This is a genomic window from Burkholderia arboris (genome assembly GCF_902499125.1).
Classification (GTDB): Bacteria; Pseudomonadota; Gammaproteobacteria; order Burkholderiales; family Burkholderiaceae; genus Burkholderia; species Burkholderia arboris.
The window spans coordinates 113,082-168,949 of sequence record NZ_CABVPX010000006.1; the positions used below are offsets into that span (position 1 = coordinate 113,082).

Below are 55,868 nucleotides of genomic sequence, written 5' to 3' on the forward strand. Positions count from 1 at the left end.
CAATGGCCGGACGAAACGCGCGACAGCCTGGTTCATGTCAGTTCGCCCCCTGCGTCGCGCCGACGGCGGCGCTGCCGGGCGCCGGCAGCAGCGTGATCTCGACGCGCCGGTTCAGCGCGCGATTCGCGGGCGAATCGTTCGGCGCGACCGGATCGAGCGTGCCGCGCCCTTCCGCCGCGAGCCGTTCCGGATGGTCGAGCCGCGCCGCGATCATGGTGCGCACGGCTTCCGCGCGTTCGCGCGACAAATCCCAGTTCGACGCGAAGCGCGCCGTATGCACCGGCGTGTCGTCGGTATAGCCGGTCACGCGCACGTTGCCGGGCACCTTGTTCAGCGCATCGGCGACGCGCGCGAGCACCGGTGCGTAACGGTCGATCACCGACGTCGAGCCGGACTTGAACAGCCCGTCGCCGCGCAGCACGATCACGCTGCGATCGGCGTCGTCGCGCACCGACACGAGGCCGGCCGCGATCTCGGGCGCGAGGAACTGCGCGATGCGCGGCGCCGGCGCCGGGCGCGGTGGCGCTTGTGCGGGCTGCAGCTTCGGCACATGGAGTGCGTCGATCGACGCGAACAGCTGGTCCGAATGCCCGGCGAGCGCGATGCGCAGCCCGACGAACACGCCGAAGCCGATCAGCAGCGCGAGCGCCACGCACACCCACAGCGGCACGACGAAGCGGCGCGCGACGTCGCGCGTGACGACGTCGCGCCAGTGCGGCGACAGCGCGGGTTCGAATTCGCCGCGCACCGAGCGGATTGTGAGCGCAAGCTGGCGGCGCAGCGCATCGAGTTCCGCATGGCCGTTGTCGAGCACGCGATAGCGGCCCTCGAAGCCGAGCGCGAGACAGAAATACAGCAGTTCGAGCAGGTCGAGATGCTGGCGCGGCTGCTGCGACAGGCGTTCGAGCAGATGGAAGAACTTTTCGCCGCCCCACGTCTCGTTGTGGAACGACACCAGCAGGCTGTGCGACGACCATACGCTGCCGCCCCACGGCGTCAGCGCGGCCGCCTCGTCGAGCGCCGTGCACAGGCAGTAGCGCGCGCCGATGATCGCCTCGGACGGCACGCCGGCTTCCTGCGCACGCGCCTCGAACTGCCGGATCTCGACGACGAGATGCTCGCGCAGCCACGCGGGATTCGGATGGTGGACGGTCGAGCGGATCTGCGGCACCAGGTTGAGCAGCGGGTTGGCAGCGGCGACGAGCGGGTTCGTGCCGCTCGCGGCCCAGCGGCCGGGGCGCGGTTGCGTGGCCGTCGGCCCGGCCGTACCCGACGCGGCAGCCGGATGCATGCCGCCCGGATTCGGCGGCACGAATCCGCCGGCGCCGGCGGAGATCGGATCGGAAGAAGAGTTCATCGCGTCGCCCCGCCGTCACCCGCGTATCGCCCAGAACTCCATCGAGAGTCCGGGGAATTCGCCGGCAAAATGAAATGCGAGACCGCCGGAGCGCGCCAGCTGCTTCCACAGGTCGCTGCCCTTGTCGATCTCGAAGTACGTATGGCCCGCGTGATACGGGATCTGCCGCGGCGCGACCGGCAACTGCCGCATCGTGATGCCCGGCAGCTGCAACTGCACGAGATCGCGGATCCGCTCGACGGGCCCGAGCTTCGCTTGCGCCGGAAAACGGGTGCGCAGGCTGTCGGCCGGCACGTCGGCGCGCACCGCGAGCACGAAGCCGGCCGTATCGCGCAGCGCAGGATCGGCGAGCGTCGCGACGCGGATCCCGTTGCCCGCATCGCGCAGCTCGATCTGGATCGCGTTTTGCTCCAGCACGGTCGACAGCGACCGGCGCAGTTCCGTCATCAGTTCCGCGAAGCTCGTGCGCAGATCGTCATGCACGTACACGGCAAGCGACTGCGGGCGCCGGCCCGCCGCCGTGAACGTGCTCAGGTCGCACGCGAGCTTCAGCCAGTCGCAGAACAGCGCTTCCGGATGTGTCGACACATGCTGCTGCGCATGCCAGGTCAGCGCGAGATAGCGGTTCACGAGCTGCAGCAGCAGGAAATCCGCGACTTCCGACACGCCGCCGCGCCCGGGCTCCGACAGCCGCGCCGCGAGCGCCTCGCTGCGCTGCGTGAGCAGCCCGTGCAGTTCGCGCGCATAGGCGAGCAGCACCGGATCGCGCTGCGCGACGAGCCGCGGCGGAATATAGCCGTCGTCGGCCAGCAGCCGTGAATCGGTGCGCCGTTCGACGATGCGCGTAACGCCGAGCGCGTGCCAGTCGCCGGTCAATTCGGCGTCGAGCATCAGCCGCACGTTCAGGCGGCCCGTCTGCAGCAGCGCGGGTCCGAGCGCGACCGCGTTCGCGTCGGCCACCTCGTATTCGCGCACGACATAGCGCGCGACGTCCGCGCCGGCGCTCGCGCCGCTTGCGCCGTTAGCGGCGCCTGCGCCGAACGACACCTCTTCGCCGCCGCCGCGCCACAGCGGCAGCGCAAGCACGACGAGCTGGTCCTTCGCGTCGGCCGGCACGTCGAGCGGTGCGGGGAGATCGTCCGGATGCGACAGGTCGAACGGCGTGCCGTCGCGCATCACGCCCGACGCGGCACGCAGCGCGACCTTGCCGAGCGCCAGTTGCTCGCGATCGAGTTCCAGCGCGTCGAAGCCCCAGTAGAAGCCCTGCAGCGGCAGGCAGCGCAGCGCGACGTAGCGTTCCCAGTGGCGCTCCAGCTGCTGGAAATGCTGCGGACGCAGGAACATTCCCTCGGTCCACACCACGCGCTGGCGGAGCGCCGCGACCGGCGTCGCGGACATCGTCGGTTCGGTCATGGGCGCCCCTGCGGATTGTTCAGCGCGATGCCGCCGTTCCTGACCGCGATCGACAGCTTCAGTTCGCCCGGCGACGTCTGCCAGAACTTGTAGAGGTTGAGCTGCTTCGCGCGCGGCAGCGGCACCGTCAGCCGCCAGCGGTTCTTTTCGAGCATCCGGTATTCGGCGACGACACCGATCGCGCCGGCCTCGACATTGCCGCGATAGTGCAGCGTGCGCGATTCGCCCGGCCGCAGGATCACGCGGTCGGTGCCGAGCAGGTCCGCGCCGAGCACGTTCTCGGGCTTGTCCTGCAGCGAGAAGAAGTCCGCGCTGTCGAAGCCCGACGCCGCGCGAAGCTGGAACACCTTCAGTACGATCGGTGAGGGCTTGCGATTCATGTCGGGGTTGACGTCAGGCGCCACGTCGACCGTGATCGCATACGGGACCGCGGCCGCGTGCTCCGTCGCGCCGCACCCCGGAAACAGCAAGACGCATCCCCATACGATGAAACTGCTCGACCGCCATTGCATATTCCACCCTCGCCACCCAATAGCCATCCGCTGGTTTCCGAGTGCGAAACCGGTTGACCGGATTAAAAAAGGGACAATTAATTGACCGGTAATTATGTGGCTGTCAAATCCATCCATTGAAAATGGCGTCGGCAAATTGTTCTTGTCGGAAGCCGGGTCAAATCATTCAGGGTTTTTGAAAGTTGATTTGGCGGGATGACAGGTAATTGAATTGATATTGATCATTTGACGGAAAAAGTTAATCCGACCGGTTCGCCTGGGCGGCCCGGTTCTATTGCGTCGATATCTTTCGGATAGGCTCGGAGGCACGAGCCGGCCGGCCGCCGGACAAGGGTCGCGCGGCCCTGACGATGTGCCAGGCTATTCGTGCTGCCTGAACGGATGTCCCGTTTTTTCCGGCATTGACGAGCACTGGCCAAACAACTGACAAATCCGAAAAACACAGCGAACTATAGGTCGTTTTTCTGGATTAACAAGCACTGAAATTCGTAGTCTATTTTCAGGCTTTAATGGAATCCGATCGGCCACTTGAAACAAAACGTAACAGCAACATCGGCATCGATGATTGGCACTAGAATCCAACAGCGCTTGTGCGCCCCCTTCCAATTACGCGAATTCTTAATTTCAATAATGAAAGGCCGTGCATCGATTGTTGTTTTCCTCGGCGCGTGGTTGCTGGGGGCAGGCGGATGCAGCACGTCCCCGACGCAGTCGGCCGCGCATGCAACGGTCGACAGCGCGCGTGCCGCGTACGCCGCCGGCGACTATGGGCGCACGATCGCGCTCCTGAGCCACGCGAAGGAGATCGACGGCGCCGACACCGATACGCAGGTCGCCGCGCACAAGCTCCTTGCGTTCAGCTATTGCGTGACGAACCGCATTGCGCCGTGCCGCGCCGAGTTCTCGAAGATCCTCGACCTCAACCCGCGCTTCGACTTGTCCCCCGCCGAAAAGGGGCATCCGATCTGGGGGCCCGCATTCGAATTCGCGCGCCGCAGGCACGCGTCGACATCCTGAACGGGACGGATTCCGCGCGCGCCTCATTCACCGAGCGACGTATGACATGCAACTGATCGTGATCGAACATGCCGGCGAGCCGGTCGAAAACGACTCCTATGACGCCGTCGTGTTTCATCCGCCGGGCGGCACCATCGGCCGAGCCAGCGACAACCATCTGGTGCTGCACGACGACACCCGGCAGATTTCGCGCTTGCAGGCCCTGCTGCAGGTCGGCGACGACACGTGCCTGCTGAAGAACCTGAGCAGCGTATCGACGATCGAGGTGAACCGCGAGCCGGTCGGCTATGCGCAGGAGCGTCCGCTCAACACGGGCGACATCATTCGCATCGGGCCTTACGTGTTGCGCGCGGAACGCGATGACGGCGACGACGCGCCGGTCATCGACATGGCGCCCGACACCGGTGTGCGGGCGGACCCGCCGCACACGCGCTCGGCCGCCGCCCCCGCGCAACCGTCGCCTTCGCGCGTCGATACGAAAGGCGCCGGCATCCGGCTCTGGGGGCTGCTCCAGGATCGTCTCGCGCCGCGCACCCGGGCGGATGCCGGCACCCGGCCGGGCGGCCCGGCGCGTGCGGACACGCCGCAACCGGATCGCCGGGCCGCGCAGGCCGCACCGTCCGGGCCGTCACCGCGGGACCTGAACCAGTTGTCGACCGATCCGCTCGACCTGTTCGCGCAGTCGTCGGGCGGTATCGGTGGGCCGGGCGCGGGGGCGCAGGCGGATCGCGACGCCTCGCACCCGGCCCAGGCCGACCACGCGCCCGAGTGGGCCCAGCACGTGCGCGTGCATCCGGCGGCTGCGCACACCGGCGCACGGCCGGCCGACGAACCGGCGCCGCATGCCGAGCGAGCGAGGCCGACACCGCCGACGCCGGACGAACTGCTGAGTGCCTTCTTCGAAGGCGCGGGGCTCGATACGGCGGCTGAATCGCACCAGTGGTCGGCCGAACAGCTGTACATCGCCGGCCAGTTGCTGGCGCTGTTCGCGAACGGCACGGTCGAACTGCTGTCGTCGCGCAGCATCCTGAAGCGCGAGGTGAAGGCGCACATGACAATGCTGCTCGATCGCGAGAACAATCCGCTGAAACTGTTGCCCGACGGCGGCGCGGTGCTGCGTCAGATGTTCGGGCTGCCGCTGCCGGGCTTCATGTCGCCGCAGAGTGCGGTCAGCGACGCGTTCCAGGATCTGCACGCGCACCAGATCGGCATGGTCGCCGGCATGCGCGCCGCGCTGATGGATCTGCTCACGCGCTTTTCGCCGCAGCGGCTGCGCGAGCGCGACGACGCGATGCGCTGGTACGAGAAGCGCGTGCCGTCGCTGTACAAGGCGAGGATGTGGGATCGCTACGCGGCAACCCATCGCGACACGGTGTTCGCGATCGAGGACGATTTCGCGTCGGTGTTCGGCAAGGCGTTCCTGGCCGCATACGACGCCGAAGTGGAAAGTTATCGCGGCAGCGGGCGGCACTGACGAAGCGGAGGCGCGGGAAGACGATTCGCCTTCCCGCCCGTGCCGCGCCCGCAGCCGTCAGGCCAGCGGCGGATGAACGGCCTGCTTCAGGCCGCTCGAGTAGTGCTTGTAGTCCCAGGCCACGCTATCGCCGGGTTGCAGCGTGTAGACCGCGCAGGAGACGTCGGGCATCTGACCGTTGACGAAATACACCCACCAGTAGCCGTTTCCGTCCTGGTTCGCTTCCACGCCGCCCAGGGCCGTCACGAACAGGCTTGCGCCCGATCCCTGCGATTGCGGGTTGAGGGCGGGCGACACGCCGTCGGCGGTCAGGAGATCGAATACGGTCGTCGCGCCGGGCGCAATCGCGATGTTGTCGTTCGCTTGCCAGGGTGGCGCGTGGTATTCGGAACCCCAATCGACGAATTGATTTGCTACCGAATTGCCCATGACGATATCTCCGTAGTGGTGGTTGACCGAACTGCTCCCGCTTTGTGTTTTGCGTTGTGCGTGGAAAGCACTGGGGCCGGGCCCGGGTGTCGGAAAGTCATGGGAACCGCCTGCCGGTCGCCCGGTCACGGGCGCAGCCTCTCGGTTCGCGCTTCGCGCGCGGTTGTCGTTGCTCTGCTACCGGCGTCCCTGCCGTCCGTCCAGTCCGGTAGTTGTATTGATCTGAGGATAGGCGATGGGCCGATGCTCCGCAATGCGGTTCGATGCGGCGCCGGATTCCGTTGCGGGCCCGAAAAAAAAACCGCCGCCCCGCTGACGCGGGAACGGCGGCATGGGGCGACGGACGGCCGATCGTCAGACCGCCATCACCGTGACCGACTTCGTGACGAGGTACGGTTCCAGCGCTTCCGGCCCGCCTTCCGAGCCATAACCCGAGTCCTTCACGCCGCCGAACGGCATTTCCGGCCACGGCGTCGCCGGCTGGTTGATCCACAGCATCCCGACTTCCATCCGCTGCGTGAGCAGATGGACGTTCGCGAACGAACGCGTGAACGCGTAGCCGGCCAGCCCGAACGGCAGACGGTTCGCTTCGGCGATCGCGTCCTCGAGCTTGTCGAAGCCGCGGATCGCGGCGACCGGGCCGAACGGCTCGTTGTTGAACACGTCCGCCTCGAGCGGCACGTCGGCAATCACGGTCGGCGCGAAGAAGTTGCCTGCCGAGCCGATCCGTTCGCCGCCGGTTTCGATGCGTGCACCGACCTTGCGCGCGTTGTCGACGACCGATGCCATCGCGGTGAGGCGGCGCGGGTTCGCGAGCGCGCCGAGCGTCGTGCCTTCCTCGAGGCCGTTGCCGACCTTCAGCCCTTCCGCATGCTTGACCAGCGCGCGCGTGAATTCGTCGCGGATGCTGTTGTGCACGAGGAAGCGCGTCGGCGAAATGCAGACCTGACCCGCGTTGCGGAACTTCGCGCCGCCGGCGGCCTTCACCGCGAGCGCGACGTCCGCATCCTCGGCGACGATCACCGGCGCGTGGCCGCCCAGCTCCATCGTCGCGCGCTTCATGTGCAGGCCGGCCATCGCGGCAAGCTGCTTGCCGACCGGCGTCGAACCCGTGAACGTGACCTTGCGGATCACCGGGTGCGGGATCAGGTACGACGAGATTTCAGCCGGATCGCCGTACACGAGGCCGATCACGCCGGCCGGCACGCCTGCGTCGACGAACGCGCGCAGCAGCGCGGCCGGCGATGCCGGGGTTTCTTCCGGCGCCTTCACGAGAAACGAGCAGCCGGTCGCGAGCGCCGCGCTCAGCTTGCGCACGACCTGGTTGACCGGGAAATTCCACGGCGTGAATGCGGCGACCGGGCCAACCGGCTCCTTCACGACCGTCTGCTGCGCCCCGAGGTTGCGCGGCGGCACGATCCGGCCGTACACGCGGCGGCCTTCGTCCGCGAACCATTCGATGATGTCGGCCGCCGACAGCACTTCGACGCGCGCCTCGGTGAGCGGCTTGCCCTGTTCCTGCGTCATCAGCTGCGCGATCGCGTCGGCGCGTTCGCGCACCAGCGCGGCCGCCTTGCGCATCGTCGCCGCGCGCTCGTGCGCAGGCACCTTGCGCCATGCTTCGAAGCCGCGTTGCGCGGCGGCGAGCGCCCGGTCGAGATCGGCGATGCCCGCGTGGGCCACCTTGCCGATCGGCTGGCCGGTCGCCGGGTTCACGACGTCGATCGTCTTGCCGCTCGCGGCGTCGACCCACTCGCCGTCGATCAGCAGTTGCGTATCCGTATAAGTCACGTTAGCCATCCAGACACCCCTACATTGCGTCGATAAAACGCGCGCTGCCGCGAACGGCCGCGCGCCGGTTGACAGAAAGAGCAAAGCCGCCGGGGCAGGCACGCACCCGGCGGCGCCGACGGCCGGCACGCGGGCCCGCCGTCAGTCCGCCTCGCGCCGCGCTCAGCGCGCGGCCGCCGTTGCCTTGCGGAGTTTCGCGACGTCTGCCGCCTGCACGGCCGGCGCGCCGTTGTTCCAGCCGGCGCGCATGAACGTCAGCACGTCGGCGATCTGCCGGTCGTTCAGCTGGTTCGAGAACGCCGGCATCGGATACGCGGAAGGCACGCCGCCGATCACGAGCGTGTCGCTGCCGTTCAGCGTCACGTTGATCAGCGACGATGCATCGGCCTCGAGGACGTTCGGATTGCCGGCGAGCGGCGCGAGCAGCGGTGCATAGCCGCGCCCGTCCGCACCGTGGCAATGCAGGCAGTAAGCGTTATACACCTTCGCGCCCGGATCGGCAGCGGGCCGGCCCAGCGCGACCTGTGTCGCCTTCGGATCGTAGCTGTACGGCGGTGCGCCCGTCCCGCCCGCGGGCGGCAGCGATTTCAGGTAGCGCGACATTGCGGCCAGATCGTCGTCGGTCAGTGCCTGCGTGCTGTGGTTGATCACGCTCACCATCGAGCCGAACGCGGTCGCATGCCGGTTCGCGCCGGTCTTCAGGAACTGCGCGACGTCGGCGTCGTTCCAGCGGCCGAGCCCGGTGTTGTGCTCGCCGGTCAGGTTCGACGCGAACCAGTTGTCGATCGGCGCGCCCGACAGGAACGCCGCGCCGCTTTCGTCGAGCGCCTTTTCCTGGAAGCCGACGCCGCGCGGCGTGTGGCACGACCCGCAGTGTCCGAGCCCCTGCACGAGATACGCACCACGGTTCCACATCGCGTCCTTGGCCGGTTTGTCGGCGTAAGGCGCCGTGTCGAGGAACACCATGTTCCACAGCGCGAGCGGCCAGCGCGTGTTGAGCGGCCACGGGATGTCGGACGGCCGGTTCGCCTGCTTCACTGGTTCGACGCCGTGCATGAAGTACGCGTACAGCGCCTTCACGTCGTCGTCCTTCAGCTTCGCGTACGACGGATACGGCATCGCCGGGTACAGGTTGTGACCGTCCTTCGCGACGCCCTTGCGCAGTGCGCCGGCGAAGTCGGCTTCCGTGTAGCCGCCGATGCCGGTTTCCGGGTCGGGCGTGATGTTGGTCGTGTAGATCGCGCCCATCGGCGTGACCATCTTCAGGCCGCCCGCGAACGGCGTACCGTGTGGCGCGGTGTGGCACGCCACGCAGTCGCCGGCTTTCGCGAGGTACGCGCCGCGTGCGACGAGCGCGTTGTCGGCCGGCGCCGTCGGTGCCGCATGCGCGGCCGTGCCGGCGAGCAGCGCAGACAGGGCCAGCAGTGACGCGCGGAGCGTGTTCAGGGTGAGGTTTCGCATGATCGTCGCCTCCCCTCAAGCCGTCTTCAGCTGGTTGCCGACCGGCAGCTTGCGCAGGCGCGTGCCGGTGGCCGCGAAGATCGCGTTCGACAGCGCCGCCGCGGTTGCCGCCGTGCCCGGCTCGCCGATCCCGCCCGGCGCCTCGCCGCTCTTCACGAGATGGACCTCGATCGGCGGCGTCTCGTTGATCCGCATCATCCGGTAGTCGGTGAAGTTGCCCTGTACGACGCGGCCGTCCTCGATCGTGATCTCGCCGTACAGCGCGCCCGTGATCCCGAAGATGATGCCGCCCTGCACCTGCGCTTCGATCGTGTTCGGATTCACGAACATCCCGCAATCGACCGCGCACACGACGCGCTTGACCTGCACCTCGCCGCCGTCCACGGCGACGTCGACGACGATCGAGAAGAAGCTGCCGAATGCGTGCATCACCGAGACGCCGCGCCCTTGCCCCTTCGGCAGCGACGCGCCCCAGCCGGCGGCCTTCGTCGCGACGTCGAGCACGTTGCGGGCGCGCGGCGTCTTGTCGAGCAGTGCGCGGCGGTATTGCACCGGGTCGGTCCTGGTCTGGGTGGCCAGTTCGTCGATGAAGCTCTCGACGACGAACGTGCCGCGCGTCGGCCCGACGCCTCGCCAGAACGCGGTCGGCACGTGGCGCGGTTCCTGCCGCACGTAGTCGACGAGCTGGTTCGGCAGGTCGTAAGGCAGTTCGGCCGCGACCTCGACCGCATCGGGATCGACGCCGTTCTGGAACGCGGGCGGCGCGAAGCGCGCCATGATCGACGAGCCGACGATCCGGTGCTGCCACGCGACCGGCTTGCCGTTCGCGTCGAGGCCGGCCGAGATCTTGTCGTAGTAGCACGGCCGGTACATGTCGTGCTGGACATCCTCCTCGCGCGTCCAGATCACCTTCACCGGCGCATTGACCTGTTTGCCGACCTTCACGGCCTGGCCGACCATGTCCGTTTCGAGCCGCCGGCCGAACCCGCCGCCGAGCAGGTGGTTGTGCACGACGATCTTGTCCGGCGACAGCCCGGTCAGTTGCTGCGCCGTGTCGCGGACCCGGGTCGGCACCTGCGTGCCGACCCAGATGTCGCAGCCGTCGCCACGCACGTGCACCGTGCAGTTCACGGGTTCCATCGTCGCGTGCGCGAGCAACGGCTGTTCGTAGACGGCGTCGACACGCGTCTTCGCGTTCGCGAAGGCCTTGCCGACGTCGCCTTCCTTGCGAGCGACCGCGCCCTTGCCGGTCGCCGCCGCTTGCGCGAGATCCGCGAACAGATCCTTCGTCGATACCTTCGCGCCCGCGCCCTCGTTCCATTTCACGACGAGCGCCGATGCGCCGCGCTTCGCGGCCCACGTGTGATCGCCGACCACCGCGACCGCATTGTCGACGCGGACGACCTGGCGCACGCCCGGAATCTTCTTCGCGGCCGTATCGTCGACGCTCGCGACGGTGCCGCCGAACACCGGGCTGTTCACGATCACCGCGTACAGCATGCCGGGCAGGCGTACGTCGAGCCCGAACTGCGCGGTGCCGTCGACCTTCTCCGGCGAATCGAGGCGCTTCGCGGGCGTGCCGATCAGCTTGAAATCTTCCGGCTTCTTCAGCGCGACGTCCTTCGGCACCGGCAGCTTCGCGGCGGCATCGGCCAACTGGCCGTATGACGCACGGCGGCCGCTCGGCGGATGCTGCACTTCGCCGTTCGCCGCGCGGCAGCTGGCCGGATCGACGTTCCATTGCTTGGCCGCCGCGGCCACCAGCAGCGTGCGCGCCGTGGCGCCCGCACGGCGCATCGGCTCCCACGCATAGCGTATCGACGTCGAGCCGCCGGTGAGCTGGCCGCCGAGCAGCGGATCGAGGAACAGCTTCTCGTTCGGCGGCGCATGATCGAGCGTCACGCTCGACAGCGGCACTTCGAGTTCCTCGGCGATCAGCATCGGCAGCGACGTATAGACACCCTGCCCCATCTCGACCTTCGGCATCACCAGCGTGACCCGGCCGGCGCGGTCGATCTGCACGAACGCGTTCGGGGCGAATACGCCCGGCTGCGCGGGTTCGGCCGCATCGCCGCCGATCACCGAGCGCCGTGCGTCGTCGCCCGCCGCCGGCAGGCTGAAGCCGAGCAGCAAGCCACCGCCGGCCGCCGCGCCGAGCGACATGCCGAGTTTCAGAAACGACCGGCGCGACACGCCTGCGCCGGCCCGACCTGCTTCGATCAGTCCGCGTGACATGTCAGGCCCCCTTCGCGGCTTGCTTCACCGCCGCGCGAATCCGGTTGTACGTGCCGCAGCGGCAGATGTTGCCGGCCATCGCCGCATCGATGTCGGCATCGCTCGGGTTCGGGTTCGACGCGATCAGCGCCGTGGCGGCCATCACCTGCCCCGACTGGCAGTAGCCGCATTGAACGACGTCGAGCTCGCGCCACGCCTGCTGGACCTTGTGGCCGGCCGGCGTCGCGCCGACGGCTTCGATCGTCGTGATCTTGCGGCCCGCGACGGCTGCGACCGGCAGCACGCATGAACGCGCGGCGACACCGTCGAGATGCACGGTGCACGCGCCGCATTGCGCAATCCCGCAGCCGAACTTGGTGCCGGTGAGGCCGACGACGTCGCGCAGCACCCAGAGCAAGGGCATGTCGTCGGGGGCGTCGACCGTGCGGGTTTCGCCGTTGATGTTGAGGGTGACCATTCAGCCTCCGGGCCGGTGTATTGGGGAAGCGGCGCGAGCGATGCGCTGCGCCGTGTCGTCGTCGTCATCGCCGGTGCGTCGTGCGCAACGGGTGCCGTGCAGCCCGGGTGGGGCGAGCCGCGGCGGTGGTGTTGCTACTACGTCCTTACTCTGCCACGTCGATGCCCGACAGCACCTTGATGACGGGCGGCGCCGTGAACCAGTCGGCCGACTTCGTGCGGAATTCGCCGAAATACGGGCTCGCGAGGTGCGCGTCGAATGCAGCCTGGTCGTCGTAGATCTCGTACAGGTGCAGGTTCGGCGAGCCGTCCTGCTCGCGGAACAGGTCGTAGCGCCGGTTGCCCGGCTCGGTGCGCGTCTTGGCGACCATGCTGCGCAGCTCGGCCTCGGCGGCCTGCGCGTGTTCGGGTTTCAGGAACAGGGAAGCAATTACGTGAAGCGCCATCGTGTCACTCCTTTCGAAACGGAATCGGGAAAGCCGCCCGCCGGTGTCGTGCGACGCCGGCGAGCGGCCATGTGTTGCGGCAAAGCGGTGCCGTCGTATCAGGCCAGTTCGTCCGGGCCCACGCGTACGACGACCTTGCCGAAATTCTTGCCGGCGAGCAAGCCGATCAGCGCTTCCGGCGCGTCGGCCAGGTCAGGCACGACGTCCTCGAGCGTCTTCACCTTGCCCTGCGCGACCCATTCGCTCATTTCCTTCAGGAACGGTGCATAGCCGGTTGCATAGTGATCCAGAATGATGAAACCCTGCACGCGGATGCGCTTGCGAAGGATCGTCGACATCAGCAGCGGTACGCGGTCGGGGCCGGCCGGCAGTTCGGTGTCGTTGTAATGCGCAATGACGCCGCAGACCGGCACGCGCGCATGCTCGTTGAGCAACGGCCACACCGCGTCGAACACGGCGCCGCCGACGTTCTCGAAATAGACGTCGATCCCGTTCGGGCACGCCTCCTTCAGCTTCGCGGCGAACGCCGGATCGCGATGGTCGACGCACGCGTCGAAGCCGAGCGAGTCGGTCACGTACGCGCACTTGTCGGCGCCGCCCGCGACGCCGACCACGCGGCAGCCCTTCAGCTTCGCGATCTGGCCGACCACGGCGCCGACCGCGCCGCTCGCCGCCGCGACGACCACCGTTTCGCCGGCTTTCGGTTCGCCGATCTTCAGCAGCCCCGTGTACGCGGTGAAGCCCGGCATGCCGAGCACGCCGAGCGCGTACGACGGATGTGCGAAGTCGCGGCCGAGCGGGATCAGGTCGCGTCCGTCGGACAGCGCATAGTCCTGCCAGCCGGCTCCGGCGACCACGAGATCGCCTTCGCGGAACGCGGGCAGGTTCGACGACACGACACGGCTGACCGTGCCGCCGACCATCGACTGGCCGAGTTCGGCCGGCGGCGCATACGACGGCGCGTCGCTCATCCGGCCGCGCATGTACGGGTCGAGCGACAACCAGACCGTGCGCAGCAGCACCTGGCCGGCGCCGGGCGTCGGCACGGTGCTGGTTTCGGCGCGGAAGTTGCCCGGCGTCGGTGCGCCGACCGGGCGCGAAGTCAGGATGATCTGGCGGTTTGCGGTCTTGCTTTGCGGCATGTAAGCCTCCGTCAACAGGAATGAACGTGCTTCGTGGGCACGAACGGATCAGGGATGGACCAGCAGGAAGTGCGCGCCCGCGATAGCGGCAGCGGTCAGGCCGTCGTGGTCGCAAGCAGGCGGATGGAGCAATCGGGACAGCGTAACGCGGAGCAAGGCATTCGTCATTGATTGTCTGAGTAGACCAGTCGTCTAGAATCGGAGCAAAAACAAGGCGCGCCGATGCGCGCCCGGATTACGACTGCGCTCCGTTGTTTGCAACCGGTGGCAGGTTCAGCATGCGCCGCGTCTCGGCCATGGCCCTTTCCAGCGGTATGCGGGTGCGGTGAATTTTTTCCAGCAGCGTCGCGCCAAGCCACAGCTCGTACAGGATCGCGGCGGCGTGCGGCGGATCGTCGACCTGGCCGAGCGAGCCGTCGGCGAGCCCGGCTTCGATGCCGCCCGCAAGCCGCTCGATGATCTGGCTGGTGCCGCGCCGCAGTACCGCGCGCATCGCTTCCGACAGGTCCGACACTTCCGCGCCGAGTTTCACCGCGAGGCACTTGCCTTCGGGATCGTCCGCGCACTGCGTGTGCAGCCAGTTGCCCCAGTACGTCATCAGGCGCTCGGCGCCGGTGCCGGCCTGATGCTTGAGCAGGTTGTCGAGATGCGCGAGATACCCCTCGAAATACGATTCGAGCAGCGCTTCGCCGAATGCCTCTTTCGAGCCGAAGTAATGATAGAACGAGCCCTTCGGGATGCCCGCCGCGGCGAGAATCTCGTTCAGACCGACCGCCGAAAACCCCTTGTGGAGCATGATCGGCTTCGCGATATTCAGGATGTGCTGGCGGACTTCCGCGCCTGAAGATGCATTCATGATGGCGTATGATAGCAACGATTAGACCGGTCGTCTAGTAACGTCGAACCGGCATGTTGAGCGGCACTTTACCCGATCCCCGTCGCGCGCCCAATGGCCGGCCGGCAATCCCCTGCCCCGTTGCGTGCACGGCGTCACACGAGCGACTCGATTTCGTCGCAGGCGTTTCATCGATTTCCCGCTTAAATACGCCCGGCGCATGTGCCGGCGGTCGCAAAATGGCAACCGGCATTGCACACGTGTGCAATGCGCTGGAACGTCGTTGCCTCCTCTCGAACCCGTGACCAGGAACGCCCCATGACCGCTTCGAAACCCGCTCGCCCGCCTGCGCCGAACCGCCGGCGCTTCATCCAGCGCGGCGCCGCGCTGACCCTGTCGCCGCTCGTCGGTACGCTGGCCGCCTGTGGCGGCGACGGCAATACGACGTCTGCGTCGTCGTTTGCCGCAACCGGCGCCTCCAATACGTCCGCACGCAGCTTCGGCATTGCCGATCGCTCGATCACGATCAATGTCGTCAACGCGATCCCGTCGACGACGCTCGCGTTCGGCAGCGCGGCGAGCCAGAGCGGCTCGACGCCGCAGGCGTCGCAAGCCCTGATCGCGACCGGACAGTCGACGGCCGTCAGTGCCTCGAACAGCTGGGGCGATTGCACGGGATCGTTCAGCCTCGCCGGCGGCGACGCCTCGTTCGCGATTGCGTACACGCATCCGTTCGGCTCGCAGCCGACCACCGTCAGCGTCTCGCCGTCGGCCGGCTACGTCGCGGGCGCCGACGCCGCGACGTTTCCCGGTCACGACTCGGTCGCGAATCTCAACCTGTATCGCGGCGTCGCGACCGCGAACGGCGCATGGGTCGTCCCGCTCGCGCAGCTCGCGACGCCGCCGGCCAACAACGGCCAGGATTTCGCGAACAGCATGTTCGGCAGCAACGTGCGCACGGCCGCTGCCATCCAGTCCGCCTATCAGAGCACGGGCCCGCTCGGCTATGTGCCGCCCGCGGATTTCACGGGCGGCCAGCTCGCGGGCTTCGTCGCGCAATGGGTGCAGCGCTGGCAGAACGGCGCGTCGTACACCGTGCTGCCCGGCGCCGACGCGCAGCTGATCGATGCGCTGAAGCAGTATGTGTCGAGTGCGTCGAATGCCGGCCCGCTGACGATGTGGGTGCCGCAGATCGCGTGGCAGGCCGGCACGGACCCGGCGGTTTTCGCGTTGACGGGCTATCGCGCGTTTCCGTTCGTCGATGCGCAAGGCAACTGGATCGCGGCGACGGTGTCCGCGTTCCTGACGCTGCTGGCGGCCGGCTCGCACCTCGTCGCGATCAGCGCGACCAGCGACCTGCCGGCGGGCGTCACGATGCAGGCGTTCGACAGCTTCATGGGGGCGAGCGGGCTGGCGACGTCGACGGATATCGGCAACTCGCACTACGCTTCGGTCGTGAACACGACGGGCCGCTATTACCTGAGCGTCGGCAGCGATTTTGCGCCGGCGAACTGCGGGCTGATCCTGTCGTTCCTGTACGGGCGCACGGTGAACAACCTGCTCGCGGGCGCCGGTACGTACAACACGTTCATCCAGCTCGAAGGCTGGCAGGCCGGCGGCTCGCGTCACAACGCCGACTACGCGACCTATCAGCAGACGTTGTGGAACATCTCGACGTACGGCGCATCCGCGTACAGCGAGAAGCGCGCGACGTCGATCTTCCTCGCGCCGGCCGGCTGGACGCCGCAGGTCTATCAGACGACGCGGATGATGCCGTACGTCGGTGCGTATGCGCAGTCGAACGGTGCGCCGCAGGGCTGGTTGAATACGTCGCTCGTGACGATTCCGGCCGATGCGCCGCCGTTACCGTCGCGATATGTGACGAGCTGAGTTGAATCGGGCGTGCACGCGTTCAGGCGCGTGCCGTCGGGCCTGCTCACGGGCCGGCGTGCTCGTTCGGCGTGCGTCGATACGGGTCGGCGCACGCCTGCGGACCGATCGTCAGCGCGAGGCCTCGTCGGTGCGCTTTCTCGTGCGGGCCTTGCGGCCCTCGCGCTGGGCGGCCGGCGCCGTCTTGACGCCGCGCAGCGGCGCCCGGCGTGCGAGCACCGTCATCTCCCGCCTCAGCGCATCGAGCTCCTTGCCGCGCGCCGCATCGGTCGCCAGTGCGCCGTCGAGCTGCCCCTGAAGCACGCCGCATCGATGCAGGGCGTCGCCAAGTTGCGCCTGCAGCGCGGTCTGGTCCTTTCGCTGCTGCGCATCGCGTTGTTCGGTGCGCGACGTCGCTGCGTCGAGTTCCTTCTGCAACCGCGCGGCCGCGAGCCGCTCGCGATCGATTTCCTGCAGCGCCCGCTTCTCCGATGCACGCAAGCGCTCCTCGGCGCGGCCCGCATCGTCGCGCAGCCGGTCGAGCTGGGTACTGAAATCCGCGCGGGCCTGCGCGAGCGCGCGGTCGCCTTCCGCGTTGTCGGCCGTCACGCGTTCGATCTCTGCTTGCAGCGCTTGCCGCGATGCATCGTCGGCCGCCCTCGCCTGCTCCAGCTCCTGAATGCGGACCTGCGCGGCCAGCAACGCAGCCGTGCGTTGTTCCAGCGCGGTTTCGGTGCGGGCCAGTTCGGCCTGGAGCGTCGCGACTTCCGCGTGCGCGGTTGCCCGCGCGGCCTCGACTTCCGTACGCAGTGCATCGAGCGCGGCGGCCGCGGCGGCGCTCGACCGGTTCCACAATGCAGCGACCAGTTCGCCGGCCGCCGCCTGCAGATCGGCCGGCAGGTCGGGATGCTCGATCCGGACGCGGCTCTTTTCCCGCAGCTCGGCCCAGAACTCACCGAGGACGGCCGTCGGCGTGCTCATGCTGCCCTTGCGAACGAGCTGGTACAGGCGGTTGGCCGTGGGCGTGATACCGAACCGGAAGAACAGCAGCGCGCACGCTTCGCGATACAGCTCGCGCGTTTTCGGGAAATCGGCCTTGAGACGCTCGATTTCGGCGGTCAGGCGGGGTTCGTCGGCAGCGAGATCGGACATGGCGGGTTTCGTCGGGAATTTGATGAATAATATAACGTAAACCGTTAAATATCCAATCATTCGCTCGGTTGAATTTGACATTATTTCTATAATGTCGAGATTGATGGGGCGGCGATCGCAATGGTTGTCGTCACGCCCGGTTCTTCATACGCTTAGGAATCACGCCTGCCGGGAGACCCGAAATGGTGGACTTCAGATTGAACGTACCGATGGTCGATCAGAGCGGCGTAAAGAAGAGCAAATCAGGAACCAAAGCACTGAACAACGCCTGCTGGTATGCGGCGGCGTGCATGGTTTCGTACTTCCACCGCCCCGGGCCGCGTGTGGGCATACCGTCGCTCTGGCGCGCGGACCAGGGGCTTCCTCAGTCGAGGATCCCCGACTTGTGCGCGAACGAGGGACTCGTGCCGCTCTTTCAGCCGACGACCATTACGCCCGAATGGCTCGCCACGGTACTGACGAAATTCGGTCCGATCTGGGCCGCCGGGCACTTCCTGGACAGGCCTGACCAGACTGAAATCGGTCACGTGATCGTCATCACGGGGATCCAGCAACGCATCGTTCATTACAACGACCCGGAGGGGCCACCTCCGCGCACGATGCTTCTGGGGACGCTCGACACCGGACGGCACCGACCCGACGGACTGCTGGTGAAAGGGTCCCACCGATATTGAATGCACGGCGGGCGCCGAGCCGCCCGCCCGGCGCGAAACGCCCCTGCAGCCGCCCCCGAAAACCGTCAACATTGCGCCATTGAAAGCCGGTTGCGCTGCCCTGCCGTGTCGTCGGCATCCATCCGCTGCATCCGCCAGGAAAACAGAAGAACCAGGAGCCCGCGTTGCGCACATTCCGGATCGGCTTCCGTGGCTTGTTCGTCAAGCTCGTGCCGACGTTCATCGTCGTGGGGTTCGTCGCGATGGTGCTGTCGTCGGTACTGACGAGCGTGCTGTGGCGCACGCATGCCGAAAGCGACATCCGCCGCTTTCTCGGCAACCTCGACCGCCCTGCACTGGCCGGCGCGGCCGGCGCCGTCGACTGGCGCGACCCGGTCGCCTGCCGCGCCGCGGCCGACGCGATGTTCTGGCAGATCGCGCGAATCGGCGCACGCGACGTGATGGATTTCGCGCCGATGATGGGCTTCTTCGGCGCCGGCCGGCTGCAGGTGCGCATCGCGCGGCCGGATGGCGCGGGATGCGAGACGTCGCCGGCCGCGTCGCCGCTGTTGTCCGATGCGTTCGCGGCGACCCCGGCCGATTCCGCCGCACCCGACACGATGCTGCATCGCGACGGCGACTGGGCGATCGTCACGCGCGTCGCGCTGGCCGGCGGCGCGATCGCGCGGATCGGCGTGCATTACTGGCCGGGCTGGCAACTCCACTACGAGATCGCCGACGATGCATCGGCCTACGACCTGATGCGCACCGTGCTGTATCTCGGCGCGATGGGCGCGAGCTTTGCGGGACTGCTGGTTTGGTTGCTGGTGCGGCGCGTGCGGCGGATGACGGCCGCGGCCGACCGCTGGGCGGCCGGCGACCTGTCGGCGCGGATCGCCGATGCGTCGCGCGACGAGCTTGGCGCGCTGGCCGCGCATTTCAACCGGATGGCCGATGCGCTCGCGCGTGCATTCGGCACGCAGAAGGCGCTCGCGGTGTCGGTCGAGCGCACCCGCATCGCGCGCGATTTGCACGACACCGCGAAGCAGCGCAGCTTCGTGCTCGGCCTCAAGCTGACCGAACTGGAATACGAGGCGCAGCGCCACCCCGACTTGCTGCCGACCGTCGGCGCGGCGCGGCGCCTGGCCGATCATCTGCAGCAGGATCTCGACAACGTGGTGACCGGCTTCAGCCTGCCCGCGATCGCCGAGGACGGCCTGCACGCGGCCGTTTCGCACGCGGTGCACGACCTGCTGGCCGGTTCGGGCATCGACTGGTCGCTCGACCTGCCGGAAGCCGCGACGCGCGCGCTCGATGCCCATCCGGCAGCCGCGCACGAACTGCTGATGATCACGCACGAGGCAGCCGCGAATGCGCTGCGTCATAGCGGCTGCCGCCGGATCGACATCGCGTGCGAACCCGGCACTGCCGGGCGCGCATCGACCGGTTCGCTGCCGCGCTGGCGATGGGTCGTGCGCGACGACGGCAGCGGCTTCGATCCGGCCGCCGTGCCCGTCGGCATGGGGCTCGGCAACCTGCGCTGGCGCGCGGACGCGCTGCCCGGCGGCATGCTCGACATCGTGTCGGGCGCGGACGGCACGCGCGTGACCGTTCATTTCAATCCGATGGAGACGGCATGACCACCATCCTCATCGCCGACGATCATGCGGTCGTGCGCGAAGGCATCCGCGGACTGCTACGGCTCGATGCATCGTTCGAGATCGTCGCGGAAACGGACGACGGCGCATCGACGATCGAGCAGGTGCGCGCGCATCGCCCCGACGTGCTGTTGCTCGACCTGATGATGCCGGGCATGGGCCACGCGGGCGCGCCCGCCGTCATCCGCGCGATTCGCACGGCCAGCGGCGATACGCACATCATGGTGCTGACCTCGTCCGACGACGATGCGCTGGCGCTCGCCGCGATCGACGCCGGCGCCGATTCGTTCCTGCTGAAATCGATGCGCGGCGAGCGTCTGCTGCAGGCGATCCACGCGGCCGTCCACGGCGAACCGACGCTGCACCCGGGCATCGCGCAGCGCATGATCGGCGCATTGCGCAAGCCGCCGCGCAGCCCGTTCGCCGCGTTGACCGCGCGCGAGCTGGAAGTGCTGCGCTGCCTGGCCGAGGGCGGCAGCAATGCGCGCATCGCGACGACGCTCGGCATCACCGAAAAGACCGTCAAGACGCATCTCGGCAACGTGATGTCGAAGCTGCACCTGTCGGACCGCACGCAGGCCGTCGCGCTGGCATGGCGCGAAGGACTGATGTCGCCGAAATCCTGACAGCCGCCGGTTCGCCGGTTCGCCGGTTCGCCGGCTCTCGGTGGCGGCGAAACGCCAGCCGCCGTTCGCGCGCTCCCCGGCGGCGCTTGCCGCGTCTGCGACTTTGGTCGCATGCATTCCCCCGCAACGACAGGACCTTCGCCCGATGTGCGGCGCGGGTGGCGTCCCTAAAGTGACGCTGTCGCGCGATCGAGCGCATTCGTTACGGCGAAACCATGAGACCTGCCTGGCTGCTGTTCCTTCCTGTCGCGCTGGCGGCGTGCGCGTCGCCCGAGCCTTCCGCCGCCGGCCGCGACGTGCGCATCGTCATGCGCGATCCCGGCAGCGCCTGCCGTCATCTCGGCGACGTGACCGGCAGCCGCGGCAACTTCCTGATCGGCGGCTTCATCCCGGACGCGACGCTCGAGACCGGCGCGCGCAACGACCTGAAGAACCGGGCGGCCGAACTCGGCGGCAACGTCGTGGTGCTGCTCACGCAGCGCGGCGTGCAAAGCGGCAGCTTCGACGGCACCGACGGCGGCTACCTGCGGCAGACCGGCGTCACGCTGACCGGCAGCGTCTATCGCTGTCCGGGTACGGGAGCGTGACATGCGCCTCTTCGCGACCCTGATATGGAGCCTCGGCATTTCCGGCTGGCTGCCCGGCTGCGGCGGCGACGCCAACGAACCCGCCGTGCCGGGCGGCCTGCCGCCGGCGCCGCGCGAGAGGCTGCGCGCCGCGTTGCAGGACGACGCATTCGTGCCGCAGACGCACGGCATCTGGGCGCTCGCCGGCACCGGCGCCATCGCGGAGATTGGACCGCACGGCGCCGTCATCTACACCACGACGCGCACCGGCAACCTGTGCTGGCGCGATCCCGCGTACAACGCGAGCACGAAGGCGACTGCCGCCCTGATCGGGATGTATGCGCACTGGCGCGGCGACATGATCTTCACCGATTCGCCCGACGGGCTGCAACTGCATGCGCGCCCACTGGCCGCGCTGCCCGACGCGTGCCGCACGGCGGGCAGCGGCGCGTCGTCGCCGCTTGCGACTTACGACGCGGTCGCGGCCCTGCTGCTCGATTACTACTCGTTCGCGGCCGACTACGACATCGACTGGCCAGCACGCATCGCGCGGCTGCGTCCGCAGGCGGCCGCGGCCGGCAGCGACGCGGCGCTCGCGCCCGTGCTCGACGCGCTGCTCGCCGCACCGGTCGATGCGCATACCAGCATCGGCGACGAAAGCGATTCGTTCACGCTCGGCTGGCGCGACGAAAACGCGCCGCAGCAGACGTTTCGCCGGTTGCGCCACGCGTGGGCGCAGGAGGCGCCCGATACGCCGTTTCCGGCCTGGCTCGGCGTCTGGCATGCGCGCCAGACGCAGGCACGGCTCGGCTTGCTGCGCGCCGATGCGCGCGGCATCGAATTCGACGGCAGCGTGGTCTGGGGCGTGCTAGACGGCAATATCGGCTATCTCGCGATCGACCGGATGGGCGGCTTCGCGGGCGCTCCGATCACCGACATCGAACAGGATCGGGCCCGGCTGGCCGGCAAGCTCGATGCCGTGTTCGAGCGGCTCAAGGAGACGCGTGCGCTCGTGCTCGACCTCGCGTTCAACCAGGGCGGCGCGGCCGAGATCGCGCACGACATCGCCGCCCGCTTCGCCGACCGCAAGCGGCTCGCCTATACGCGTGCGCTGCCGCAGGCGGCCGGCGTCGCGCCGCAGCCGTTCCACGTCGAACCGGGCGGCGCCGTGCACTACGCTAAGCCGGTCGTCGTGCTGACGAGCGACGTCACCGTCAGCGCCGGTGAGTACCTCGTGCTGATGATGCGCACGCTGCCGCACGCGGTCCAGGCCGGACAGGCCACGCAGGGGGCGTTGTCCGGCGGCTTTGGCAAAGGGTTGCCGAACGGCTGGATGATGGGCATCGCCAATCATGTGACGCGCGATGCGGCCGGCGTGTCGTACGAAGCACGGGGAATCCGGCCCGACGTGGCATTCGACGTGATCCCGGACAATGCCTCGGAGTCGGGATATGTTCGCGCCGTGACGCGTGCCGCGATGCTTGCGGCACAGCGGGCGCGGTAACGCGCCGGCGCACGCGCAGCGTGGACCGGTCGCGCCGCATCCCTGGGCTGTCATGGATCTGCCACCGTCGACCGGTAGCGTTCGGGGCTGACCCACGCTATCGACAGACGAATCCGCCATGCAGCGCACGTCGCGCGCCACGCCCCACGTTTATGCGGCCACGTCCCGCGCCCTCGCCATCAGCCTCGCGGTCAACCTGTTGCTGCTTGCCGTCGAAACGGCCGCGGCATCGGCTGCGCATTCGTCGGGGCTGCTCGCGGACGTCGCGCATGCGGCGATCGACCTCGCGGCCGATGCGCTGATCCTCGTTGCCTGCCGGCTCGATGCCCGCCTGCCGCCGGAGCGGCGCCCGACCTACGAACCGCTCGCGCTCGCCGGTCTCGGCGCATTGCTCGCCGCGACCGGCGCGCAGATGATCTGGCAGGCGATGAGCCGCTTCGCGACGCCGCCCGTCGTGCAGCCGGGCGCGACGGCGCTCGCGCTCGTCGCCGTCGCGCTTGCCGGCAAGGCCGTGCTGTCGCACTGGATGCTGCGCAAGGCGCGCGAGACCGGTTCCGCGCTGCTCGAGGCGAGCGGCTGGCACGTGCGTACCGATGCGCTGTCGTCGTTGCTGGCGGCGCTCGCGATGAGTGCGGCGCTGGTCGGTTTCGGCCGCCTCGACGATCTGGCCGCGCTCGCGATCGGCGCGCTCGTGATCCGCACGGGCGCCGGTTTCATCCGGCGCGGCTGCGCGCAATGGCCGGCGTTGGCCGCATGGGCCGATCGCTCGACGCGCGGGTCGTGAACGCGGGCAGCATCGGCGTGCATTGAGCGCCGCTACCCGCTTCGGGTGACGCATCCGGGCGGCGCAGAATGAAGAAGAGGCTCGCGTTGCGCGAGCCTCTTTTGCGTGATGTCGTCACCGCCGTTCGGCGCAGGACGCATCGGCCGGTGTCGATGTATTGCCAGACGAATGCATCCCTGGCCGATCAGTCGGCATCGAGCCTGTGGCTTACCCGAGCGGCACGACACTCCCGAGCAGGATCCGCACGAGCGTCGCCTGACGCGTGACGCCCGTCTTCGAGAAGATCGCGCGCAAGTGGGTGCGCGCCGTGTTCTTGCTGATCCCCGATTCCTCGGCCGCTTCCTCGAGCGTCAGCCCGTTCGTCAGCAGCAGCGCGAGCGACGTCTCGGCCGGGGTCAGGTCGAACAGCTTGCGGATGATCTCCTGCGCCCCCTGCGGCTTGCGGTCGGGGTCGCGCAGGAACAGCGTGACGGCCGGCCGCCGCTTGTTGTCTTCCGACCAGTCGGACAGCAGCACCGTGCGCACCAGCAGACCCAGGCGCGGCTTGTCGAAGCTGCGCGTGATCGGCATCGCCTCGACGGTTGCCGCGGCCGTGCCGTGGTGACCCATCACCGCATGGCGGATCAGCCGCTTCAGCGTGCGGTTCTCCTGCGCGTCGGTCGCCTCGATCGTGCCGCGCGCAATCGTCAGACCGTTGTTCTGCTTGAGGATCTCGTCGGCGACGCTGTTCATGTCGATGATCGTGCCGTTCTCGTCGAGCGCGATCGTGCCGACCTGCATGCGGTCGATCGCATTCGCGTAGATCGAGCGTTCGACCTCGGCCGAATCGAGCCGCGAATGCAGTTCCACCGCGCGCTTCAGGTGCGGTAGCAGCAGCGCGCAGATCGCCTTGTCGCGCGCGGAGAACTGCTTCGACGCGTGGTTGCGGCAGACGCGGAACCGGCATTCGACGCCCGACGGCGTGCGCAGGTCCGCGCCGAGGATATAGCGCACGTCCTGCGGCTTCAGGAACTGCTTGTACAGTTCGCTCGACAGCCAGCCCGTGTCGCCGAACACGTCGTCGACCGTGACCACGCGATCGGCCGGCAGGCCGACGAACGGGTCGAGCGAATAGTAGTAGTTGTTGTACGACGCCTCGCCGTCGCCCGGCACGACCGGGCCGAATTCCGAGGCGTGCACGGACAGCGGCGCGCGGCGATCGCTCGCGGCCGCGCGCAGGATCAGCGTCACGTAGTTCGCCTGCAGCCAGCGACGGACGAGCTCGAGCGCACCGGCCCACGGCGGCGTCTCCAGCGGCCCCTGGTAAATGCGTGCCATCAGCTCGCTGAAATCCGCGACGCCGATATCGGCCTCGTCACTTGTTGCCTGGCTCTCTTGCGGAGCCCATCTCGTCTCCATCAGCACGCTCCATCCTCCATACGACATGTTTCCGGTGCGACCACCCGCGCCGCCATGATTAAGACGCGTCTAAATTCCGGCGTCATCGGGAGATTCACTGAATGGTGAGAATTGGTCATTCGCGCAGACGAACCATCGTCCAATCGGATGATGTGGCGCCCTGCCTGCTGCGCTGGAATGCCCGTCAGGCCGTGCCGGCAAGCATCCGGCGCGGACTCAGGGAAAACCGCGACACGGGTTTACCTGATTCAGACCGCTTCCGATTCAGACAGGAGTTCCCATGCCGCTCGACCCTCAGGCGCAGGCGCTGCTTGCCGCATTCGCCCAGGCCCCCGCGATCGATTTCGCGCAGCTCACCGTTCCCGCGTACCGCGCGAGTCTCGCCGCGGGCGGCGCCTTCGCGCCCGGCGACGCCATTGCCGCCGAAGAGGACTGGCAGATCCCGGCATCGGGCCGCCCGTTGTCCGCACGGCTGTATCGGCCCGACGCCGACGGACCCTTGCCGCTGACCGTGTTCTTCCACGGCGGCGGCTTCGTGTCGTGCGGCATCGATTCGCACGCGAACCTGTGCCGCAGCCTCGCGCGGCGCGCGCGTACGCTCGTGCTGTCGGTCGACTACCGGCTCGCGCCCGAAGCACGCTTCCCGGCCGCCGCACACGACGCATGCGACGCCGTGCGCTGGGCGGCGGCCAGTGCACGCGATCTCGGCGCGCGTGCCGGTGCGGTGGCCGTGGCGGGCGACAGTGCGGGCGGCAATCTCGCGGCGGTCGCCGCGCTGCAACTGCGCGACTCGGGCGTCGCGATCGCTCACCAGTTGCTGTTGTATCCGGTCGTCGATTGCGCGACCGAGCATCCTTCGTACGAATCGCTCGGCGACGGCTTTTTCCTGACGGCCGACATGATGCGCTGGTTCAAGCATCACTACTTCGACGACGGCGCCGATCGCGCGTCGCCGCTCGCCAGCCCGCTCGCCACGCCGGACGTCGCGGGCGTTGCTCCGGCGACGATCGTCAGCGCCGAATTCGATCCACTGCGCGACGAGGCCGAAGCGTATGCGCTGCGCCTCGCGCAGGCCGGCACACCGGTGACCCTGGTGCGCTGGCCGGGCCAGTTGCACGGTTTCGCGAGCATGCTCGGCGCCGTCGACGCGGCCGATCGCGTGCTGACGTTCGGCGCCGCCGCGCTGCGCCGCGCGTTCGACGCCACGGAGTCGCAATGACGCTCGCCAGCACGCTGGAGATCGTCGACGAGCTTCGTGCGGGCCGCATGGTCCTGCTCGTCGACGAAGAGGATCGCGAGAATGAAGGCGATCTCGTGATCGCCGCCGATCACGTGACGCCCGACGCGATCAATTTCATGGCGCGCTTCGGGCGCGGGCTGATCTGCCTGACGCTGACCGCCGAGCGCTGCGAGCAACTTCGGCTGCCGCAGATGGCCGATCACAACGGCACGCCGTTCGGCACCGCGTTCACCGTCAGCATCGAGGCGGCCGAAGGCGTGACGACCGGCATTTCGGCGGCCGATCGTGCGCATACGATCCGCGCGGCGGTGCGGGAAGGCGCGCGCCCCGACGATCTCGTGCAGCCCGGCCACGTGTTCCCGATCGCCGCGCGCCCGGGCGGCGTGCTCGTGCGTGCGGGTCACACGGAAGCCGGCTGCGATCTCGCGGCGCTGGCCGGGCTCACGCCGGCGTCGGTGATCTGCGAAGTGATGAACGACGACGGCACGATGGCGCGCCTGCCGGAGCTGAAGACGTTCGCCGCGCATCACGGGCTGAAGATCGGCACGATCGCCGACCTGATCCACTACCGCCGCGAGCACGAATCGCTCGTCGAGCGCGTCGGTGAGCGGCCGCTGCATACGCCGTGGGGGCGGTTTCGCGCGATCGAGTATCGCGACGCGGTGCACGGCGCACCGCATCTCGCGCTCGTGCGCGGCGAACCCGATCCCGCGACGCCCGTGCTGACGCGCGTGCACGAATGCCATTCGTTGCTCGACCTGCTCGACGCGGAGCCGTCCGCGCATTCGTGGCCGTTGCACGCGGCGCTGCAGCGCATCGACGCGGCCGGTTGCGGGGTGGCGGTGCTGCTCGATTGCGACATGCGCGGCGACGCGATGCGGGTGCCATCCGGCACGGTGCGCCGCGACGGGCGCGTGACGGGGATCGGATCGCAGATCCTGCGCGACGTCGGCGTGCGGCGGCTGAACGTGCTGTCGAGCCCGTTCCGGCTGCCGGCGCTGTCGGGGCACGACCTGGAGATCATGGCGTTCATCCCGCTCGGGGACGACGATCCGGAAAGCGCACGGGGCGGGCACGGGAGTCCGCTGCGGGCCGCTTGATGCGTCGATGCACGGGCGTCGCGCGCGACGCCTGATGCGGGATGGTCGGCCGGGTGGACGCTCGACAGGCTATCGTTTGTTTTCGCGAAATGCCGCCTCGGGTCGGTATTTCGCCGACGCATGCCGACGTTCATGTCCGGCGGGATGCCGGCTTGCCGCCGTCCCGCGCCATGACTCATCCACCCGGACGATGCGAGCCCGCACCACCGCCCCACAATGGTCGCCGTGCCCATTGCCGACGCCCGCGCCCTCATGGAATCTGCCGACCTCACGACCGCATTCAGCCCGCTGCAGATCGGCCCGCTGACGCTGCGCAACCGCCTGATCAAGTCCGCCACCAACGAAGGCATGACGCCGAACGGCGTGCCGTCGCGTGCGCTCGTCGGCTTTCATGAGCGCATTGCCGAAGGCGGCGCCGCGCTGACCACCGTCGCGTACTGCGCGGTCAGCGACGATGGCCGCACGTTCGTCGACCAGGCACGGCTCGACGTGCCGACGGTCCGCCAATTTCGCGCGCTGACCGATGCCGTTCATCGCCACGGTGCGGCCGCTTCCGCGCAGATCACGCACGGCGGCTGCTTCACGTTCCTGCCGTCGCTGTCGACGAAACGGCCGTTGAGCGCGTCGGGCGGCTTCAACAAGGTCGGCGTGATGAGCGGCCGTTTCCTGAAACAGGCGATGACGCGTGACCAGATGACGACGATCGCCGGCGAATTCGCGCAGGCGGCCCGGCATGCACGTGACGCCGGCTTCGACGCGGTCGAGATCCACATGGGGCATGGCTACCTGCTGAGCCAGTTCCTGTCACCGCTGTATAACCGCCGCCGCGATGCATACGGCGGCGACGCGGCGAGCCGGGCAGCGTTCCCGGTCGAGGTGCTGCGCCGCGTGCTCGACGCGGTGGGTCGAGATCTCGCGGTGGTCTGCAAGATCGGCGTGACCGAAGGCGTGCGCGGCGGTGGCACGGCCGACGACGCATGCGAGATCGCGCGGCGCCTCGAAGCGGAAGGTGCGCACTTGCTGGTGCTGAGCGGTGGAATGAATGTCGAATCGGTGTGGCAACTGTTCGGCAGCCCGTTGCCCGGCGACGCGCGTGCGAATGCCGACAACGCGATCGTGCGGGCCGCGATGACGCTGCAGAAGCTCACCGAACCGAAGATGGGCGCATTTCGCGAGATGTATTTCCTCGAGCATTCGAAGCAGGTGCGCGCGGCCGTCAGGATGCCGCTCGCGTATCTCGGCGGCGTGCGTTCGCGCGACAACGTCGAACGGGCGATGCGTGAAGGGTTCGACGCGGTCGCGCTCGCGCGTGCGCTCGTGTTCGAACCGGGTTTCGTCAACGGACTGCGCGACGGCAGGCTCGTGCAATCGGGCTGCACGTCGTGCAACCGCTGCGTCGTGTCGATGTACACGCCCGGCGGCACCGCGTGCGTGCTGCGCGAGCCGAACGACCCCGCGCCGAACCGCGTGCCGGCCGCCGGCGCTTGACGTCTGGATGCGACGCGTAACGCGGGCGCCGTGACCGCTCAGCCGGCGTCGCGCGCGCGGGCGAGCGCCGCGAGGTTGCCTTCCCCGAACCCGTGGTGCCCCTTGCGCTGCACGATCTCGAAGAAGATCTCGCCGGGCAGCCGTTTGACGAAGGTCTGGAAGAACAGCCTCGGCACGCCGTCGCTGCCGATTTCGCCGTCGACCAGCACCGCGCGGCGGCGCAGTGCGTCGAGATCGAGGCCGTGCCCCGGCAGCCGCGCATCGACGTCGTCGTAATAGCGTGCCGGCGGCTCGATGAATTCGACGCCGTTCGCGCGCAGCGCATCGACGCACGACAGGATGTCGTCGGTGGCCAGCGCGACGTGCTGCACGCCTTCACCCGGGTGATCGGGCAGGTATGCGTGCATCAGCTCGGTGCGCCGCGTGCCTTCCTCGTAGACCGGAATCCGCACTGCGCCGCACGGCGACACCATCACGCGCGATTCCTCCGACACATGCCAGTGCGCATCGATTTCGTGGATCTCGCGAAAATGCAGCAGGTCGTGGTAGAAATCCAGCCACTCCTGCATGCGCCCCGCGCCGACGGTTTGCGTGAAGTGGTCGACCTGCTGCAGGCCGACGCCCACGCAGTCGAGGTCGGTATGCGCGGTCGCGATGTCGATCGGCCGGAAATCGATGTCGAAGATCGAGATGTCGCCGACGCCGCCGCGCTGGCCGTCCCGCCCGCGCCAGCGGTCGACGAAATAGAGGTGCGAATCGCCGATGCCCTGGATCGCCGGGATCTTCAGCTCCCCGACACCCACTTTTTCGCCCTCGAACGCCCACGCGCCGAGCTCGATCGCCCGTTCGAACGCGCGCCGGGCGCTCGCCACGCGCAGCCCGATCGCACAGACGCCCATCCCGTATTCCTCCGCGTAGCGCGCGGCGAACGAATCGGGCTCGGCGTTGATCAGGAAATGCATCTGCCCCTGCCGGTACAGCGTGACGTTCTTGCTGACGTGCCGTGCGATCGCCTTGAACCCGAGTTGCCCGAAGCGCTGGGCCAGCGCTTCCGGCACGGGCGCCGCGAATTCGACGAATTCGAGGCCGGCCATCCCGAGCGGATTGGCGGCCGGATCGGCGACGGGCGGCGTATCGCTGGACAGGGGGTGGGAATTGCCGGGCATTCCAGTCTCCGGGGACAGGCGGTCGATGGGGAAGGCGCCCGTCGCGTGCGGCATGCGCGGCCGACGGGGCGACCGCGCATCCGCCCCGAACGGGCGAATTGTCGATGCTGCAGATTTTAACCAGATCGTTCACGGCGGCACACCCTGGCCGAACGGGATATCGTCGCGCCGCCTAGTGCAAACCCGGAAAGCGTTCGATAATCGCACGAACTTGAACGATAATCGCGCATTTTGTCCGATTGGCCAATTGCCGCCGTGCGGCGCGCGCCCTATTCTCCGTTCACCCATCGACTTCAATGCAGCATCGGACGCGGCGCCGCCACGATTCCACGATGCGCCGTGCCAGGAGACACCGCCATGACCCCAACCTTCGACACCCTCGACGCCGCCGCCGGCGCCCGCGCGCGCAGCCAGGCCCGCAAGGCCGCGATCGGCAGCTTCGTCGGCGCCGTCGTCGACTGGTACGACTTCCTGCTGTACGGGATCGTCGCCGCGCTCGTATTCAATTCCGAGTTCTTTCCGAAAGTCAGCCCCACGATGGGCACGCTCGCGGCATTCGCGACGTTCGGCGTCGGCTTCCTGTTCCGGCCGCTCGGCGGCGTCGTGTTCGGCCACTACGGCGACCGGCTCGGCCGCAAGCGGATGCTCGTGCTGACCGTGATGCTGATGGGGCTGTCGACGGTCGCGATCGGCCTGCTGCCGGCGTTCTCGACGATCGGCTGGTGGGCGCCGGTGCTGCTGGTGCTGATGCGCGCGATCCAGGGTTTCGCGGTCGGCGGCGAATGGGGCGGCGCGGCGCTGATGGCCGTCGAGAGCGCGCCGAAGCAGAAGAAGGCGTTCTACAGCAGCGGCGTGCAGGTCGGCTACGGTGTCGGGCTCGTCCTGGCCACCGGCATCGTATCGATCCTGAGCCACACGCTCGGCGAGGCCGCGTTCAAGTCGTGGGGCTGGCGCCTGCCCTTCGTGTTCAGCATCGTGCTGGTGCTGATCGGGCTGTGGGTGCGCAAGAACATGGACGAGTCGCAGGAGTTCGTCGAGAAGGTCGAGCACGGCAACCGCAAGCTGCGCCTGCCGGTGCTGGAAGCGCTGACGCGCCATCCGAAGGCGTTCCTGCTGATCATCGCGCTGCGGCTCGCCGAACTGTTCACGATGTATATCGTCACCGCGTTCGCGCTCAGCTATTCGACGACGAACCTCGGCATGTCGCGCGACCTGTTCCTGAACATCGGCCTGCTGGTCGGCGCGGTGAGCTGCGTGACGATCCCGTGTTTCGCGTGGCTGGCCGACCGCTACGGCCTGCGCCGCATCTACCTGATCGGCGCGGTGATCGGCGTCGCGTCCGCGGTGCCGTTCTTCGTCGCGCTGGAAGCGCGGTCGATCGCGTGGATCGTGATCTTCTCGATCCTGCTGGCGAACGCCGCGCACGACATGGTCGTGAGCGTCCAGCAGCCGCTGTTCACCGAGCTGTTCGGCGCCGAATACCGCTACAGCGGCGCGGGCGTCGGCTACCAGTTCGCGAGCGTCGTCGGCGGCGGGTTCACGCCGTTCATCGCGGTCGGCCTCGTCAGCCTGGCGGGCGGGTCGTGGCACTTCGTCGCCGGTTATCTCGCGGTGGGCTGCCTGATCTCGCTGGCGGTCGCCGCACGGATGCGCGCGGCGCAGTGACGGAATGAGCGCGTGGCCGGCCCGACTCGCGGCCGGCCCATTCTCCACGCCGGCAGGCAATCGACCTGCTGCAGCGCAGGGGCGACGTCAAACACTGTCAATCGCACGCCCCCGATCCCCCTTTTCCCCTCTGAACATTCCACGCCGCCGGCCGACCAATGGCATCATATGGGCCTACGTCAGTCACCGATACGCCCCCATATCATGTCGAATCTCATCGTCCACGGCGGCACTCCGCTGCGCGGGGACATCAAGCCGTCCGCGAACAAGAACGCCGTCCTGCCGATTCTGTGCGCCACCCTGTTGACCGATCAGCCGCTGCGCCTCATCGGCGTGCCGGACATCACCGACGTGCGCAAGATCCTCGACATCTTCCGCACGCTCGGCAGCGATGTGTCGGTCGACTTCACGACGGGTTTGCTCGAACTCCACCATCGCAACACGAAGTTCGATCCGGCCGTCCACCGGCTGCCCGAGGCGATGCGCTCGTCGATCATGCTGATTCCGCCGCTGCTCGCGCGTTTCGGCGTCGCGCGCCTCGAGAACGACGTGAAAGGCTGCACGCTCGGCGTGCGCGAAATCGACCCGCACGTCGAGGTGTTCGAGCGTTTCGGCGCGCACATCGAGCGCACGCCCGATTCGCTGATCGTCCGTACCGACGGCCCGCTGACGGCCAACGATCACTGGTTCGACTACGCATCGGTGACGACTACCGAGAACTTCGCGCTGTGCGCGACGACCGCGAGCGGCACGTCGACGCTGATGAACGCGGCGTCCGAGCCGCACGTGCAGGAGTTCTGCCAGTTTCTCGCGATGATCGGCGTCACGATCGAGGGGATCGGCACGTCGCGGCTGTGCGTGACGGGCGGCGGCAAGCTCGGCGGCGGCGAGTTCCGCTTCGCCGAGGATTTCCACGAGATCGCGACGTTCCTCGCGCTCGGCGCGATCACCGGCGGCGACATCACCGTGCGTAACTCGTCGCCCGAACATTTCCCGCTGATCGACCGCACGTTCGCGAAGTTCGGCGTCAACGTCACGCACAGCGACGGCTGGTCGCGTGCGGAACGCGACGGCCCGCTGCGCGTGCGCCGGCCGTTCACGCAGAACATCCTGACCAAGGTCGAAGCGGCGCCGTGGCCGTACCTGCCGGTCGATCTGCTGCCGATCTTCATCGCGCTCGGCGTGCGCGCGGAAGGCAGCGCGATGTTCTGGAACAAGGTCTACGACGGCGCGCTCGGCTGGTCCGGCGAACTGTCGAAGTTCGGCGCGCACGTGCTGCTGTCCGATCCGCACCGGTTGATCACGTTCGGCGGGCTGCAACTGACGCCCGCACGCGTCGAAAGCCCGTACATCATCCGTGTCGCGATCGCGCTGCTGATGGTGGCCGCGAGCATCGAAGGCCGTTCGGAAATCATGAATGCGCTGCCGATCCGCCGCGCGCATCCGCATTTCGTCGAAAACCTGCGTTCGGTCGGTGCGAACGTCGAGTGGACGAGCAGCGAGTAAATCCCTGACGGGGCCGCGCACGTGACGCAAGCGTCGCATGGCGCCCCCGCAATCGGCCGGCCATTGCGCCGGCCGCTCCTCTCCCGCGTTACCCGCCCTCCCCGCAATCGACATCACCGGCGCCCATGTGGTCGAACCCGTAAAGCATCACGGCCGTCGTGCCGCGTGCGGGGTTGCTCGGGCGTTTCGCGAGGCTTTCATCGAGCGCGTCCGACGGATACTGGACGCTCGTATCCATTACGTTGCCCGGCTGCGACCGCAGTTCCGCTTCGGTCAGCTTGCTCCCCTCCGCGCGCGGCAGCCCGAACGCCTTGCGCACCTCTGCCGCGTTCCACGTTCCCTTCAGCGTGACCGTGACCATCTGCAGCTCGCCATGCTCCCAGCTCAGGTCGACCTTCGTCGCGAGCGGATGCACGCTGGCCGCGAGCCGGTCGGGGAACGCCGGGCCTTCGTAGTACGCCTTCGTGTTCTTGCACGCGTCGCCGGTGTTCCGGTACTTCTTCAGCGCGCAATTGAAGCGCTTGTCACGATAGCCGAGCGCAGTTTCGACGTAGCAGCCGAACCGGGGCGACGTCATGCGCGGCCACGCACGGATGTCGACGGCCGGTTTGGGGAGTGTTGCGCCGGTAGTCGCAGGGTTCGCCGCGGCAAGCAGCGGCACGGCCGCGACGAGCACGGCCAGGGCGGATTCTCGGATTGTCATTGTTCTGTTCCAGTCGGACCGGCGATTCTAGCGCGGCTTCGCCAGCGTGGTTGATCTGCGCGATAATCGCCCGATTCTGCGCGTTCACCGCACACCAGCCTTCAGCGACCTGACGATGAAAAAGCCCGATCTCGACCGACGCGACTGGATTGCCGGCCTCGAAAAAGGCCTGATGATCCTGGAAGCCTTCGACAGCCAGCACGCGCGCATGACGCCCACGCAGGCCGCCGCGCGCACCGGCCTCACGCGCACGGCCGCGCGGCGCTACCTGCTGACGCTCGAATCGCTCGGCTACGTGTACACCGACGGCAAGCTGTACGGCCTCACGCCGCGCGTGCTGCGGGTCGGCTGGTCGTACTTCGATTCGGCGCGGCTGCCGCGCACGGTCCAGCCCTATCTGCAGCAACTGAGCGCGTCGCTGAACGAATCGGCGTACGTGAGCGTGCTCGACGGCTGGGAACTGGTGTTCATCGCACGCAACGGCGTGTCGCGGGTGATGACGACGGGCTTCGTGCTCGGCGCGCGCGTGCCGGCGCCGCTCACGTCGCCCGGTGTCGTGCTGCTCGCCCATCATCCCGATCGCGAAGCCGTGCGCGCGTGGCTCGACGACACCGAACTGCCGCCGTTCACGCCGCACACGATCACCAACAAGGCGCGCCTGCTCGAACAGGTCGACCAGGCGCGCGACGCCGGTTTCGCGGCGATCGAACAGCAATTGCAGGTCGGCGTGCGCGGGATCGCGGTGCCGCTGAAGAACCGTCACGGCGAAGTGGTCGCCGCGCTGAGCACGAACATGCCGATCGGCGCGGAGACGGCCGACGCGGCCGTGCGGCGTGTGCTGCCACATTTGCAGGAAGCCGCGCTCGCGATGCTCAACGTGCTGTAGCGGCAGGCGGCCTCGCCTTGACCGTCACCCGATTCGCCACCATCGCGGCAGCAGGTCGCGCACTTCGCGCCTTCGGTAACGGTCGTCGATCAGGTGCACGACGCCTTCGTCATGCTCGGTGCGGATCACGCGCCCGGCAGCCTGCACGACCTTCTGCAAGCCCGGATACAGGTACATGTAGTCGTAACCGTTGCCGAAGCGCGCCTCCATCGCTTGCCGCATCTGCTCGTTGACGTCGTTGACCTGCGGCAGCCCGAGCGTCGCGATGAAGGCGCCGATCAGCCGTTCGCCGACCAGGTCCACACCTTCCGAAAACGCCCCGCCCAGCACCGCGAAGCCGACGCCCCGCCCGCCTGCGTCGAAGCGCGCGAGAAACGCGTCGCGCTCGCTTTCGGCCATGCCGGGCGCCTGCGCCCACACGGGCACCTCCGGATGGCGCGTCTGCATCAGCGCAACCACGCGCCCGAGGTAGTCGAAGCTGCTCAGGAAACCGAGGTAGTTGCCGGGCCGTGTCGCGTATTGCGCCGCGATCAGGTCGGCGATCGGTTCGAGCGACCGGTCGCGGTCGCGCCAGCGCGTCGACACGTGGCTCGCGACGCGTACCGTCAGTTGCTCGGCGCGGAACGGCCCGTCGACGTCGAGCCAGCCCGTATCGCCGGGCAGCCCGAGCGTGTCGCGGTAGAAATGGAACGGGCTCAGCGTGCCCGAGAACAGCACGGTCGCGCGCGCGGCGTCGTAGCGCGGCGCCAGGAAGCCGGCAGGGATCACGTTGCGCACGCACAGCGTCGACTGGACGCGGCGGCGTCGATGCGCCGATACGACCCCGTCGAGCGCCGGTTGGCGCGGCATCGGCTCGCCATGCAGGGTTGTGTCGAAGATCGAGGCGCTGTCGAAGGCTTCGGCGAGCACGCCGAACTGGATCGCCTCGAAATGAAACCGCAGCAGCGCGTCGCCGTTCGCGCGCGGCGCGTCGGTCAGGTGTTCGCCGATCGCCGCGACGAGGTTCTGCACGGCCGACACGATCGGGCCCGGGACATCGGGATAGGCCGCATAGCGCTCGGTCTGCGCGCGATTGACCGTGCCCCACGCGCGGGCGAGCCGGTCGAATGCCTTGCGCAGCGCCGTCGGCGCGGCTTCGCGTGCGGCCGCGAACGCGAACGGATCGAGCGACGCGCTGTACATCTTGCGCGCGCGGTCGAGCAGGTTGTGCGCTTCGTCGACGAGCACGCCGACGCGCCACTGGTTCTGCTGCGCGAGCGTATGCAGCATCGCGCTGCCGTCGTAGTAGTAGTTGTAGTCGCCGATCGCCATGTCCGACCAGCGCGCGAGTTCCTGGGACAGGTAGTACGGACAGACGTCGTGCGCGAGCGCGGCCTCACGCACGGTATCGCGATCGAGCAGCCCGGCCTCGATCGCCGCATCGCGCGCGGCGGGCAGCCGGTCGTAGAAGCCTTTCGCGAGCGGACACGATTCGCCGTGGCACGCGCTGTCCGGATGCTCGCACGCCTTGTCGCGCGCGACGAGTTCCAGCACGCGCAACGGCAGCGCGGGCGTGCCGGCGCCGAGCGTCGCCGCCGCTTCGAGTGCGAGCGCGCGGCCGGGCGTTTTCGCGGTCAGGAAGAACACGTGGTCGAGCTCGCCCTCGCCGCACGCCTTCAGCATCGGAAACACGGTGCCGAGCGTCTTGCCGATGCCGGTCGGCGCTTGCGCCATCAGGCAGTGTTCGTCGCGTGCGGCGCGATAGACCGAGACCGCCAGTTCGCGCTGGCCGCTGCGGAACCGCCCGTGCGGAAACGCGAGCGCGCGCAGCGCCGCATCGCGCGCCGCGCGATGGGCCGTCTCGCGCTCGGCCCAGCCGACGAAGCACGCGCACTGCTCGGCGAAGAACGTCGCGAGCGTGCCGGCATCCAGCGTTTCCGTCAGCTTGGTCTCGCGTTCGGACACGATGTCGAAATACACGAGCGCGACGTCGATTTCCTTGAGGCCGCGCGCGTCGCACATCAGGTGCGCATAGACCTTCGCCTGTGCCCAGTGCAGCGCGCGGTGGTTGTCCGGCATCGCGTCGAGGCTGCCGCGGTAGGTCTTGATTTCCTCGAGACGGTTCGCGACCGGATCGTAGCCGTCCGCGCGGCCGCGCACGGTGAGCGTGCCCCACGTGCCCGTCAGCGCGATTTCGGTTTCGTAGCGCGCGCCGCGCTTCGACGTGACCGCGCCGTGGCCGGCGATGCCTTCGAGCGCCGTGGGCGCGGGCGTGAAGCGCAGGTCGAGATCGCCGCGCCGCGCGGTGAACTCGCACATCGCCCGCACCGCGACGACGTAGCTCATGCGGACAGCCCTGCCGCTTCGGCGTACGCGACGCCCTCGCCGGCCCACTCGACATCGACGACGCGCACCGGCATGCCGTGTGCGATGCAATACGCGAGCCAGCGCGTCTGGTTGTCCTGCAGGCGGTCGCCGGGCCCTTTGACCTCGATCAGCTCGTAGCGGCGTTCGCCGGGCCAGAAGCGGACGAGATCGGGCAGCCCCGAACGGTTGCTGCGGATATCGGCGAGCAGGCGCGTGAACCACAGCCGCAGGTGCTCGGGCGGCAGGCACGCGAGCGCTTCGTCGAGCAGCGCGTCGGTCAGCACGCCCCAGAACACGAACGGCGATTGCAGCCCCGCCTTCGTCGCGAAATGGCGGCGGATCGTGTCGCGGTACGCGCCCGAATCGAGCTGCGCGAAGCATGCGTCGAATGCAGCCGCCCGGCGCGCGCCGAAATCGGGCGCGTGCAGGTCGGCCGGGCCGCGCTGGAACGGGTGGAAAAACGCGCCGGGCACGGCCGCGAACACGGGCTCCCAGCACAGCAGCCCGAACAGCGAGTTGATCAGCGTGTTTTCGACGTAATGGACCGGCGAAGCGGGCTCCGCGAGATGGTCACGCACCGCGAATTCGACGCTGACGAACGCGTCGGGACGGGCGAGCACGAGCGTCTCGCGCGGCACGTCGGCCGCTGCGGCCGCGCGTTCGACGCGCTGGCCTGCGCGGCGCTGCAGACGCGGCAGCATGCGCTCGACGCGCTGGCGTTCCTCGTCGCTCTCGAAACCGGCGCGTGCATCGAGCGCCAGCGCGAGCGCCTCGTCGTCGCGCCCGCCGCGTTCGAGTACGCGGATGCGCCGGTGGCGGCTGCCGGGCCACGCGCTGCGCGCGTACGCGTCGAGCGCGGCATCCCAGTCGGCACGGCGCTCGCAGGTCTGCCCGAGCGCGAACAGCAGCTTCGCACGGCGCGTCGCGAGCCACGGCTGTGCGCAGCCGGCCGCGTCGATCGCGCGCATCAGGTCGTCGAACGGCAGATCGTCGGGCCACACGTCGAGCGCGTCGCGGCACATCTGCAGCGCAAGATACGCGTCGACGTCGCCACGCTGCTGGAACGCGCGCGACGACGGCGCGATCGGCACGCTTTCGTACTGGAACACGCCGAGATCGGCAAGCACGAACTCGCTCCAGTCCTGATGCAGATTGCCGAAGAACATCAGCCGCAGCCGGTCGCACAGCGCGCCGACCGTCACGCGCAGCACGCGGTCGCCGGCCTGCGCGCACCACGCGTCGAGCGGCTGCGCGGTGTCGTGCGCGGGCCGCAGCCGCTCGAGCCATTCGGGCTTGCGCTCGCCCGCATGCGCGGCGAGCGCCGGGAAGATGCGCAGCAGGTCGGCCTTGGTCGACAGCGCGAACAATTCGTCGAGCGTGAGTGCGGGCGCCGGGTCGACCCAGCCGAGTTCGACGAGCGGCGCGGCCGCGTCGAGCGTGCAGCCGATTTCGTCGTACACGAGCTTGCTGGCGCGGAAGTCGGACCCGTTGCGCATCAGCATCCGCACGAGCAGCGCGCGCGACGCCTGCGGCAAGGTCGCGAACTGCCGGACGAACGCGTGCTCGTGCGCGTCGAACAGGTCGTCGTAACGCTCGCCGAGCCAGGCCAGCGCGCGTTCGAAATTGGTCAGGTAGTAAAACGCCGGGGGCGTCGGCGAGGCAGGCGTCACGGAAATCGATCACTGTACATTTGTACAGGTTCGAATCATATCAAATGTGACGGCAGATGCCGTGTGCGGCATCTGCCCTCCGCTGCCCGCCCCGGTCAGAACTGGTAATTCACCGACATGTCGAACACGCCGTTGGTCGACTGCTGCGTGATCGGGCTGCGCGCCGCGCGGCCGACGAGCTGCTCGATCGCGCCGTCCATCGTGACGAACCAGTGCTTGTTCACGAACCACACCATCGTCACGCCGAGGCCGGCCGACTTGATCCCCGCTCCCGACGAGTAGGCCGGCAGCCCCGAGCGCGCGGCGGCGCCCTGGCTCACGCCGAACCAGCTGTTCATGTAACGCGAATCGGCGAACGACACGGTCGGCCCGGCGAACCAGAAGAAGTTTTCGTTGCTGCCCGGCATCGGCATGTACGCGGAGAAATCGCCGGTCCAGCCGTTCGAGCCGCCGATGCTGCGCCGGACGTCCGCGCGCAGCACCAGCGGGAATTCCTTCGAGATCACGTAATCGGCCGCCAGCTTCATCACGGGTGCCGCATTGATGTTGTCGAGGCCGTTCAGGTGGCCGAGATCGTCGGCCGAGCGGCGCCCGAGGTCATAGCCGACCGACAGGCTCACGCGCCAGTTCGGCCCGCGCAGCACGTTCGCGCCCAACCCTTCGCCCGTCGACAGGAAGAACAGGTCGCGATAGCGGATGTCGAAATTCGGGCCGCCCATCACGCGATAGCGGTCGGAGCCCGCATAGCGCGGCTGCAGCGTCATCGCGGCGCCGACGCTGACCTGCCAGGTGGAGATGGTCGGGTCGAACAGTTTCTCGAGCGGCACGCCCGCCGAGTATTGCCACTCGCCGAGCGGCGAAGGTGTCTGGGCCGACGCGTCGCGGGCGCCGGCCGCGGCGAGCGCCGCGCATGCCGACAGGCCGGATACGAACCGGCGTGCGCCGGGGGACAGCAACGGGCGAGCAACTGTGGTCAAGGCGGTCTCCGTCGGTTGCGCGAAACGAACCTGAAGGAAAGCGCGTCGCGCTTCATCGGCTGCAACAGCGGGCAGCCTGCTGCGCGAACGTAGCGTGCGCTGAATTAACGGACATCCTACGCGACACGCGCGCAGACGCAAAGCGCCCGTTGTGGGCGGGCACATTGCCGGATTCCGGCATGAGACGGTCGTTGATTGCGGAATCAGAAACGTTCGACGTGATAGTCGCCAGCCGGCGTGGCCGGACTGCGCGACGACATCATCCGCGTGAAGCCGTCGGCGAGCCGTCCGAGCGCGAGCTGTTTCTGGCTGGCGTCCCAGTGCGTATAGGTGTCGTACGCGGCATCGTCGAACGAAACGGTGACGGCGACCGGGCGGCCGCTGGCGCGAAAGTCGATCTGCAGCACGCCGCCCGGCAATTCCTCGATGTGATAGCGCAGCGAACGCGATTCGAAATAGCGGCCCAGCACCTGAGCGATCGCGCGCTTGTCTGGCGATTGCACGTGAATGTCCATGACGGTCCTCCTTTTCAGTGTTCGTGCGGCAGTCGTGGCGCACCGTTCCCGCCCGGCATCCGCATCGGCGGCGGGTGCGACGGCGGATCGCCCTGCGGCAACCCTTCGGGCACGGGCGGATCGACCGGATCGTCGTGCCCGGGCGGCGGCGGGTCCGGGTCGACGTCGGGTGTCGTCGGCTCGGGGCGGTGCAGCGTGGATCGCATCTTCATGTCACTCCTGCGCGACGGCGCGCCTCTCGATGGCGTCGCGATCGCGCGCAAGCGGTGTGCCCGCTGCCGCACCGTGAACATCGGCCGGCGCGTTCAGTCGCCGTAGGCCGCCATCACCGGCCAAATCGCGCGGCCGTCCGCGGTCAGCGGCACCGCGAGCGCGAACCCGGCGGACGGCACGCATTGCGCGGCGAGCGCCCGCTGTGCGCGCTCCGGGCCGTCGTAGACGGTGTCGGTCAGTTCGCGTCCTCCGTCCCTGCCGTCGAACAGGCGCCGCTCGGGCCGACAGACCCGCGATTCACGCTTCCACGCGTCGAAGCGCCCGCGCACGTGGCCGAAATCGCCGCCGCATACGTTCGCGTCGTAACGTATCCTTTCCCTGGATGCATGCATCACGATGTCCTCTCGTCCATGCCGACGGCGCGCGACGCATGGCCTGCGTACCGGCCCGGCGCCCCCGGCGCGCGAGCGTCGTGCCGCTGCTGCGTCGCCGGCACGGCGCTTGCGCCTGCAGTCACGACCAAGGAGGTTCGACCATGACCGTTTACGCCACCGGCCGCCACGACGCCGTGTCACCGGCTGCCGGACTGCTCCGGATCGCCACGTCCCGCCCGCCGTCCGAAGACAAGACGGAGGAGCGCATCGACGAAGGCCTCGAGGAGACGTTTCCGGCCAGCGACCCGCCCGCCGTGGGCGGCGCGACCCGTATCGACCCCGCCAGACCGTCCGGCGAGCAGGACCGTCGCGCGCCGCACGTCCCTTCACCGCCCCGCGATCACGGCTGACGGCGGCAACCGGCCCGCAGTGCGCGGCGGCGCATGCGCGCGCCGGAGCAATCCGGAGTGAACCGATGAAACGCCTTGAACGCAGCTGGCATGAAATCAGCGGCGCCGCCGGCGTCGCTGCACTGGCCGCCATCGAGAGCGCGGTGGTACTGGTGATCGTCGTGATGACGGGCATCGGCCACTGACGTCCCGCACCGCCCGCCCATGGCTGCCGCCGTGGAAGATGTACAAGCGGACTGGCAAATTTCTCCGTCGCCCGGCCGTCGAGGCCCGGCGTGCACGGCGCGCGCGCGGCACGCAATCTGCTCCCGAATCGTCTCGCTCACAAAGGAGGCGCTCATGTATCGCGTCAACGAGATCATGTCGCGCGACGTGGTGTGCGTCGCGCCGACCGACACGATTCGGCATGCGGCCGAATTGATGCAGCGCTTCGATATCGGCGTGCTGCCCGTTTGCGACGGCACCGGACTCGTCGCGATCGTGACCGACCGCGATCTCGCGATACGCGGGCTGTCGCACGGCCATTCGCCCGATACACCCGTACAGGCCGTCGCGTCCACGCCCGTGCAGTGGTGCGTCGAGGATGACGGTGTCGGCGACGTCCAGCAGCGGATGGCCGATGTGCAGTTGCATCGCCTGCCCGTGCTCGACCGCGGCCTGCGGCTCGTCGGCATGGTGTCGCTCGGCGACATCGCGACGCGCGCGGGCGGCCCCGAGCGCGACGAACTGGCCAATACGCTCGAGGACGTGTCGCTGCCGCGCCGGCGCTGACCGGCGCCTGCTCGTTTCGCGCGGGCCGCCGCGGTGCCGCTTCGACCAGGAGGTTTTCGATGACAACGGACAGAATGCCGCGTGACGACACGCGCATCGTCGGCGAACGCCGCGGTGCGGCCGGCAGCGGCCCCGGGCCCGACGTGATGGCGGCCCGCACGCTCGTCGGCGATCGCGTGCTGACGATGGATGGCGACGACATCGGCAACGTCGCCGACATCATGCTCGACGTGCGATCCGGCCGGATCGCGTATGCGGTGGTTGGGTCGGGCGGCGTGCGCGGGCTCGGTGACAAGCTGCTCGCGGTGCCGTGGAACGCGCTCGTGCTCGACGTCGAGCGCAAATGCTTCGTGCTGCCGGTGGCGACCGCGCACGTGCGCGACGCACCCGGCTTCGACCGCGACCGCTGGCCGGCGATGGCCGATCCGGACTGGGCCGGCGCGCTGCACGCGTATTACGGCAGTGCGCCGTACTGGCTGATCGAGGAAGGCGAAACGGCGCTCGACTCGCCGCCGCACGAGGCGTCGCCGGACGGTCCCGAGAACGACAAGCGGCAACGTTGACGCGGGTCAGTGCGCGGCCGCGATCGTCCGCGCGAGTTGCCGCGCGGCGGCCAGATGCGCGTTCAGCGTCGGCAGCGTGCCGGCCGCGAATGCGCGCAGCTGCGGGTCGCGGCCGATTCGCGCTTCTGTTTCGTAGAGCCGGATCGCCGACTCGTGCGCACGCGGGCCCGCCAGCGCAACGTACGCCGCGTCGAACGCATGACCATCCTTCGTTCGCAACGCCGTGACGGCCGGATCGACCAGCATCCGCGCCTGGACCGGCACGCCCTTTTGCGTGCCGAGCTGCCGCAAATCGCCGGCGATGCGGGCGTGATCGTCGACCATCCGTCGCGCGAACGCCTTCACGTCAGGATTCGACGAGCGGTCGAGCGCCAGTTGGCTGGCCTGCCGCTCGACCTTGTCGAGCATGCCGGCCTTGTCGACGAACTCCGCATCGATGCCGGTCGGCCGCTGCGTCATGCCGGCCTCGTCGGCGGTCGTGCCGGGGCGGACGATACCCGGTGCGACCTGCACCGACGAAGCGGGCGGCGTCTGCGCGTGCGAACGCGCGAAGGCCAGAGCGCCAACGAGGGCCGCCAGTGCGATTGCCGCCCGGCGGCGACCGTGGCGCCTCTTCCGGTTCGTTGTCATTCGGGCCTCGCGGTTTCGCGACGGAGCGGGCCGGCCGCGCGGGTTGCCGTCACGCGGGCCACCGGGACGACGAGAAGAAATCGGTCCATGCGCCGTTGTGCCACGCGCCCTCGGTATGCTCCACCGACAGCGCACCGGCCGCGAGCATCGTCCGCTCCGCGAACGAGATCGTGCGCCGCGTCACATGCGCGGCCAGCCCGACGCCGTTCTCGCGCTGCTTCAGCGCGCCGTGGCCCTCGGGCGCATCGCCACGCATCCTGCCGAGCGCACCGCACAATGCGCCGACGTAACCGCCGACGAGCGGCACACCGATCCACACGTGCGGCGAATGCAGCCCACCCAGGTCGAGCAGCGCGGCTCCGGCAAGCCCGGCGAGCGCGCCGATGGCCACGCCTTCCAGCGCACCGATGCGGCCCGGCCGCGCGGCGGTGTCTGCACAGGCATCGCCACCGAGCCGGAACAGCGCGTGCTGGCCAGGCGGATCGAGAAAGAAAACCTTGACGTCGTCACGCTGCATGACGTGGCCGCGCAGTTGCTCCGCGCAGCGTTCCGCCTGCTCGAGCCGCGAAAATCGGCCCGCGATGATGATGTCCATGTCGCGCCCTCCTGCCCGGCGACACGCCGGGCCGCGGGCGCGCGACGCCCGCTCGGCCTGGCGCTGCCCCGCGCATCCCGTTACTTCCGGCGGATCTGCAGCCTGTCGCGCACGCCGCTCACGCCGTCGACGTCGTGCGCGACGCGGAGCGCGGTCGCACGTTGTCGCTCGTCGGGCACGCTGCCCGTGAGTTCGGCGACGCGATGGCGAACCTGGACATCGATGTCGCCGGACGCCAGCCCGCGTTCAGCGACGAGCGCCGCCCTCACACGGGACGCGAGCGTCGCGTCGCGGATCTGGCCGCCGACCGCCGACGCCTGGTTCGCGAGCTTCGCGCCGAAGCCTTCCTCGGCCGATGCCTGGCCGGGTGCCGCCGCGAACCCTGCACACGACAGCATCAGCATGCTCGCGATCGACACGACCGGCGTCATGCGCTTCGGTCGAGCTGGTTCGCGGCTCGTGCCGTCGCGCCGCATGGTTTTCGTTGCATCCATCGGGCCTCCTTTGCTCCAGTGTGACCGGGCGCTCAGCCGCGCCCTTTCCCGCCGTGCACATCGTCCGGCGCGACGTCGACGATCACGCTCGCGAGCGTCGGCATGTCGACCGGCTTGCACAGATACGCGTCGAAGCCGGCGGCCATTACGCGATGGCGGTCGGCGTTGCCGGCATGCGCGGTGACGGCAACGACCGGCAGATGCCCGCCGCCGTCCGGCAAATGGCGGATGCGGTCGAGCAGCCAGAAACCGTCGCCGTCCGGCATCGCGAGATCCGACAGCACGACGCTCGGCGGATGCCGTGCCACCGCATCGAGCGCGTCGTGTCCCGATTGCGCGGTCGACACCTGTGCACCCATCGTTTCGAGCGCCACGGCGAGGCTCGCGCGCGAGCTGGCGTCGTCGTCGACGACGAGCACGCGCTGGCCGTCGAGCGTCAGCGTGTCCGAGGCCCCAGCGGGGCGCGCGAAATTCCCGGCCGGATCGTCGGTGTCCCAGCCGGCCGGCAGCGTGACCGTCACGGTCGTCCCGCGCCCGGCGCCCTCGCTCGTCGCGACGACGTCGCCGCCGTGCAACTGCGCGATGTTGCGCACGATCGACAGGCCGAGGCCCAGCCCGCGTTTCGGCGACGCGAACGCGCCCTCGGGCCGGCTGAATGTCTCGAACAGGTGCGGCAGGTATTCCGGCGCAATGCCTTGCCCCGTGTCGGCGACCGACAGCCGCACACGCTCGCCCGCCCGCGTCAGCGACACGGTGATGCGTCCGCCTGGCGGCGTGAACTTGATCGCGTTCGACAGCAGGTTGGACAGCACCTGACGCACGCGCTCGCCGTCGGCCGGAATCACGCAGGTCGGCATCGCATGCTCGGTCGACAGCTCGAGCCCGTTCGCCTGCGCCGTTGCGTCGAGTTCGCGCGCGGCATCGCCCACGACCCGCACGAGATCGACCGGCACGCGTTCGAGGCGCAGCCGGCCCGTCGCGAGCGACGACGCGTCGAGCAGGTCGGCGACCATGAGCGACAGCGACCGCGCGCTGCGATCGATTGCGTCGACCGCCTGTTCGGCGAGCCCGTGACCGTCGACGTTGCGCAGCACCTCGACCCAGCCGTAGATCACGTTCAACGGTGTGCGCAGTTCGTGCGACACCGTGGCCAGCAACTCGTCCTTGAGCCGGTTCGACGCGTCGGCCTGCATGCGCGCATCGCGTGCGCGGCGCAGGTCGCGCCGCTCGCCGCGGCGGCGTTCGCGCGCTTCGCGCAGCGTCATCGACAGGCCCGTGCAGTTGCCGTGCGCATCGACGATCGGCGAAGCAGCGAAGGTGGCGCGGAACCGGCCGCCGCCGCTGCGCACGCACAGCACGTCGAGGGGGCCGACCGGCGCCTGCATGTCGGCGAACGACACCGGCACCGGATACCGCCGCAACCAGCGCGGCGCGATCATCGTGGCGACGTCGCGCCCGGCGGCCTGCGCCGCGTCGATGCCGAAGATCCGCCGGGCAGCCGGATTCCAGCTCGTGATCCGCCGCGCGGCATCGACGCCGACGATCGCATCGGGCGACGCGTCGACCACCCGGCGCAACACACTGTCGTCCGGCACGCGCGCGGCGGGCACGGGTTCGCGATGCGGCGCGCGTTCGGCGTCGTCGCCGTCGTCATCGATGGCATGCAGGCGATCGTCCGCCAGCAGCGGCTTCACGGTCATCACGAGCACGCACTCGGCGAAACCGGTCGCGACGAACGTGCCGGCGTGCACGAGCAGCGCGGCCGGCGGGATATCGCGCCACCACAGCGTGCCGATCACGGCCACGCTCGCGCCGATCGCGGCCAGGCCGCCGCCGAACGACGTCAGCCATGCGGCAACGGCCACGCCTGCATAGAAAGGCAGCGGCGCAAACGGCGCGTGCTCGCCGACGGCGCGAATCGCCCACGCCTGCAGCGCGGACGCCAGCCCGACGGCCAGCACGACCCATGCACCCTGCCGTAACAGCTCACGGGTCAGGTTCCTCATCGCATCCTTGCCTCGCGCCGGCTCCCGTCGCACGGCGTCACGCCGTGTGTCGGCCATCCGGCATGCCGTCGAGCGTGCCGGGCGGGCTTGGTGGCATCAGCAAACGCTATGCCCGGCGCGGGCGCCAAATGGCCGGACGGTGCGTCGCGCCGGTTGTCCGTCGGGGCAAGGAAAGGCCTGCAGCGATCGACGGCGCCGGCCCTCCCGGCGCAATGCGGCCGTGACCGGCTTTTTCATCGGGTCTCTGTAAAAACGCACCGGTACGGCTCCGTACGCGAAAAGACCGATGGACGCCCTCTTCCGTCTCCGCCGCACACATTGGAATTTTCTATACAGCGGCACCTTCGCGGTCGTTTCGCTGTCGATGATAAATATTGCAATGAACGGAACGTGCGATGCCGATTTTCAAAACGGCCCGCCGTTCCCCCCGATACCGATGGTTGAAACCGCAAACCGGTCGAAGCAACGCGCAGACGGACGCCGGCTGTCCGGCCGTTCCGCCGCAATGCGCATGCTGATCGGCCGCATCGAGAAGATCGCGCCGACCCGCGCCAGCGTGATGATTGCCGGCGAAAGCGGGGTCGGGAAGGATATCGTCGCGCGCCGGCTGCACGATCTCAGTGCGCGGCGCGATGGCCCGTTCGTGCCCGTGAACTGCGGCGCGATCCCGCCCGATATTGCCGAGTCGCAACTGTTCGGGCACGAGAAAGGCAGTTTCACCGGCGCGATCGCGCAGCGGGAAGGATTCTTCGAAGCTGCACGCGGCGGCACGCTGCTGCTCGACGAGATCGCGGAAATGCCCGCGGCGCTGCAGGTGAAGCTGCTGCGGGCGATCGAGTCGAATGCGATCGTGCGGGTGGGCGGCACCGAGCCGATTCCGCTCGACGTGCGCATCGTGTCGGCCACCCGCCACAACCCGGCCGAAGCTGTGCGCGACGGCCGGCTGCGCGAGGATCTGTTCTACCGGCTCGCCGCGTTCGCGCTCTATGTGCCGCCGTTGCGCCAGCGCGACGGCGACGTCGAGACGATCGCGCAGGAGTTCGTCGAGTCGCTGAACGCGCGGCACCGCTCGCACAAACGGCTGACCGACGCGGCGATCGCGGCGTTGCGCGCGTACCCGTGGCCCGGCAACGTGCGCGAGCTGCACAACGCGATCGAGCGCGCGTACATCCTGTCGGACGACGGCATCGACGTCGCGTTGCCGAAGCAGACGATACCGCCCGACCGCACGTCGGAGAGCGCGATGGCGCTGCCGCTCGGCGCGACGCTGCATCATGCGCAGCAGCGCTTCATCGCGGCGACGCTGCGCCATTTCGACGGCAACAAGCCGCGCGCGGCGAAGGCGCTCGGCATCAGCCTGAAGACGCTCTACAACCGGCTCGCGCTGATGCGCGACGGCGGCCGCTCCTGAGCGGCGCGGCCGCGCCCCCGCCTGGCCGCGTTACGCGACCTTGAACTGCCCGACCGTCGTCGCCAGCGCATTCGCCTGGGACTGCAGCGCCGTGGCGGCAGCGGTCGACTGTTCGACGAGCGCCGCGTTCTGCTGGACCATTTCGTCGAGCTGCGTCACCGCGCGGTTCACTTCCTGGATGCCGCGCGTCTGTTCGTTCGCCGCGTGCGTGATCTCGGAGATGATGGTCGTCACGTTCGACACGTTGGACACGATCTCGCGCATCGTGTCGCCGGCCTGGCGCACCTGCCCGGACCCGGCCGACACGCTCGCGACCGTCGATTCGACGAGCACCTTCACTTCGCGCGCGGCCTGTGCGCTGCGTTGCGCGAGGCTGCGCACCTCCTGCGCGACGACCGCGAAGCCGCGGCCCTGCTCGCCTGCGCGTGCCGCTTCGACGGCCGCGTTCAGCGCGAGGATGTTGGTCTGGAACGCGATCCCGTCGATCACACCGATGATGTCGCCGATCCGGCCCGACGCTTCCTCGATCTTCTCCATCGTCGCGACGACGTCCGACACGACCACGCCGCCGTGCGACGCGATCCGCGACGCGGCCGCCGCGCGTTCGTCGGCCTGGCCGGCGGCTGCCGCGGACTGGCCGACGGTCGCGGTGATCTCTTCCATCGATGCCGCCGTTTCCTCGAGGCTCGCCGCTGCCGATTCGGTGCGCGACGACAGGTCCTGGTTGCCCGCCGCGATCTCGTTCGCGGCCGTGCGCACCGATTCGCTGGCGTCGCGGATCTGGCGCATCACGTCGTTCAGCTTGTCGACGAAGCTGTTGAACGAGCGCGCGATGTCGGCCACTTCGTCGCGGCCGTCCGCCGGCAGGCGGTGCGTCAGGTCGCCTGCGCCCGAGCCGATCTCGGCCATCGCCTGGCGCACCTGCGACAGGCGGCGGAATGCGGTGGCGGTGATCGCGCCGATGATCAGCGACGCGATACCGACGATCACGACCAGCGTGATCAGCGACGCGGTCAGCAGCGAGCGCATCCCGGCCGTTGCCTCGGTCTTGTCGAGCAGCACCAGCGCGTACCAGTCGGTGCCCGGCACGGGTTTCGCACGCACCAGCTTCGCGTCCCCGCCGACGCTCACCTCGACCGGCGCGCTCGCGGCTGCGATCGATGCGGCGCCCAGCGTGCCGAGTTCGGGCGACACGTCGGCCACCGGCTTCAGCGTGAGCTTCGCGTCCGGATGCGCGACGACGTGCCCGCTGCTGTCGATCAACATCCCGAAGCTCGCAGGCGTCGGGCGGATCGACTTCACGTTGGCGATCACGGTGTCCATCGAGACGTCCGCGGCGACGACGCCTTTCAGCGTGCCGTCTTTCAGGATCGGTACCGCGAACGTGACGACGAGGTTGCCCGTGCCGGCATCGACGTAAGGCGGCGTGACGACCGGCTTGCCGGCCTGCGCGGCCTGCTTGTACCACGGGCGGCCGGTCGGGTCGTAGTCGGGCGGGATACCGGTCGGGTCGGAGAAGTGGAACGCCTTGTCGGCGTACCCCGCATAGACGTTCGTGAAGCCGCCGGCCGTGGCCATCTGCTTGAACACCGGCAGCGGATCGGGCGCGAGCGCCGCATCCTGCAGCGACGCGATCATCCGGCTGCGGGTGGCGACCCAGTCGGCGATCCCGACCACGTGGCCGCTCGCGACGGAGGTCAGGTTGCGGTCGATCGCGTCGTCGTTGTACGAGTGCGCGATGAAATAGTTGATCAGCGTGGTGGCGGCGAGCGCGAATACGACAATGGCGACGCACGCAGCAAGGATGCGGGCGCGAATGGACGAGAGCATGGCAACGACTCGGTAAGGGAGCGCGAACGCCCGGTGGACCAATTCACCGGGTAAACGGCACGCGCGCCGCTTACTTGAGGTCGTTGTGACAATTCAGTGAAACGTATGACGAAAGACGTTGACGGCCGTCAGCGGATCGTCAGGATGGCCGGGCCTGCGGGCCCATCGGGCACCGGGCCCGGCCCCTCCTCACAGACGATGGCTCGGTCGCGGATCGGCGTCCGTGGGCGCGGCACCGGCCTGCGTGTCGGCGTCGAAATCGTCCCGCTGGCGCATCCGTTCGCGCAGGTTCCGGATCGCGAACACGTGGATGTAGTCGTGCACGCGCGCCCCGGACGACAGGGCGCGCACTTCATCGTCGAGCATCGCACGCAACTGATCCGCGCCGATCGCGCGCTGTTCGGCGGCTTCCTTGAGTGAATCGAGCAAATTGTCCTTGGACATCGACGGACTCCTGACAGTCGAGGAATAGAAAAAATGACGGTACTGGAAGCTTAAAGACGGGTCGGCCGCGCGGCGTGCGATGCGCCGGCGCGAGTTTGCGCGCGATCAACGGCACGTTGCGTGCCGCCGTGCCGGTCCGTCCCCGAACCGGCCGCGCATGATTCGCGGCGCAAACTGCCCGCGAACGAGACTGGAGATCCTGCCACGCCACCCCGGGGCGCGGCACCGGCGCCGGGCCGCGAATGGCGTGCCGGGCTGCGTCGATGCAGTGGGAAACTTAGACCGGCCGAAATCATGCGTCAAGCGACGCCCTGCGCACGCCGTTCATTCGTCGGAGCGAACGACCGAAGCGGGCGATCGACCGCCGCGCGTGTCAGCGGATTCCGATACGGGTCGCGCAATTTCCTGACAGCGACTTCAGCGCGCGCCGCTTGGCAGCGCGCCACCGCCACACGATACTGATCACATGAACGAGAGGTTCATACCGGGACATCGCCCAGCCGGCCATCGAGCCGGCACGCGGGGTCTCTGGCGCAGGAGACCAGCCATGGCACATCGCAACTTCACCGGCCGGGACGGCCAGCGGCGCGCGTCGGGCAACGCGCGCGCCCTGCCCGCCCGGACCGGGTCGGCCGGCAACCGCCCGCCCGACGACCTCGACACCTTGCTCGCGCTCGCACGCGAGGCCGGGTTGCTCGTCACGCTCGACGGGCAGATCGGCCGCGAAAAGTACCAGAGCGTCGCGGGGTCGGTCCTCGCGTTGCAGCGATTCGCGGCGGCACTCTGCGCGCGAAACGCAGCCGACGCGCCGGCCGTATCGGAGCCACGCCGCAAGGCGCGCCCCGGCTGGCCGCACGCAAACCGTCTGCGCAGTCGCACGTGCAGCGCATGCGCGCCACTGCATGTCGTACGCCCGCGTTCGCGGGTACGGCGCGGCGCAGCCCGCCGTCACGACCTGCGATCGATTCTTCGTACCTGCTGAACGCGCAGGCAGCCAACGCGCGGCACGAGGCCGCGCGCACCGCGACGTCGCTGCCGCACGAATGCAGCACCGGTGTGCCTGCGTGCATCTTCACCGCGGTTCGTATCGACACGACCGCGCGCCATGACGCGCCGCGCCTTGCGGCCGCCCGTATAAAAAATCCTGCGGGGAAATGAATCCGACGGGGCCAGCCAGGCGGAAAGCGGACGGGGTGACTTGCACCCCGCCCGTCCTCCAAGGCAGCCATCGGCTGCCTACCCTCGTGCCAGAGAGTTCCCGGTCGGATGACGCGCCGGACAAACGCGCGGCGCGGCTCCCGAAAATGATGTGACGGCGTCGAATGCGACGAGGATCGTCGCGCGCGGCATGCGCGGTCGTCGTCGCACCTGCACGACAGACCGGCTGCGTCGCCGGATGTTCCGTCACTGTCTCACGCGATGTGCGTGCCGTTTCTGATGCAGGTCAATCCAACCCCGCTTCGCTCGCATCGACGCGCGATTCACCCGGCGCCGCGCACCAGCAGCACGGGCACCTGTGCGAGGTGCGCCACGCGCCGCGCCACGCTGCCGATCAGCCAGGCAGCGATGCCGCGGCGGCCATGCGTGCCGACCACCAGCAGCTCCGCGCGCCAGTGCACGGCATCGCGCATCAGCGCATGGGCCACGTCGTCGCTGGTCGGATGCGTTTCGACGACGCCGCGCTTGGTTGGATTCCCGGTCGCATGGAACAGCGGGCCGATCTTCGCGAGCGCATCCTCGCCCTCCGCGCGGTAGGCGTCCTCGAGCGCGCGCACCGGCACGACATCGGTCAGACGAACCGCGCGATCGATCACGTACGCCGCATACAGCAGCGTCGTCGGCGCGGCGAACCCGAGCCCGACGTGCACCGCGTGCAGCGACGGCTCGCTGCCGTCGACCGCGAACATCAGCCGCTGCAGCGTGCCGTCCGACGGCCGCGCATAGGCGGCCGGCACGATCAGCAACGCGCAGCGCGCACGTTTGGTCAGCGTGTCCGACATCGCGCCTTCGACGAGCCGCAACAGCCCGTGATGCGGATTCGCACCGACCACCAGTACGTCCGCGTGCCACGTCGACGTATCGTTCACCAGCGCATCGGCAACCGTGCCACCCGTGACCGACGTATCGACGATGACCTGCTCGACCTCGACGCCGCTGTCGGCGAACAGCGCAGCGATTTTCGCGCTGATGGCCTGCGCTTCGCGTGTCATGTCCTCGCGTGCGGATGTCAGCAACGCGTCGATGCGCGGAATGTCGGGCAGGACGAGACGCGGGTTGTCGATCGCGCAGACGATGCGCAATCGCATGCCCGGGCGTATCAGCGTGCGCGCATAGTGCGCGGCGGACAGGGATTCCGGCGTCGAATCGACGGCCAGCGCGATCCGCGCGAGCGTCGGGATGGACTGGGCAGGCTGCATGGCGAAGGCCTCCGTGCGTGCGCGTCGTCGCCGGACGACGACGGGAGCTTCGCGCGGAAGCGGCGCGCGGCGGCCGGACAGGCGCCGCGATCGCAGGGATCGGCGGGATGCCACGCGAAGCGCGGACAAGCGATGCGTTCGTTCAGCATAGGTCGTCCGGCCCGTGCGTGCATGATCGCGATCAACGATCGCGCGGCACCCCGCCCGCCCTGCTTACGACTTGGTCGGCACCGAGGCGGCCGGACGGTTCGCGTAGAACAGCGCGTACGCGATGCCGAGCAGCACGATCCATACCGGCCCGATCACGAGCGCGACGCGCGTATCGGGCGTGAATGCCATCAGCACGACGACCAGCGCGAGAAACCCGAGCGCGACGAACGACCCGAGCGGATAGAGCGGTACGCGGATCGGCAGACGCGCGACCTTGTCGGCCGACAGCGTCCGGCGAAAACGCATCTGCGCGATCAGGATCACGCACCACGTCCAGATCGCGCCGAACGTCGACACCGACGTGAGCCACGTGAACACGTGCTGCGGTGCGAGATAGTTGAGCAGCACGCCGATCAACAGCAGCGCGACCGACACGATCACGCCATACACCGGCACGCCGTTGCGGTTCACCCGGCCGAGCTTGGCCGGCGCCTGGCCTTGCTGCGCGAGGTTGTAGAGCATCCGCGCGGTGCTGAACAGGCCGCTGTTGCACGACGACAGCGCCGCGGTCAGCACGACGAAATTGATGATGCCGGCGGCGGCCGGGATGCCGAGCCGCGAGAACGTCATCACGAACGGGCTGCCCTGCGTGCCGATCTGGTCCCACGGATAGAGCGACATGATCACGAACAGCGCGCCGATGTAGAAAATCAGCACGCGCCAGAACACCGAGTTCACGGCTTTCGTCAGCGACTTTTCCGGGTTGCGCGCCTCGCCGGCCGTGAGGCCGAGCATTTCGACGCCGAGATACGCGAACATCACGATCGGCAGCGCGGCGATCACGCCGCTGATCCCGTTCGGGGCGAAGCCGCCGTGCGACCACAGGTTCGAGATGCCGGTCGCGATACCGCCGTTGCCGATGCCGAACGCGATCATCAGCCCGCCGCCGATGATCATCAGCACGATCGTGACGATCTTGATCAGCGCGAACCAGAATTCGAATTCGCCATACAGCTTGACCGCGATGAAGTTCACCGAGCCCATCGCCATGAGCGCCGCGAGCGCCCAGATCCAGTTCGGCACGCCGGGAAACCACATGTGCATGTAGACGCCGACCGCCGTGATTTCGGCCATGCAGGTGACGATCCACACGAACCAGTAGGTCCAGCCGGTCAGGTAGCCGGCGAGCGGCCCGAGGTAGTCGCGCGCGTAGCGGCTGAATGCGCCGGCGACCGGGTTGGTGATCGCCATTTCGCCGAGTGCGCGCATGATCAGGAAGATCGCGATGCCGCCGAGCAGATAGGTCAGCAGAATGGCCGGGCCGGCCGTGCGAATCGCGGTGGCCGAGCCGAGGAACAGGCCGACGCCGATCGTCGCGCCGAGCGCCATCAGGTTGATGTGCCGTTCTTCCAGCCCGCGGTGAAGCTGGTCTTCTGGTTGTTTCAAATCCGTCTCCTGGCAGCCGCGAACGGGCCGCCGTCATTGTGTCGATGTCAATGCGCGACCGTTCATGCCGATTTCGGCTGCCGAAAACGAAATAATCTCCGCTGTCATTTTCCAAATAAGAAACGACGTGGATATTGCGTCAATCCGATCGGAATCGCCGCGGATTATCCGCACTTCCCGGAACAATCCGGAAAACGGATCGGGCCTTTCACGGAATACGCCCGAGCGGCCCGTGTGACGCGGCTGTGCACGTGTCGGGCGACAACGGGATCAATCGATTTCGGCGTGAACGAACACGCGTCGAATGTGCGCAATCGAGCGCACACAATATGCAGGCGGGATTATAGGGAGGATCAGCGGTTTCGTGTCAGCCGATTTTCGTAGGAATCGTGGTGCGTGAAATGCCGGGAGCCGAATGCGAATGCGCGCGATGCCGCGCGCCTTCGGAGGTTCAGATCTCGATACAGGAGACCGATTGCGACGCCACCAGCTTTGGCGGCGTCGGACATGCGCACCGACAGAGATCGTCGCTTAGCGCCGACTGCCGGCCATCCGGCCCGGTGCTCGAATGACGTGGGCCGTCGCACACGATCACGCCGAGTGTCTTGCACACCGGGCACCACACCGGATCGTGTTCATACGCTTGTTCGCGACCGTGGAGCACGTCCTGTCCGTCACCGCCCTGCACGATGCCACCGACCGTCGTCGTGTCGCCTTTCACAATGTCGTAGCGTCGCATGGCGCCCTCGCTCACACCGCGCCAGGACGGAGTCGCAGGCTGTTCAGCAGCGTGTCCCACGTTTGCAGGGCGCCAGTTTCGTCCACCGGGGACGTCGCTTCGTCAGGCTTCAAATCAGGACTGCTCGCACCGAGCAGCAACTGAATGGCCGTGTGCGGCTTTGCCAACGTGCTCGGATCGCCCGGCGCGAGCAGGTAGAAGCGGTAGGACGTGATCTCGCCTTCCTTCAGCGCGAACAGCACTTCTTCGGCATCCATCCCGGCCACCGTGCGTTTGCCTTGTCGCAGGATTCGGTAGCTGCCGCTCGATACCTGATCCATCTTCGCGCGCAGTTCAGGAAGCGTCTTGGTCAATGGTTGACCTTGGTCCTCGCTCATCGATTTGCGCATCTGGATCACGAGTAATGCCGGCCGTCCCGGCATCAGCGCGAACGACTGGCTGGCTTCTTCAGGATAGGTTGAAGACCCCGTGACGATTCCGCCATCGAAGCAGAAGCCCGATTCGGTTGGAACCGACCAGTTGTCGCGCGACTTGATGCGCGGATAGAGATCAGTATAAAACCCCTTGAATTTACTCAATGCATCCGGGCCAAATGATCCGGTTGTATGAAATATTTCCTCGCCGTCAAAAACGAAACCCTCAGATTTAAACGACAGCTTTATTCCATCGGTGTGTGACATCTGATAAACAAAAGCTTTGGAGTCGCCTCGTGGCGAAACCTCCGCTTCCAGCCAGGAATGATTCGTCGGTTTATTATTGTCGCTCGGATCGATACGCTTGTTTGTGATCAGGGATTTTTCCAAATCGCCTATTTTTGCTCGATATGTGGTAATTGACGCATTGTGTTGCGTCTCCAGTTTCTCTCCTCGAAACGCGTACCGCTGATTCGAGATTTCGCTTGCTGCAGGCCGGCCGAAAACAAAGCGGCCGATGCACCACGGGCGTGGCTTGGACAACAAGGGATTCGTCATCGTTGGTTCCACTGAAAAGGTCATCGAACAGGCGCACACGCCCATCATTAAGAACAGGAGTCGGCCAATTCTCGTCAACATTTCGGCTCCGGGGCATCTTGCGCGATTTGCACGATGCTGTAGAGGAGCGCCCAGCGCGCCCACGGATGGTTATAGCTTTCCTGATGCACATAGCCTCCTTGGTCAAATACCATTTGCACGCCGTGGGCTGCGCCACCCTCAACGCCGTGCGCAGGGGCTTCCGCTGACCAGACTGGCACCGTACCATCACCCGGCACGATGCCATTTTTTTTGGGATCGGGAGCGTCGCTGCCCGGCGGCAGCTTCGCCACCTTCTGCACCTCGAATTCGACCGTAACGTTGT

53 protein-coding genes (2 of these 53 cut by a window edge) are annotated in these 55,868 nt (G+C 68.3%); 20 read left to right on the forward strand and 33 right to left on the reverse strand.

The window, feature by feature from the left end:
* The 4 genes in view from tssM to tssJ are tightly spaced (at most 15 nt apart) and all read right to left on the reverse strand, a layout consistent with a single transcriptional unit that may run on beyond the window.
* Positions 1-36: the 5' portion of a type VI secretion system membrane subunit TssM gene (gene tssM, locus BLA15945_RS09600; RefSeq protein ID WP_174992169.1), read on the reverse strand. The gene continues 3,591 nt to the left of window position 1, outside the view; 36 of the gene's 3,627 nt are visible here — the first part of the coding sequence; its start codon is at positions 34-36; the stop codon falls past the left edge of the window.
* A 1-nt stretch (position 37) separates the two neighbouring features.
* Entirely contained in the window at positions 38-1,357 is a 1,320-nt protein-coding gene (locus tag BLA15945_RS09605; RefSeq protein WP_059240551.1) for a DotU family type VI secretion system protein, read from the reverse strand.
* Positions 1,358-1,372: 15 nt separating this feature from the next.
* Positions 1,373-2,770, reverse strand: coding sequence for a type VI secretion system baseplate subunit TssK (tssK, locus tag BLA15945_RS09610; RefSeq protein WP_059240552.1), 1,398 nt, complete (start codon positions 2,768-2,770; stop codon positions 1,373-1,375).
* The gene (tssJ, locus tag BLA15945_RS09615; protein WP_059240553.1) at positions 2,767-3,282 is read right to left on the reverse strand and encodes a type VI secretion system lipoprotein TssJ; all 516 of its coding nucleotides are present in this window, start codon (positions 3,280-3,282) and stop codon (positions 2,767-2,769) included. Before tssJ ends, tssK begins: the two co-directional genes overlap by 4 nt.
* A 630-nt stretch (positions 3,283-3,912) precedes the next feature.
* Here tssJ and BLA15945_RS09620 point away from each other — a divergent pair.
* Both BLA15945_RS09620 and tagH read left to right on the forward strand, forming a co-directional pair.
* Positions 3,913-4,299 carry a TssQ family T6SS-associated lipoprotein gene (locus BLA15945_RS09620; RefSeq protein ID WP_059240554.1) on the forward strand — a complete coding sequence of 129 codons (387 nt, stop codon included), beginning with the start codon at positions 3,913-3,915 and terminating at the stop codon, positions 4,297-4,299.
* Between the two features lie 46 nt (positions 4,300-4,345).
* The gene (gene tagH, locus BLA15945_RS09625) at positions 4,346-5,773 is read left to right on the forward strand and encodes a type VI secretion system-associated FHA domain protein TagH (RefSeq protein WP_174992170.1); all 1,428 of its coding nucleotides are present in this window, start codon (positions 4,346-4,348) and stop codon (positions 5,771-5,773) included.
* Between the two features lie 57 nt (positions 5,774-5,830).
* Here the strand turns inward: tagH and BLA15945_RS09630 are convergent, their stop codons facing one another.
* The 8 genes from BLA15945_RS09630 to BLA15945_RS09665 form a co-directional block, all read right to left on the reverse strand.
* A complete protein-coding gene (locus tag BLA15945_RS09630; protein ID WP_174992171.1) occupies positions 5,831-6,202 on the reverse strand; it encodes a DUF4430 domain-containing protein in 372 nt (123 codons plus the stop codon).
* 354 nt (positions 6,203-6,556) lie between these two features.
* Complete coding sequence (locus BLA15945_RS09635) at positions 6,557-8,002, reverse strand: NAD-dependent succinate-semialdehyde dehydrogenase (protein ID WP_059240557.1); 1,446 nt, start codon at positions 8,000-8,002, stop codon at positions 6,557-6,559.
* A 153-nt stretch (positions 8,003-8,155) separates the two neighbouring features.
* Positions 8,156-9,454: a c-type cytochrome gene (locus BLA15945_RS09640; RefSeq protein WP_174992172.1), complete on the reverse strand. Its 1,299-nt coding sequence runs from the start codon at positions 9,452-9,454 to the stop codon at positions 8,156-8,158.
* A 15-nt stretch (positions 9,455-9,469) separates the two neighbouring features.
* On the reverse strand, positions 9,470-11,689 hold the full coding sequence (locus tag BLA15945_RS09645; RefSeq protein WP_174992173.1) for a xanthine dehydrogenase family protein molybdopterin-binding subunit: 2,220 nt from the start codon (positions 11,687-11,689) through the stop codon (positions 9,470-9,472).
* Position 11,690: 1 nt separating this feature from the next.
* Positions 11,691-12,146, reverse strand: coding sequence for a (2Fe-2S)-binding protein (locus BLA15945_RS09650; RefSeq protein WP_048244466.1), 456 nt, complete (start codon positions 12,144-12,146; stop codon positions 11,691-11,693).
* Between the two features lie 145 nt (positions 12,147-12,291).
* Positions 12,292-12,591, reverse strand: coding sequence for a putative quinol monooxygenase (locus BLA15945_RS09655; protein WP_006482784.1), 300 nt, complete (start codon positions 12,589-12,591; stop codon positions 12,292-12,294).
* A 98-nt stretch (positions 12,592-12,689) separates the two neighbouring features.
* Positions 12,690-13,733, reverse strand: a complete 1,044-nt coding sequence (locus BLA15945_RS09660; RefSeq protein WP_174992174.1) for an NADP-dependent oxidoreductase — start codon at positions 13,731-13,733, stop codon at positions 12,690-12,692.
* A 235-nt stretch (positions 13,734-13,968) separates the two neighbouring features.
* Positions 13,969-14,589 carry a TetR/AcrR family transcriptional regulator gene (locus tag BLA15945_RS09665; protein ID WP_059240561.1) on the reverse strand — a complete coding sequence of 207 codons (621 nt, stop codon included), beginning with the start codon at positions 14,587-14,589 and terminating at the stop codon, positions 13,969-13,971.
* A 297-nt stretch (positions 14,590-14,886) separates the two neighbouring features.
* On the opposite strand from BLA15945_RS09665, the gene BLA15945_RS09670 reads away from it, so the two are divergent.
* Entirely contained in the window at positions 14,887-16,458 is a 1,572-nt protein-coding gene (locus BLA15945_RS09670; protein WP_174992175.1) for a hypothetical protein, read from the forward strand.
* Positions 16,459-16,569: 111 nt separating this feature from the next.
* On the opposite strand, the gene BLA15945_RS09675 is transcribed toward BLA15945_RS09670, so the two are convergent.
* On the reverse strand, positions 16,570-17,589 hold the full coding sequence (locus BLA15945_RS09675) for a DNA-binding protein (RefSeq protein ID WP_174992262.1): 1,020 nt from the start codon (positions 17,587-17,589) through the stop codon (positions 16,570-16,572).
* Between the two features lie 182 nt (positions 17,590-17,771).
* Here BLA15945_RS09675 and BLA15945_RS09680 point away from each other — a divergent pair, with 182 nt between their 5' ends.
* From BLA15945_RS09680 to BLA15945_RS09705, 6 genes are all read left to right on the forward strand, one after another.
* Entirely contained in the window at positions 17,772-18,263 is a 492-nt protein-coding gene (locus tag BLA15945_RS09680; RefSeq protein ID WP_174992176.1) for a papain-like cysteine protease family protein, read from the forward strand.
* Positions 18,264-18,427: 164 nt separating this feature from the next.
* Positions 18,428-19,882: a sensor histidine kinase gene (locus tag BLA15945_RS09685; protein WP_174992177.1), complete on the forward strand. Its 1,455-nt coding sequence runs from the start codon at positions 18,428-18,430 to the stop codon at positions 19,880-19,882.
* Entirely contained in the window at positions 19,879-20,526 is a 648-nt protein-coding gene (locus tag BLA15945_RS09690; protein WP_174992178.1) for a response regulator, read from the forward strand. Before BLA15945_RS09685 ends, BLA15945_RS09690 begins: the two co-directional genes overlap by 4 nt.
* Before the next feature lie 215 nt (positions 20,527-20,741).
* Positions 20,742-21,113 (forward strand): DUF4156 domain-containing protein, encoded by a 372-nt coding sequence (locus BLA15945_RS09695; protein ID WP_174992179.1) that lies wholly within the window; start codon positions 20,742-20,744, stop codon positions 21,111-21,113.
* A gap of 1 nt (position 21,114) precedes the next feature.
* Positions 21,115-22,596, forward strand: coding sequence for a S41 family peptidase (locus BLA15945_RS09700; RefSeq protein ID WP_174992180.1), 1,482 nt, complete (start codon positions 21,115-21,117; stop codon positions 22,594-22,596).
* A gap of 118 nt (positions 22,597-22,714) precedes the next feature.
* Positions 22,715-23,380: a cation diffusion facilitator family transporter gene (locus tag BLA15945_RS09705; protein WP_174992181.1), complete on the forward strand. Its 666-nt coding sequence runs from the start codon at positions 22,715-22,717 to the stop codon at positions 23,378-23,380.
* 207 nt (positions 23,381-23,587) lie between these two features.
* Here the strand turns inward: BLA15945_RS09705 and BLA15945_RS09710 are convergent, their stop codons facing one another.
* Positions 23,588-24,778 (reverse strand): helix-turn-helix transcriptional regulator, encoded by a 1,191-nt coding sequence (locus BLA15945_RS09710; protein ID WP_059240569.1) that lies wholly within the window; start codon positions 24,776-24,778, stop codon positions 23,588-23,590.
* 280 nt (positions 24,779-25,058) lie between these two features.
* On the opposite strand from BLA15945_RS09710, the gene BLA15945_RS09715 reads away from it, so the two are divergent.
* From BLA15945_RS09715 to BLA15945_RS09725, 3 genes are all read left to right on the forward strand, one after another.
* Positions 25,059-25,997: an alpha/beta hydrolase gene (locus tag BLA15945_RS09715; RefSeq protein ID WP_174992182.1), complete on the forward strand. Its 939-nt coding sequence runs from the start codon at positions 25,059-25,061 to the stop codon at positions 25,995-25,997.
* Positions 25,994-27,118, forward strand: a complete 1,125-nt coding sequence (gene ribBA, locus BLA15945_RS09720) for a bifunctional 3,4-dihydroxy-2-butanone-4-phosphate synthase/GTP cyclohydrolase II (protein ID WP_174992183.1) — start codon at positions 25,994-25,996, stop codon at positions 27,116-27,118. Before BLA15945_RS09715 ends, ribBA begins: the two co-directional genes overlap by 4 nt.
* Positions 27,119-27,370: 252 nt before the next feature.
* Positions 27,371-28,606 (forward strand): NADH:flavin oxidoreductase, encoded by a 1,236-nt coding sequence (locus BLA15945_RS09725; protein ID WP_174992184.1) that lies wholly within the window; start codon positions 27,371-27,373, stop codon positions 28,604-28,606.
* A gap of 38 nt (positions 28,607-28,644) precedes the next feature.
* On the opposite strand, the gene BLA15945_RS09730 is transcribed toward BLA15945_RS09725, so the two are convergent.
* A complete protein-coding gene (locus BLA15945_RS09730) occupies positions 28,645-29,772 on the reverse strand; it encodes a 4-hydroxyphenylpyruvate dioxygenase family protein (RefSeq protein ID WP_174992185.1) in 1,128 nt (375 codons plus the stop codon).
* A gap of 357 nt (positions 29,773-30,129) precedes the next feature.
* Here BLA15945_RS09730 and shiA point away from each other — a divergent pair, with 357 nt between their 5' ends.
* Positions 30,130-31,437 carry a shikimate transporter gene (gene shiA / locus BLA15945_RS09735; protein ID WP_174992186.1) on the forward strand — a complete coding sequence of 436 codons (1,308 nt, stop codon included), beginning with the start codon at positions 30,130-30,132 and terminating at the stop codon, positions 31,435-31,437.
* Positions 31,438-31,641: 204 nt separating this feature from the next.
* On the forward strand, positions 31,642-32,943 hold the full coding sequence (locus tag BLA15945_RS09740) for a UDP-N-acetylglucosamine 1-carboxyvinyltransferase (protein WP_059240575.1): 1,302 nt from the start codon (positions 31,642-31,644) through the stop codon (positions 32,941-32,943).
* Between the two features lie 88 nt (positions 32,944-33,031).
* On the opposite strand, the gene BLA15945_RS09745 is transcribed toward BLA15945_RS09740, so the two are convergent.
* Entirely contained in the window at positions 33,032-33,646 is a 615-nt protein-coding gene (locus BLA15945_RS09745; protein WP_174992187.1) for a hypothetical protein, read from the reverse strand.
* A gap of 115 nt (positions 33,647-33,761) precedes the next feature.
* Here BLA15945_RS09745 and BLA15945_RS09750 point away from each other — a divergent pair, with 115 nt between their 5' ends.
* Positions 33,762-34,532 (forward strand): IclR family transcriptional regulator domain-containing protein, encoded by a 771-nt coding sequence (locus BLA15945_RS09750; protein WP_059240577.1) that lies wholly within the window; start codon positions 33,762-33,764, stop codon positions 34,530-34,532.
* A gap of 24 nt (positions 34,533-34,556) precedes the next feature.
* On the opposite strand, the gene BLA15945_RS09755 is transcribed toward BLA15945_RS09750, so the two are convergent.
* The 6 genes from BLA15945_RS09755 to BLA15945_RS09780 all read right to left on the reverse strand — a co-directional run bounded on the left by BLA15945_RS09755 (position 34,557) and on the right by BLA15945_RS09780 (position 40,645).
* Positions 34,557-36,857: an ATP-dependent DNA helicase gene (locus BLA15945_RS09755; RefSeq protein WP_174992188.1), complete on the reverse strand. Its 2,301-nt coding sequence runs from the start codon at positions 36,855-36,857 to the stop codon at positions 34,557-34,559.
* Positions 36,854-38,548 carry a VRR-NUC domain-containing protein gene (locus BLA15945_RS09760; RefSeq protein ID WP_174992189.1) on the reverse strand — a complete coding sequence of 565 codons (1,695 nt, stop codon included), beginning with the start codon at positions 38,546-38,548 and terminating at the stop codon, positions 36,854-36,856. The genes BLA15945_RS09755 and BLA15945_RS09760 overlap by 4 nt, the downstream gene beginning before the upstream one ends.
* A gap of 95 nt (positions 38,549-38,643) precedes the next feature.
* Positions 38,644-39,525, reverse strand: a complete 882-nt coding sequence (locus BLA15945_RS09765; protein ID WP_059240580.1) for a MipA/OmpV family protein — start codon at positions 39,523-39,525, stop codon at positions 38,644-38,646.
* Positions 39,526-39,728: 203 nt separating this feature from the next.
* Positions 39,729-40,040, reverse strand: coding sequence for an ATP-binding protein (locus tag BLA15945_RS09770; RefSeq protein WP_174992190.1), 312 nt, complete (start codon positions 40,038-40,040; stop codon positions 39,729-39,731).
* 14 nt (positions 40,041-40,054) lie between these two features.
* Positions 40,055-40,252: a hypothetical protein gene (locus tag BLA15945_RS09775; RefSeq protein WP_059240582.1), complete on the reverse strand. Its 198-nt coding sequence runs from the start codon at positions 40,250-40,252 to the stop codon at positions 40,055-40,057.
* Positions 40,253-40,345: 93 nt separating this feature from the next.
* Positions 40,346-40,645, reverse strand: a complete 300-nt coding sequence (locus BLA15945_RS09780; protein ID WP_174992191.1) for a hypothetical protein — start codon at positions 40,643-40,645, stop codon at positions 40,346-40,348.
* A gap of 143 nt (positions 40,646-40,788) precedes the next feature.
* Here BLA15945_RS09780 and BLA15945_RS09785 point away from each other — a divergent pair, with 143 nt between their 5' ends.
* From BLA15945_RS09785 to BLA15945_RS09795, 3 genes are all read left to right on the forward strand, one after another.
* Entirely contained in the window at positions 40,789-41,037 is a 249-nt protein-coding gene (locus tag BLA15945_RS09785) for a hypothetical protein (protein WP_059240584.1), read from the forward strand.
* Positions 41,038-41,376: 339 nt separating this feature from the next.
* Positions 41,377-41,808, forward strand: coding sequence for a CBS domain-containing protein (locus BLA15945_RS09790; RefSeq protein WP_059240585.1), 432 nt, complete (start codon positions 41,377-41,379; stop codon positions 41,806-41,808).
* Positions 41,809-41,867: 59 nt separating this feature from the next.
* Positions 41,868-42,371: a PRC-barrel domain-containing protein gene (locus BLA15945_RS09795; protein ID WP_174992192.1), complete on the forward strand. Its 504-nt coding sequence runs from the start codon at positions 41,868-41,870 to the stop codon at positions 42,369-42,371.
* Positions 42,372-42,377: 6 nt separating this feature from the next.
* Here BLA15945_RS09795 and BLA15945_RS09800 read toward each other — a convergent pair whose 3' ends face one another.
* The 4 genes from BLA15945_RS09800 to BLA15945_RS09815 all read right to left on the reverse strand — a co-directional run bounded on the left by BLA15945_RS09800 (position 42,378) and on the right by BLA15945_RS09815 (position 46,096).
* A complete protein-coding gene (locus BLA15945_RS09800) occupies positions 42,378-43,001 on the reverse strand; it encodes a DUF4142 domain-containing protein (protein WP_174992193.1) in 624 nt (207 codons plus the stop codon).
* A gap of 49 nt (positions 43,002-43,050) precedes the next feature.
* The gene (locus BLA15945_RS09805; RefSeq protein WP_174992194.1) at positions 43,051-43,596 is read right to left on the reverse strand and encodes a hypothetical protein; all 546 of its coding nucleotides are present in this window, start codon (positions 43,594-43,596) and stop codon (positions 43,051-43,053) included.
* An 80-nt stretch (positions 43,597-43,676) separates the two neighbouring features.
* Positions 43,677-44,090 (reverse strand): BON domain-containing protein, encoded by a 414-nt coding sequence (locus BLA15945_RS09810; protein WP_174992195.1) that lies wholly within the window; start codon positions 44,088-44,090, stop codon positions 43,677-43,679.
* 32 nt (positions 44,091-44,122) lie between these two features.
* Complete coding sequence (locus tag BLA15945_RS09815) at positions 44,123-46,096, reverse strand: hybrid sensor histidine kinase/response regulator (protein ID WP_174992196.1); 1,974 nt, start codon at positions 46,094-46,096, stop codon at positions 44,123-44,125.
* A 364-nt stretch (positions 46,097-46,460) separates the two neighbouring features.
* On the opposite strand from BLA15945_RS09815, the gene BLA15945_RS09820 reads away from it, so the two are divergent.
* A complete protein-coding gene (locus tag BLA15945_RS09820) occupies positions 46,461-47,507 on the forward strand; it encodes a sigma-54 interaction domain-containing protein (protein WP_174992197.1) in 1,047 nt (348 codons plus the stop codon).
* Between the two features lie 30 nt (positions 47,508-47,537).
* On the opposite strand, the gene BLA15945_RS09825 is transcribed toward BLA15945_RS09820, so the two are convergent.
* Positions 47,538-49,337, reverse strand: a complete 1,800-nt coding sequence (locus BLA15945_RS09825) for a methyl-accepting chemotaxis protein (RefSeq protein ID WP_174992198.1) — start codon at positions 49,335-49,337, stop codon at positions 47,538-47,540.
* Between the two features lie 189 nt (positions 49,338-49,526).
* Positions 49,527-49,781: a DUF3562 domain-containing protein gene (locus BLA15945_RS09830; RefSeq protein WP_059240593.1), complete on the reverse strand. Its 255-nt coding sequence runs from the start codon at positions 49,779-49,781 to the stop codon at positions 49,527-49,529.
* A 547-nt stretch (positions 49,782-50,328) separates the two neighbouring features.
* On the opposite strand from BLA15945_RS09830, the gene BLA15945_RS09835 reads away from it, so the two are divergent.
* Entirely contained in the window at positions 50,329-50,763 is a 435-nt protein-coding gene (locus BLA15945_RS09835) for a hypothetical protein (RefSeq protein WP_059240594.1), read from the forward strand.
* Between the two features lie 499 nt (positions 50,764-51,262).
* Here BLA15945_RS09835 and BLA15945_RS09840 read toward each other — a convergent pair whose 3' ends face one another.
* From BLA15945_RS09840 to BLA15945_RS09860, 5 genes are all read right to left on the reverse strand, one after another.
* Positions 51,263-52,198, reverse strand: coding sequence for a universal stress protein (locus tag BLA15945_RS09840; protein WP_174992199.1), 936 nt, complete (start codon positions 52,196-52,198; stop codon positions 51,263-51,265).
* A gap of 213 nt (positions 52,199-52,411) precedes the next feature.
* Positions 52,412-53,794: an amino acid permease gene (locus BLA15945_RS09845; RefSeq protein ID WP_174992200.1), complete on the reverse strand. Its 1,383-nt coding sequence runs from the start codon at positions 53,792-53,794 to the stop codon at positions 52,412-52,414.
* 451 nt (positions 53,795-54,245) lie between these two features.
* Positions 54,246-54,533 carry a PAAR domain-containing protein gene (locus tag BLA15945_RS09850; protein WP_059240597.1) on the reverse strand — a complete coding sequence of 96 codons (288 nt, stop codon included), beginning with the start codon at positions 54,531-54,533 and terminating at the stop codon, positions 54,246-54,248.
* Positions 54,534-54,544: 11 nt separating this feature from the next.
* Entirely contained in the window at positions 54,545-55,504 is a 960-nt protein-coding gene (locus BLA15945_RS09855) for a T6SS immunity protein Tli4 family protein (protein ID WP_174992201.1), read from the reverse strand.
* A gap of 74 nt (positions 55,505-55,578) precedes the next feature.
* On the reverse strand, positions 55,579-55,868 hold the 3' end of the coding sequence (locus tag BLA15945_RS09860) for an esterase/lipase family protein (RefSeq protein ID WP_174992202.1). The gene runs 1,660 nt beyond the window's last position; the window shows 290 of its 1,950 coding nt (coding positions 1,661-1,950); its start codon lies beyond the right edge, outside the window; it ends in the stop codon at positions 55,579-55,581.

What these genes read in the sequence shown, in the direction of transcription:
- BLA15945_RS09605 (WP_059240551.1), bottom strand. Translation starts at nt 1,357, where the DNA reads ATGAACTCTTCTTCCGATCCGATCTCCGCCGGCGCCGGCGGATTCGTG.
- tssK (WP_059240552.1), bottom strand. Translation starts at nt 2,770, where the DNA reads ATGACCGAACCGACGATGTCCGCGACGCCGGTCGCGGCGCTCCGCCAG.
- tssJ (WP_059240553.1), bottom strand. Translation starts at nt 3,282, where the DNA reads ATGCAATGGCGGTCGAGCAGTTTCATCGTATGGGGATGCGTCTTGCTG.
- BLA15945_RS09620 (WP_059240554.1), top strand. Translation starts at nt 3,913, where the DNA reads ATGAAAGGCCGTGCATCGATTGTTGTTTTCCTCGGCGCGTGGTTGCTG.
- tagH (WP_174992170.1), top strand. Translation starts at nt 4,346, where the DNA reads ATGCAACTGATCGTGATCGAACATGCCGGCGAGCCGGTCGAAAACGAC.
- BLA15945_RS09630 (WP_174992171.1), bottom strand. Translation starts at nt 6,202, where the DNA reads ATGGGCAATTCGGTAGCAAATCAATTCGTCGATTGGGGTTCCGAATAC.
- BLA15945_RS09635 (WP_059240557.1), bottom strand. Translation starts at nt 8,002, where the DNA reads ATGGCTAACGTGACTTATACGGATACGCAACTGCTGATCGACGGCGAG.
- BLA15945_RS09640 (WP_174992172.1), bottom strand. Translation starts at nt 9,454, where the DNA reads ATGCGAAACCTCACCCTGAACACGCTCCGCGCGTCACTGCTGGCCCTG.
- BLA15945_RS09645 (WP_174992173.1), bottom strand. Translation starts at nt 11,689, where the DNA reads ATGTCACGCGGACTGATCGAAGCAGGTCGGGCCGGCGCAGGCGTGTCG.
- BLA15945_RS09650 (WP_048244466.1), bottom strand. Translation starts at nt 12,146, where the DNA reads ATGGTCACCCTCAACATCAACGGCGAAACCCGCACGGTCGACGCCCCC.
- BLA15945_RS09655 (WP_006482784.1), bottom strand. Translation starts at nt 12,591, where the DNA reads ATGGCGCTTCACGTAATTGCTTCCCTGTTCCTGAAACCCGAACACGCG.
- BLA15945_RS09660 (WP_174992174.1), bottom strand. Translation starts at nt 13,733, where the DNA reads ATGCCGCAAAGCAAGACCGCAAACCGCCAGATCATCCTGACTTCGCGC.
- BLA15945_RS09665 (WP_059240561.1), bottom strand. Translation starts at nt 14,589, where the DNA reads ATGAATGCATCTTCAGGCGCGGAAGTCCGCCAGCACATCCTGAATATC.
- BLA15945_RS09670 (WP_174992175.1), top strand. Translation starts at nt 14,887, where the DNA reads ATGACCGCTTCGAAACCCGCTCGCCCGCCTGCGCCGAACCGCCGGCGC.
- BLA15945_RS09675 (WP_174992262.1), bottom strand. Translation starts at nt 17,589, where the DNA reads ATGTCCGATCTCGCTGCCGACGAACCCCGCCTGACCGCCGAAATCGAG.
- BLA15945_RS09680 (WP_174992176.1), top strand. Translation starts at nt 17,772, where the DNA reads ATGGTGGACTTCAGATTGAACGTACCGATGGTCGATCAGAGCGGCGTA.
- BLA15945_RS09690 (WP_174992178.1), top strand. Translation starts at nt 19,879, where the DNA reads ATGACCACCATCCTCATCGCCGACGATCATGCGGTCGTGCGCGAAGGC.
- BLA15945_RS09695 (WP_174992179.1), top strand. Translation starts at nt 20,742, where the DNA reads ATGAGACCTGCCTGGCTGCTGTTCCTTCCTGTCGCGCTGGCGGCGTGC.
- BLA15945_RS09700 (WP_174992180.1), top strand. Translation starts at nt 21,115, where the DNA reads ATGCGCCTCTTCGCGACCCTGATATGGAGCCTCGGCATTTCCGGCTGG.
- BLA15945_RS09705 (WP_174992181.1), top strand. Translation starts at nt 22,715, where the DNA reads ATGCAGCGCACGTCGCGCGCCACGCCCCACGTTTATGCGGCCACGTCC.
- BLA15945_RS09710 (WP_059240569.1), bottom strand. Translation starts at nt 24,778, where the DNA reads ATGGAGACGAGATGGGCTCCGCAAGAGAGCCAGGCAACAAGTGACGAG.
- BLA15945_RS09715 (WP_174992182.1), top strand. Translation starts at nt 25,059, where the DNA reads ATGCCGCTCGACCCTCAGGCGCAGGCGCTGCTTGCCGCATTCGCCCAG.
- ribBA (WP_174992183.1), top strand. Translation starts at nt 25,994, where the DNA reads ATGACGCTCGCCAGCACGCTGGAGATCGTCGACGAGCTTCGTGCGGGC.
- BLA15945_RS09725 (WP_174992184.1), top strand. Translation starts at nt 27,371, where the DNA reads ATGGAATCTGCCGACCTCACGACCGCATTCAGCCCGCTGCAGATCGGC.
- BLA15945_RS09730 (WP_174992185.1), bottom strand. Translation starts at nt 29,772, where the DNA reads ATGCCCGGCAATTCCCACCCCCTGTCCAGCGATACGCCGCCCGTCGCC.
- shiA (WP_174992186.1), top strand. Translation starts at nt 30,130, where the DNA reads ATGACCCCAACCTTCGACACCCTCGACGCCGCCGCCGGCGCCCGCGCG.
- BLA15945_RS09740 (WP_059240575.1), top strand. Translation starts at nt 31,642, where the DNA reads ATGTCGAATCTCATCGTCCACGGCGGCACTCCGCTGCGCGGGGACATC.
- BLA15945_RS09745 (WP_174992187.1), bottom strand. Translation starts at nt 33,646, where the DNA reads ATGACAATCCGAGAATCCGCCCTGGCCGTGCTCGTCGCGGCCGTGCCG.
- BLA15945_RS09750 (WP_059240577.1), top strand. Translation starts at nt 33,762, where the DNA reads ATGAAAAAGCCCGATCTCGACCGACGCGACTGGATTGCCGGCCTCGAA.
- BLA15945_RS09755 (WP_174992188.1), bottom strand. Translation starts at nt 36,857, where the DNA reads ATGAGCTACGTCGTCGCGGTGCGGGCGATGTGCGAGTTCACCGCGCGG.
- BLA15945_RS09770 (WP_174992190.1), bottom strand. Translation starts at nt 40,040, where the DNA reads ATGGACATTCACGTGCAATCGCCAGACAAGCGCGCGATCGCTCAGGTG.
- BLA15945_RS09775 (WP_059240582.1), bottom strand. Translation starts at nt 40,252, where the DNA reads ATGAAGATGCGATCCACGCTGCACCGCCCCGAGCCGACGACACCCGAC.
- BLA15945_RS09780 (WP_174992191.1), bottom strand. Translation starts at nt 40,645, where the DNA reads ATGCATGCATCCAGGGAAAGGATACGTTACGACGCGAACGTATGCGGC.
- BLA15945_RS09785 (WP_059240584.1), top strand. Translation starts at nt 40,789, where the DNA reads ATGACCGTTTACGCCACCGGCCGCCACGACGCCGTGTCACCGGCTGCC.
- BLA15945_RS09790 (WP_059240585.1), top strand. Translation starts at nt 41,377, where the DNA reads ATGTATCGCGTCAACGAGATCATGTCGCGCGACGTGGTGTGCGTCGCG.
- BLA15945_RS09795 (WP_174992192.1), top strand. Translation starts at nt 41,868, where the DNA reads ATGACAACGGACAGAATGCCGCGTGACGACACGCGCATCGTCGGCGAA.
- BLA15945_RS09800 (WP_174992193.1), bottom strand. Translation starts at nt 43,001, where the DNA reads ATGACAACGAACCGGAAGAGGCGCCACGGTCGCCGCCGGGCGGCAATC.
- BLA15945_RS09805 (WP_174992194.1), bottom strand. Translation starts at nt 43,596, where the DNA reads ATGGACATCATCATCGCGGGCCGATTTTCGCGGCTCGAGCAGGCGGAA.
- BLA15945_RS09810 (WP_174992195.1), bottom strand. Translation starts at nt 44,090, where the DNA reads ATGGATGCAACGAAAACCATGCGGCGCGACGGCACGAGCCGCGAACCA.
- BLA15945_RS09815 (WP_174992196.1), bottom strand. Translation starts at nt 46,096, where the DNA reads ATGAGGAACCTGACCCGTGAGCTGTTACGGCAGGGTGCATGGGTCGTG.
- BLA15945_RS09820 (WP_174992197.1), top strand. Translation starts at nt 46,461, where the DNA reads ATGATAAATATTGCAATGAACGGAACGTGCGATGCCGATTTTCAAAAC.
- BLA15945_RS09825 (WP_174992198.1), bottom strand. Translation starts at nt 49,337, where the DNA reads ATGCTCTCGTCCATTCGCGCCCGCATCCTTGCTGCGTGCGTCGCCATT.
- BLA15945_RS09830 (WP_059240593.1), bottom strand. Translation starts at nt 49,781, where the DNA reads ATGTCCAAGGACAATTTGCTCGATTCACTCAAGGAAGCCGCCGAACAG.
- BLA15945_RS09835 (WP_059240594.1), top strand. Translation starts at nt 50,329, where the DNA reads ATGGCACATCGCAACTTCACCGGCCGGGACGGCCAGCGGCGCGCGTCG.
- BLA15945_RS09840 (WP_174992199.1), bottom strand. Translation starts at nt 52,198, where the DNA reads ATGCAGCCTGCCCAGTCCATCCCGACGCTCGCGCGGATCGCGCTGGCC.
- BLA15945_RS09850 (WP_059240597.1), bottom strand. Translation starts at nt 54,533, where the DNA reads ATGCGACGCTACGACATTGTGAAAGGCGACACGACGACGGTCGGTGGC.
- BLA15945_RS09855 (WP_174992201.1), bottom strand. Translation starts at nt 55,504, where the DNA reads ATGACGAATCCCTTGTTGTCCAAGCCACGCCCGTGGTGCATCGGCCGC.